Source organism: Pseudoalteromonas sp. bablab_jr011 (genome assembly GCF_016464045.1).
In the GTDB taxonomy this organism is placed as follows: domain Bacteria; phylum Pseudomonadota; class Gammaproteobacteria; order Enterobacterales; family Alteromonadaceae; genus Pseudoalteromonas; species Pseudoalteromonas lipolytica.
In genome coordinates this window covers 1-57671 of record NZ_JACDWU010000132.1, presented here as the reverse complement: position 1 = coordinate 57671, position 57671 = coordinate 1, and the positions used below count along the sequence as shown (strand labels likewise).

Here is a 57671-nt window from a genome sequence, read left to right as displayed (position 1 = left end):
TAGCACCGTGTACCTTCGTCGGGCTAGACTATTAAACAGTATGGGTATTTTGTGCTGGTAATGGGCAAGAGAACGCTCAGTGTTTAATCCATTGTGTAGTAAAGAAATAGCAATTTTTGATAAAAGTATGGGTAAATACCGATTTTAAAATAACAATCAACAACACTCTATAAAACAGGAACGACAAATGTACACAGGAATTAGTCAGATTACTCGTGCTTTACATGCATTCGCATTAAGTGTTTTTTTAGCCGCTTTATGCTTTACAGTTAACGTGTCTGCAAAAGAAAATACCCCACTCTCTGAACAAAGAAATCAACAACTAAAAAACCTTGTTCAACAAAGTACAATCCCGCAATTAATTCAGGCAATGAAAGAAAAACAGCTCACAGCAACTGAATTAACACAGTTTTTTATTCAGCAAATCGATGAGCTCAATCCTCAATTAAATGCTGTGGTTGCAATGAACCCCGATGCTATAAGCATAGCTATGCAACTTGATGAAGCGCTTAGTCATGGTAAGTTACGCGGCCCTTTGCATGGCATACCAATTTTAGTAAAAGATAATATCGAAACTGAGACTATGCCTACAACGGCAGGCTCGTTAGCATTAAAAGATAATTTTACGCACAGAGATGCGCCAATTATTGCCAAACTTAAACGTGCAGGGGCCATTATTTTAGGCAAAACAAATTTAAGTGAATGGGCCAATATGCGCTCTGAACGTTCATCGTCTGGGTGGAGTGCGATTGGGGGGCAAACGCGTAATCCCCATGATTTAAATCGTTCTACGTGCGGGTCTAGTTCAGGCTCTGGTGCTGCTGTTGCCGCCTTTTTAAGTGTTGCTGCGATTGGAACTGAAACAAATGGCTCTATTACGTGTCCGTCTTCTGCAAATGGTATTGTGGGTATAAAGCCCACGGTAGGTTTATTGAGCCGCCATGGCATTGTGCCTATTTCTCATACGCAAGATACAGCGGGGCCTATGACACGCTCGGTAATTGACGCGGCCATTTTACTGTCAGTTATGCAAGGTTTTGATGAAAAAGATCCCGCAACAAACATCGCAAAAGGGCACCTTAATTATGACTATACGCCAGAGCAAAGTGCCATCTCATTAAAAGGCAAGCGTTTAGGTGTACTGTATGCTGCGCCACTTGCTCATGAGCAAGTTGAGTCACTTTTTAACCAGACTAAACAGATGCTCGAACAAGAAGGTGCTTTATTAGTTGAGGGGTTATCGACAGAGCCATATGATCATTTTTATCAAGATAGTTATGATGTTTTACTCTATGAGTTTAAAGCGACTTTAAATGACTACCTTGCTCAACTGCCAAACGAATATAAATCGCTGACACTAGAAAAGTTGATCCAGTTTAATCAAGCTCACGCTACTAAGGAGATGCCTTACTTTCAACAAGAAATATTTGAAAAGTCGCAGCAAAAAGCAACGTTAACCGACCAGAAGTATTTAACAGCATTACAAAAAGTGCATCAAGCAACCAGAGCAGATGGCTTAGATAAAATGCTTAAAGAACACAATCTTGATGCAATTATTACTGTGACTTTAACACCCGCGTGGTCAATAGACCGTATCAATGGGGATCACTTCACGGGCAGCTTTTCTACTTACCCGGCTGTATCTGGCTACCCTCATTTAACGCTGCCTATGGGTAAAGTGCATCATATGCCCGTTGGACTTTCTATTACGGGTGGTGCGTTGAGTGAAAAAGAGTTGATTGCAATTGCGCATCGGTTAGAGCAATTGATTGGATACAAATACAATTAATTTTTAGTGCCTCCCCTGAAAATATCCTTTCAGGGGAGGCACAAATACAAGAGTACTTAATTGCTGTGGCGTTGTTTAGGTACTTTAATTTTAAACAACAGTGTATAAAGCACTGGCACGACAATAAGCGTCAGTACTGTCGCAAAACCAAGCCCAAACATGATTGTGACCGCCATTGATTGGAAGAATACGTCAAATAAAAGTGGGATCATTCCTAAAATAGTCGTGATTGCTGCCATAGCGACTGGGCGCACACGACTAACGCCTGAATCGAACACGGCTTGATAAGGCTCTTTTCCGCTATCGAGTTCGAGGTTAATTTGATCCACTAATACGATGCCGTTTTTAATCAACATGCCGCTTAAGCTCAGTAAACCAAGCAGTGCCATAAAGCTAAACGCTGCATTCATTAATAACAAACCTGCCGATACACCAATGATTGCCAGAGGCACTGTGGCCCAAATAACCAGTGGTTTTTTAACTGAGTTAAACAGCAATACAGTAATTGCAAACATTGCCAAGTAACCAAGCGGTAATGAGCCAAAAATTGCTTTTTGTGCTTTGCTTGCTGATTCAAACTCACCGCCCCATTGCAACTCATAGCCGTGTGGCAGGTCAATCGCTTCAATATCTTTGCGGACACGGGCAAACAGCTTCGCAGGTGTTTCATCACCAATCACATCATGGTCTGCCATGACAGTGATAGTGCGTTTTCGGTCACGGCGCATAATTAAACTGTCTTCCCATTCAACAACAAAGTCATCAACTACTTGCGTAACTGGCACAAAGACTCCCAATACAGGGCTGTATATTTGTAAGTCGCGCAGGCTTTCGACATTTAACCGCTCTTCTGCAGGCGAGCGTGCAATAATGGGCAGCATTTGCGTGCCGTCTTTATACACGCCGACCTGTTTACCCGATAAGCTTGTTAATAAAAGCTGATCAAGATCAGACTTAGCAATCCCTAAACGGCGTGCTTTTTGTTCGTTGAACTGCGGACGAATAAGTTTAGAGCGAGCACGCCAATCATCACGAATATTAAAGGCACCAGCGTCTTGATGAAGAATGTCTTTTGCTTGCTTAGCGAGCTGACGCAGTACGACAGGATCAGCGCCTGAAAAGCGCGCTTCAATTTTTGCATCGGTCGATGGCCCAATTTCCATGCGTTTAACTTTAAGCTGCGCATCGAGAACATGTTCATGTTGGTAGTCGCGCACTTTTTTGATCATGGCTTTCACGGCCTCACGATCTTGTACACGAATAATCAACTGTCCATAAGCTGGGTATGACTTTTCTGGCGCGTATGTCAGCATAAAGCGAGGAGCACCTTGGCCAACCGTGGTGGTCACTTCTTCAACGAGAGGGTCGGCTTGTAGAAACGCTTCAAGTTTTGCTACCCCGTCCATCGTGGTATGAATATCGGCACCTTGAGTATGCCAGTAATCGACATAAAACATGGGGGTGTTCGAGGCCGGAAAGAATGATTGCTTAATAAACTTAAAGCCAAATACCGCACTAACGAGCATGATCACCATGAGCAATAAGGTGGTTTTACGGTAACGCATTGCGCAATGCAAAACACCTTTATACACATTGAAGATGATACCTTGATAAGGGTCTTCATCGTGGTGAGGCTGTTTTTCCGTAGCTTGTTTAAACATTAAGTCAGCAAAGAAAGGCGTGAGTGTAATTGCCGTAATCCAACTGAGTAATAACGAAATAAACAACACCCAAAATAAGCTACCTGCAAACTCACCACTGGCATCCGAGCTTAAACCAATTGGGGCAAATGCGGTAACCGCAATCACAGTTGCACCCAATAACGGCCATTTAGTTTGATCAACAATATTGGTTGCAGCTTGTAGTTTAGTTTGCCCACGCTTTAAGTTAATAAGAATACCTTCGGTAACAACAATCGCGTTATCAACCAGCATACCGAGCGCAATGATCAGAGCGCCGAGCGAAATCCGCTGCAAATCAATGGCAAATAGCTTCATAAAGATAAAGGTGCCGAGTACGGTTAGGAGTAAAATGACACCTATTAGTACACCGCTTTTAAAGCCCATAAATACCAGCAACACCACAATGACGATAGCAACGGCTTCAAGTAAGCTAATAATAAAACCACTGACTGACTTTTCGACTTCTGCTGGCTGATTATAAACACTATTAATCTCTATACCGTGTGGGCGTTGGTATTCTAACGAAGCTAAATGCGCGTCTATTTTAGCGCCCACATCAACCACGTTTACACCTGTGCTGAACGACACGCCTACAAGGAGTGCTTGCTGCTGATTAAAGCGAATAATGTTATTTGGTACTTCTGCGTACTCTCTAAATACCGTTGCAACATCACCTAAATATATAAGCTCGTTTTCACCCGGCTTTGAAATTAATAGGTTTTCAAGCTCTTTAACGTCTTTAAATTCACCGGTGGGGTGTAAACGAATTGATTCATCGCCAACCCGTACTTTCCCCGCGTTAGAAACACTATTTTGGGTTTGCAAAAGCTGGTAAATACGGTCTGGCGAAATACCTAATTGTGCTAATTTTCGGGTTGAAATTTCAACCATTACCTGTGCTTGTTGCTCACCGCCAACGGTTACTTTGCTTACGCCATCAACCAGCACTAACTCACGCTTTAAATAATCAACGTAGTCTTTTAACTCATCATACGAATAGCCATCACCTGTCACGGCATACATCACACCGTAAACATCACCAAAATCATCCATAATTTTACTTGGGTAAACACCCGAAGGCATTGCTGCGGCTTGGTCGTTAATTTTACGGCGCAATTCATCCCAAATTTGGCGAAGGTCTTGTTTGCGGTAATTACTTTTCATCTCAACGGTAATTTGTGATTTACCGGGCGACGAAATACTGGTGACATAATCAACATAGGGTAATTGTTGAATTGCATTTTCAATTGGAAAAGTAACTTCTTCTTCAACTTGTTGTGGTGAGGCACCTGGGTACAGAGTGATCACCATTGCTTTTTTCAAAGTGAACTCAGGGTCTTCAAGTTGCCCTAAACCAAAATAAGCCACGGTGCCGCCTATTAGCAAAAACAGTGCGAACATCCAGCTTATAACTTTTCGCTCAATAGCAAGTGCAGCAAAGCTCATTATAAGCCTCGCTCTTTTTGCCATGGACGTACTTTCATGCCTTCCTCTAAGGAATGCACACCTGCAGCAACCACCATTTGACCTTGCTCAATACCTGAAAGCACTTCAATACCGTTGCGGTGTAATTGGCCCACTTTAACCGCTTTTTTATGAACTAAACCGGTGTTTTCGTCATACAGCCATACATAGCTATTATTTTTTTCAGACTCTGTAGGCTCTGAAAACACTGCCTCAACAGGCAGCAGAATATACGCTGATTGCGAGTGGGTGATTTTACTTAAATCAATATCAACACGGCCTGTCATTCCCGCAAGAAGATTAAAGTCTTCAGGCACTGGCAGCGAAAACACCACTTTGTATGTAAGGGTGGTTGGGTCAGCTTGGGTATCAAATTCTTTTACGGTGAGTTGGTACGACTTGTCTGGGTAGCCATCAAAAATAACATCAGGTTGGTAGTCAACGTCTTTATCAATGCGAGCAATGAGTTTTTCAGGCACTTGGATAACCACATCCATTAAGTCGCGGGTTTCAAGACGTAATATGTTTTGCTTTGCTTGGATATTTTCAAAGTTCTTCACAAAAACTTTTGCCACAGTCCCCGCAAAAGGAGCGCGAAGTTCACTGTTATCTAAATTGGTTTTTGCAATTTTTAAAGCAGACTCTGCCACTTGCTTATTTGCCAGTGCTTGGTCTAGCTCTGCTTGGCTTGCGATGGAGCGATCAAATAGCTTTTGAACGCGTTCAAGTTGCGAGTCAGCAAGCTCAAAACGTGCTTTTCGCTCTTCGTACTGAAGTTGAAAATCTTCTGGATCAAGTTTGGCAAGAAGTTGGCCTTTTTCAACATGTTGGCCAGCAAGTGCAGGAAACTCAAGTAATTCACCATTAACCCTAAAGGCTAAGTAAGACCCTTGGTTGGCAACGACTTCTGCAGGAAAACTACGAATAGCCTGATCTGACTGACTGTTGGTATTGAAAAGTTTAACAGGGCGTATGACCGGCTCAGCGTTGCTTTGCGCAGTTTGCTCTGTACATGCCGCAAGTGACCATAATACAGTGGTGAATAACACGGCGGATGCCAATCTCATTGTCTTCTCCATAGATATGAAAGCATAAATTTGCTGCAGGATACGCTGCAAAGATATAAAATAAAAATTATTAAATTTTAGAAACATCATTAATTTTATTAATAGGGTTTGCGGTTAATGAATTTAAATCAATTAATTATTTTAGATGCTATCGTGCAAAGCTCTAGTTTGAGCCAAGCGGCGGTAAAGCTTCATAAAACACAACCCGCCCTTACAATTGCCATCAAGAAGCTAGAGTCTGAACTAGGCTTTGAGTTATTAGACCGTGCACACTACCGATTACATTTGACTGAAAAAGGGCGTATTTTTTATCGAGAGGCGCGTCAGTTGCTTAATGCTAACAGTGAGTTAAGTTCGTTAGCTAAAGAGCTTGCACTCGGTAATGAAGCTAATTACCGAATTTGTTACGAGCAGCTGTGCCATCAACATAGTTATAACCAAGTCATTAGCCACACTTTCAAGCGCTTTTCGAGCACCGAGTTTAGTATTTCGTCTGGTAAACGCTTTGTTTCGCTAGAGCAAGTAAATAGCCATCAAGCAGATTTAGGAATTGGCCCATGGTTTGATTTGTTTCATGCGACGGGTGATCTAGAAAGTTTACCCATTGGTAAATTTGACATTGGCATTGTGAGTGCGCCAGGTGTCGTGCCAGCGGAAATTAGCTTTGCCGACATTCAAAATTACCCGTGTCTGGCAATGTTTGAGAGTGACTTAAGTTTTGATAGCGACAGACTCTCTTATACGCTAGGGTCTGCCTTGATGAAAATTGATGATATAACCAGTGTTAAATCGTTTTTGCTTTCTGGGGCAGGGTGGGCAATGATCAGTTTACAGCACTGTCAAAGTGAAATAGAAGCAGGTCTTTTACAGCAAATAAAAATTACAGATAGAGAGCATCAATTTGGCGCAGAAATTCGCGTATTTAGACAGCACTCCGTGCACCATGGCCCGGTTGCGAGGGCTATTTGGCAGGCATTTAGTGAAGTAAGTAAACAGTATTTGGATTCAATTCGTGCAACAAGCAACTAAAGAAGAACTTATTTATACGGTTATAGCCTCTATTCCAGAGGGAAAAGTAGCCAGCTACGGGCAGGTAGCTGGTCTTGCTGGTTATCCTAATAATGCAAGACTGGTGGGACGATTATTAAAAATGATGCCAAGCGATTCTAAAATTCCATGGCATCGGGTGGTCAATAGTCAGGGCAAAATATCCTTTCCTGAAGGCACACCTAAACATTGTGAGCAACGTCAAAAACTGATAATAGAGGGTGTCACCTTTAACAAGTCAAAAATTAATATGCGTATACATCAATGGGACTAAGCCACTACGCCCGCTATAAATTTATAAACCCGCCTCAATACACGTATAAACTAATAGATAGGTAGTGACATACGCAGCCGATAAGTACAAATACATGCCATATAGCGTGACTGTAATGTCGCGTTTTAGCGCTGTAAAAGAAAGTTCCCAAGCTATAAGCAATGCCGCCTGCGAGTAACCACCACAACGCACTTGGGTCAAGATTCAAATATAAAGGGTAAACAAGAGCAAGTGCAAACCAACCCATCAATAAGTATGTTGTGAGCGATATTTTTTTATTGGTATGCTTTACAAGCAACTTATAAATTACCCCGCCAATGGCTAAAGACCAAATAAACACTAATGCGGCCACTGCCCACGCGCCCGACAACGAAATAACTAAATAAGGCGTGTAGGTACCCGCAATCAGTAAGTAAATTGCACAGTGGTCACACTTTTTATAAATAGCACGCAGGCGCTCTTTTGTACTTGCGTGGTAGAGCGTTGAGGCTAAAAAAAGTACCAATAAGCTTGAGCCATACACAACAGCACTCACGGTGGCTGACATTGCGTTTGATTGTGACACTAAGTCCCACAGTACATACACAGAAAATAGGACACCTAAGCCATGTGTGAGCACATTAAGTTGTTCTTCTTGGCGTGAATAAGGAAGCGCAGTTGTCATAGACCATCTAATAAAAATGAATTAAAAAACAATTTCAGTGTACAAGTGTACGCTGAATTTATCAACGCTTATTTTTTCACTAAAAGTTGGTTAAAAAAATAAATTTTATTGGTTTTATTAACCAATGCTGAATAAGTGTAAAAATAAATTACCTAAAAAATTTATTTAAAAACAAGTTCTTATAAATTATTTTCATGATGGCACAACCTTTGATTATGTAATTACGACTAATTACTTAAAGAGACAAGGAATATCATTATGAATAACTCACTAAAACTTACGACTGCTGCGTTACTTGTATTAGGGTCTGCTCAAGCAAGTGCTACTGACTTTGAATTAGACATTAGTAACACCATCACACAAACCATTAAAAGCTATGTTCAACAAGCAAGTATAGAGCTTAAGCAAAGTGTGAATAAAAGCATTGAGTTTGATGCTCAAAAATTACTTGAAAGTTACATGGGTGATGCGGACACCGCTTCAAAAGAAGCCGTAACGTTGGCTGCAAAAACATCTGAAGTAACTAACAAGCAGTAAGGAGGCAGGACAATGAGTAGTGAAATCAGCTTATTTTTACTAATGGTTGCACCTGTGTTGAGTTTACTCAGTGCGTATGCATCAATCGAGTTATTTCGTAATGTTGCACAATGGTTCAACTTTTAGGATAGGAAATAGAATTAAGATTTCATGAAATATTGATCGGCGGACTAAAAGCGCACGTAACTAAAGGCATGTGGTTTTTTGATAGTAGACTTTATGAAGCGTGCGATTTTTCCTTTACCGGTTTTTATTTTACCTGAAGGGTACACAAAGCTAAGAATCTTTGAACAGCGTTACTTAACCATGGTAAAAGAAGCTGTTAAAGACAACACCGGATTTGTGCTTTGCACATACCAACACGACACAGAGCTTAATCTGCCTGAGTTCGGTTGTATGATGCAAATAACCGATTTTAATCAAGATGATAGCGGGCAGTTACTCATTGATGTGTATGCAGAGCATGCCGTGTCTATCAATCAACCATTTTATGATAAACAAGAACTTCGTCATGCTGATGTTGAGCGCGTGTCGAAACCGAGCTGGTATGTAAAATCAGTCGTCACCGATGAAAACTTACTACTAAGCCATACGCTGCAAGCTGTATTTGCGAATCAACCTGATTTAGCTGCACTCTATAAAGCCCCTCAATTTGATAACCTTGCGTGGGTTGCTGCGCGTTGGCTCGAAATATTACCCATTTCACTAGTTAAAAAACAACAACTTGCCTTTAAATCTAACTTTGAAAATTTGCTAAGTTTCCTCCATACTTTGATTAATACCGAATTTACTGATTAATGTGATCTGTTTGTTGTCGCTCTGCGTAATGTACGTAACGACAATAATTGGATGACATTAAAATGGTAAGTCAACAACTTCAAACAGGTTGTAAACCTAACACAGGTCAATTCACTGCCATGCCAGATACACCAAGCAAAGAGCTTGCAGATGCATTATTTGCAGTTGCAACGCACCGCGATAAACGGGCGTTTGCGCTGTTGTTCCAATATTTTTCGCCAAAAATAAAGCGCTTTGGAATTAAACAATTTGGCTCTGAAGCGCAAGCGATGGAGCTTGTGCAAGAAACGCTTACTTCAGTTTGGCGCAAGGCACACCTCTATCACAAGGATAAAGGGGCTGCAACTACATGGGTTTATACCGTGATGCGTAATGCTTCTTTCGACATGCTAAGAAAAATGAAAAGCAGTAGAGAAGAGTGTATCAGCGAAGATATTTGGCCACTTATTGATGAAGCAACTCCGGGTCAACACGAATTTAGCGACCATTTAGAAGACAAACAAATTAAGCAGTACCTTAACAAGCTGCCTCAGGCGCAACGTGAAGTTGTACGTGGGGTGTATTTTCAAGATATGTCGCAAGAACAACTTGCAGAGCATTTAAATATTCCCGTAGGCACAGTGAAGTCTCGTCTTCGCTTGGCCTTGCAGAAGTTACGCAACGAAATGGGAGACCAACATGATTAAGCACCATCCTTCTAACGACATTCTCATGCAGTTCAGCGAAGGCAATTTGCCAGCATCTTTGAGTATCGCTGTTGCTATTCATGTTGAAATGTGCCCCGTGTGTAAAAAAGAGATTGCAGCACTCGAAGCCAAACAGGCTGATAATGTATTTGCAGGATTTGATGCTGATAGTGAAGATTCATTTGATGCAGGCTTATTCGATGCAATTACAGCAGACGATGCAATCGACGAAATTTACGAGCAAGCCCCCATTACGGTTGATGTTAAAGACAAAACTTACACATTGCCTCGCGCCTTAACACGTATTGGTCACAGTAACTTTATGCAACTTGGTAAGTTGGCGCGCTCACGCATTGACATAGACGACGGTGCTTTAAGAGCCAGTCTTTTACATATTGATGCAGGGGGTGAAATTCCAGAGCACACACATACTGGATTTGAGCTAACCTTACTACTAGAGGGTGAGTTTAGTGATGAAGAAGGCAGTTACGTACCTGGAGATTTTATGATGCTTGATGGGCGTCATAATCATACGCCTAAAACGGCGCAAGGGTGCTTATGTTTTACGGTGGTGAGCAGTGCTCTACACTTTAACAAGGGTATCAGCAAATTACTTAATCCAATTGGTAATTTGATTTATTAGTAGGAACTTTATGCTGCAATCGACAATAAAAATAGGTATTAGTGCTTGCTTAGCAGGCGATAAAGTGCGTTTTGATAGTGGCCACAAAAAATCAAACTTTTGCATGGATGAGTTAGCTAATCATGTCGAGTATAAAAAGTTTTGCCCTGAAGTCGCGGTTGGTTTGCCAATACCGCGACCGACCATTCGCCAAGTGCGTGTCGGTGACACGATAAAAGTATGTCGACCAGATGGCACGGGCGATGTTGGCCCTAAACTGACCGAGTATGGTAAGCGCGTGGCAACAGAACAAACTGCTGAGTTAAGCGGTTTTGTGTTTTGTGCAAAAAGCCCAAGCTGTGGCATGGAACGGATTAAAATTTACAATGAAGCGGGTACCGGAAATACTTCTGAGGGCGTTGGTTTTTTTGCTGAGCAAATTATGGCTCACAACCCGCTACTACCCTGTGAAGAAAACGGTCGCTTAAACGATATGCACCTGCGTGAAAACTTTGTCATGCGGGTCTACACCTACAAACATTGGCAAACGCTTAATGAGCAACCCATTACCGTGCACCGTTTAACGCAGTTTCATGCGCAATATAAATATTTGCTGATGGCTCATAATTACGAGGCGTATCGAAACTTGGGTAACTTACTGGGCACATTTGATGGCGAAGATATTAATGCGCTCGCGAATGAGTACATTTTGGGACTAATGACCGCATTAAAGAAACCTGCTTCGCGAAAAAATAATGCCAATACCTTAATGCACTTGCAGGGGTATTTTAAAAAGTCGCTCACTAAAATTGAAAAGCAAGAGCTTCGCGATGCGATTGATGAGTATCGAAAAGGACTTGTTCCTTTGTACGTACCGCTTACCTTAATTAAGCACCATCTAAAAATACATCCCAATGAATACCTTGCAAAGCAAGTCTATTTTGACCCTTACCCGAACGAACTGAAATTACGCTACGGAATTTAATGAAGACATTATTTTGGTTTAGGCGCGATTTGCGCCTTTTTAATAACGACGCTTTATATCGCGCTATCGACAATGGATGCCAAGATGCGGTGTTTTTTATAACCGAAAAACAATGGCAACAACATGATGTAGCACCTATTCAGATTGATTTATTAAAGCGCCGTTTAGCATTTTTAGGGCAACTTTTAGCAGACAAAGGCATTACATTACACCTTATTGATGCACACGATTATTCGGGGTGTGTTGATAAGCTCTCAGCGTTTTGCCAACAGCATTCTATTGAAAATGTTTATGCAAATAATGAATACGAACTCAATGAAGTTGAACGAGATAATGCATTTTTAGCTAAAGCTGATGCGCTAAATGTACATTTTTACAGCTATGATGGTGATGTTATTGCCCCCCCAGGCAGTATTAAAAACCAAAGTGGCGAGATGTTTAAAGTGTTCACGCCTTTCAAAAATGCGTGGTTAAAGCAGTTTCAAGATACGCATTTTTATTTTGCCGAGCCGCCTAATATGCCACCTGCAGTTCAGTGGCAAGAAAATGAATTATTAACCTCTGACGGCAGCTCCGAAAAATGGCCGGTTGATGATGAAACGCTAAGCCATGTATGTGCACGCTTTATCGACGAAAAGCTTGGTACGTATCAGGAACAACGTGATATCCCAAGTATTAAAGGCACCTCTGGTTTAAGCCCTTATTTAGCGGTGGGCATTATTAGTGTTCATCAGTTGCTGGCGCTCATTCAGCAGCGTCATCCCGATGTATTGAAAAATGCTAAAAGTAGTCTGTTTTGCTGGGTAAACGAGTTGATTTGGCGCGAGTTCTATCGTCACCTGATTGCGATTTATCCAAATTTGAGTAAATACGCCAACTTTAACGATAAATACGATGCCCTAGCATGGCGCGACGACGAACATGACTTTAATGCGTGGTGTGAAGGTAAAACCGGCTATCCGCTTGTGGATGCAGCAATGCGACAATTATTGCAAACCGGCTGGATGCATAACCGGTTGCGAATGGTGGTTGCTAGTTTCTTAACTAAGCACCTCCTTATTGATTGGCGCAAAGGCGAACGCTTTTTTATGAAACACTTGATTGATGGCGATCTGGCGTCAAACAATGGTGGATGGCAATGGGCTGCTAGCACAGGGTGTGATGCACAACCTTATTTTCGTATTTTTAATCCAATTACCCAAAGCGAGCGCTTTGATCCAGATGGTGAGTTTATCCGTAAATATCTACCAGAGTTGGAAAAAATACCTGCGAAACACATTCACTTCCCACATGACTACTTAGCTAAACAGGGAAGTAAAAGCAGTTATTGGTCTCCAATAGTTGATCATAAAGCGGCGCGAGAGCGTGCGTTGAACGCGTTTAAGGTGTGATATGGACAAGGCGACCCTTGACAGATTTATTAATGTTTATCAAACACTCAATAAAGACAATTTGCATCTGCTTGATGAAATCTACCATCAAGATATCCAGTTTTCAGACCCCCTTCATGCAGTGGATGGTTTAGCCGCTTTACACGGCTATTTTAAAAATTTGTACGCTAATGTTATTTCTTGTGAATTTAACATCACTGATGTCGAGCACACGACCAACAAAGCCTTTATTTATTGGACAATGTTTTACCGTCATCCAAAATTAAACAAAGGTAAAAAAATAGCGGTGGAAGGGCACAGTCGGCTCGTTTTTTCGAACGAAAAAATTATCCAACATCGCGATTATTTCGATGCGGGTGCCTTACTGTACAGACACATTCCGTTACTTGGTTCAGCAGTTCGTTTCATTGATAAAAGAGCGAGTGCATAATGACAACACTAATTACAGGCGCGACATCTGGCATAGGTGAAGCGCTTGCGTATAAATACGCAGATGCTGGCGAGCAGGTTATAGCATGTGGTCGTAACACCGACAAGCTTGCTAAATTAAGTGCCCACAGCAACATTGAACGTTGTGAGTTTGATGCCACAAATTTGCAAGACATCCGTTCAAGCACCGTGGCCTACACACAATTTGATCGCGTTATATTAAACGCAGGAAATTGTGAATATATTGATGATGCGCGTAATTTCGACAGTGCATTATTTACCCGCGTTGTAACAACAAACTTATTAAGCATGGGCTACTGCTTAGAGGCCTTGCTGCCAAAAATTAAGCCGGGTGGCCAGTTGGTCATTGTCAGTTCAAGCGTCACATATTTACCCTTGCCACGAAGCCAAGCCTATGGCGCCTCTAAGGCGGGAGTCAGTTATTTAGCAAACAGCCTTGCTGTTGATTTAAATGATGTAGACGTGACCTTGGTTCATCCCGGATTTGTGAAAACGCCTTTAACAGATAAAAACGACTTTCCTATGCCCATGGCGGTTAGCGCAGAAAAAGCAGCTAGTTACATATACAAAGGGGTTGAAAAACGACGTAAGGAAGTGCATTTCCCTTATCGATTTACCCTCATTTTAAAATTATTACGAATGCTTCCTACGCCATTATGGCTGAAGCTTGCAAAAGGATTATCACGTTGAAAAAAGTGGCCGTAATTGGGTCGGGTATAGCAGGTTTAAGCTGTGCGCACCTACTTCATAAACATTATGATGTAACAGTGTTTGAAAAAAATGACTATATAGGCGGTCACACTGCCACAATTGATGTCAACGTTGACGGTGTTGATTATGCCGTTGATACAGGCTTTATTGTGTTTAATGATAGAACCTATCCATACTTTGAAAAATTGCTCGACCGATTGGGTGTGCAACGACAAAAAACGCAAATGAGTTTTAGTGTGCATAACGAACAAACGGGCTTTGAATACAATGGCCACACTTTTTTTAGTTTATTTGCACAAAAGCGAAATATCTTTCGTCCTAAGTTTTGGAAACTACTCAAAGACATCGTGCGTTTTAATGATGTGTGTAAGGCGTTACATGCAGAGCAAAATTATCAACCTAACCAAACGCTAGGCGAGTTTTTAGATGAGCATGATTTTAACGAATTTTTTCGTTACCACTACATCCTGCCTATGGGAGCTGCAATTTGGTCGACCAGTATTAAAGAAATGACCAAAGTGGGAACAGAGTTCTTCGTTAAGTTCTTTTATAACCATGGCCTTTTAGATATTACCAACCGCCCTCAGTGGTATGTTATTCCGGGAGGGTCTCGTGAATACATCAAGCCAATGATTAAAGGTTTTGCAGACAAAATTCGTCTTAACAGTAATATTAGTTCTGTATCGCGTGGTGAAGAGTGTGCCCATGTTCATTTTGATGACGGTTACAGCGAAACGTTTGATAAAGTTGTTTTTGCGTGTCACTCAGACCAAGCTTTAAAGCTCTTGTTAGACCCAACTGAGGATGAAAAAGCGGTACTTTCTGCGATTCCATACACAGCGAATTCGGTGGTATTGCATACCGATACCTCTTTGCTTCCTAAACGTAAGGCTGCCTGGGCAAGTTGGAATTATTTGCTTAATAACAACACAGACAAAGCTGCTGTGGTTACTTACCAAATGAATATTTTGCAAGGAATTGAAAGTAAACCACAATTCTGTGTGACCTTGAACCACTTAGAGGGAATTAACAAAAACAAAATCTTACGCGAATTTATCTATCACCATCCTGTCTTTAACAAAGAATCTATTGCTGCCCAGCAGAAAAAAGCGCTGATAGATGGCCATAAAAACAGCTATTTCTGCGGTGCCTATTGGTACAATGGTTTTCATGAAGATGGTGTAAGAAGTGCCGTGAATGTTGCTAAACAACTCGGAGTTGAGTTTGAATAGTGCTATTTACATTGGTGATGTTCGACATCGGCGTTTTGCAGTAAAAGAGCATCACTTTAAATACCCGCTCTACATGATGTGGGTCGATTTAGCCAAGCCAGAGGAGCTGAATAATATTCATCCTTGGCTTGGTTGTAATGGCTTTAAACTATTAAAGTTTAAACAAAGCGATTATTTTAACTATCAAACCAACATGCAGTTATCATTGCAGCAACGCGCACTGGATAAGCTTGCGGAACTGGGGGTTAACACAACGTTTAGCCATGTTTATATGCTGGGGCAAATGCGCTGTTTTGGCATTTACTTCAGCCCCGTAAATTTTTTCTTTTATCAAACCTCCGATGGCAATTTCACACACATGCTTGCAGAAGTGAGTAACACGCCGTGGAATGAACGTCATTATTATGTCGTACCTTTAGAAAAAAAAGTGAACTTTAAAAAGGTTTTCTCCGTATCACCTTTCATGAACTTAGATATGAACTATCATTGGAATGTCAGACTTAATTCCGATAACGCTATGATTCATATTGAAAATAAAAAAGACGACACTCTTTTGTTTGATGCAACACTTCGTTTGCAAAGGCAAGCCCTGACTAAAGAGCAGGTTAGTGCCGTGCTGAAACAGTTTCCAGCGATGACGTTGAGTATTTTTAAAGGTATTTACATTCATGCGCTGAAACTATTTTGCAAACGTGTGCCCTTTATTGGTCACTCAGGCAAGCAAGAGAATTAAAATTAGGTGATGTGATGGAAAAAGTATCAAATTTAACGCAATCCTCTACAACAGGTTGGTTGTCAAAAATTTATAAGAAACTGGTGACAGGTGCGTTCAGCAGTATCGACATAGGCTGCATCACATTAATTGATGGCAACGAGCGCGAACAGTTTGGTAATCCACACAGTTCGCTCAGTGTTACGGTGACAGTAAATGACGCCGCAATGTACAAAATGTTTGCCATGTCGGGCAGTGTGGGGGCTGGTGAAGCGTATATTTTAGGGTATTGGGATTGTGATAACTTAACGCAACTCATCGAAATATTTGCCCTCAACCAAGACAAACTAGACGCTTTTGAAAAAAAATTCGCTTTTTTAAGTGGTATTGCTCACCGAGTCAACCACTTAAAAAATAAAAACTCTGCATCGGGTTCTAAAAAGAACATCGCAGCGCATTATGATTTAGGCAATGATTTATACAGCGCATTTTTAAGTGACGAAATGCTTTATTCATGCGCTGTGTATCCATCGAAAGCAGCGACGCTAGAACAAGCACAAACACACAAACTCGCTCTTATATGTGAGCAAGTTGACTTGCAACCTGGCGATAAGGTCATTGAGATTGGAACGGGGTGGGGGGCATTTGCTATCTATGCTGCAACGCATTTTGATTGCCATGTCACAACCACCACTATTTCTGATGAGCAGCATGATTATGTTGCAGAAAAAATAAAAGAATTAAATTTAGAGCACAAAATAACGTTGCTTAAACACGATTATCGACTCCTTGAGGGCCGCTACGATAAGCTTGTCTCTATTGAGATGATTGAAGCTGTGGGTCACGAGTATTTGCCTGGCTTTTTTGCGAAGTGTCAGTCACTGCTAAAAGCTAATGGGGCAATGCTTATACAAGCGATCACAATTGCGGATCAACGCTATAGCCATTACTTAAAGAACTCAGATTTTATACAGCAGTATATTTTCCCCGGCGGTTGTTTGCCATGCTTAGATGAAATGAACAAGCAAATTAAACAGCAAACTGACATGGTTGTTCACAGTGTTAAAGACATTGGGGTGCATTACGCCAGAACGTTGGCTGACTGGCGTGAACGCTTTGTGGCAAGCTGGCCTGAAATCGATAAAGTAAAATTCGATCAACGCTTCTATCGCTTGTGGCTATTTTATTTGGCTTATTGCGAAGGCGCGTTCAGAACGCGTTCGATTAGCACGGTTCATTTGGTTGCGCGTCGACCTCGTTTTGTTCACTCAGGCGATGACATTGCGCTCAATTATTAATTTCGTGTTGTTTCAGGGAGTGTGGTTTATGGCCTTACTCCTTGAGCAACAAGCCATTATTCCAGCTTTAGGCATTGTTGGGTTGATGATCTATCTTTCCGAGCAACGCAAGCAAGACCTTTTGCTTCTAGTGTGTGGCCTGCCCCTTGCGTTAGGCTTTGAATGGCTTGCGACATCCTTAAATTTACTGAGTTTTAAAGTCTACCCCTTTCCATTTTGGCTGGTACTCCTTTGGGGAGCATTGCTTTTAACCATCAATACTTCAATGCAGTTTCTACAAAAGCTTCCATGGTATTTAGGGTGGCTTGTATGCGCTCTTTTTGCACCGGGTAGCTATTTTGCAGGGGCGCGTTTTGGTGTTTTAAACATCGATATATCGCTTTGGATGTTCTGGTTGTGTTATGGCATTAGTTGGGCCTCGATGTTCATGGCAATTATTGTCATAAACAAACGCTATTTAACCTCAAAATGATCACTTAGCCCCTGTGATGCGTAGTGTCTAAAAGATATGTTTTAAGGTATAGAACAATGAAATACAGACTCGCATTACTCCTATTTTCCTCACTGGTATTAATGACAAACGCTAACGCTACGGGTTTTAAAACCGTAGGCCAAGCAAAAATGGAATACTTGTTTTGGGATGTGTATGACGCAAAACTAGAAACGCCCACAGGACACTATGTTTTTGGCCAGCACCCAACCAAACTCACCTTAACGTATCTGCGCGATTTTTCGGCAAAAGATATTGTTAAAGCCACTAATGAGCAATGGCAGCATTTGGGCTTTGATGAAATGGTTGGTGCCTTTGATACTCAATTACTTGATTTATGGCCAGATATAAAAGAAAACGATTCCTTGTCATTTGAAACAAACCAACAGGGAATTGGAACTTTTTACTTCAACAACGAAAAACTTGGTGCTATTGAAGATGAAAGGTTTGCCGATATTTTTTTAGCAATTTGGCTTAGTGCCGACACAACAGAGCCTTCACTTAGAAAACAGCTTATAGGAGGGAAACATGATTAAGCTCAAAGCAATGTTCATTTCAGCTATGGTATTTTTAGTCGCGAGTTGTTCAGCCCCTGATGTTGATTATTATAAAGGGACAGAGCCAGAATTTAACTTTAAACGTTTCTTCAGTGGTGAACTCAAAGCGTACGGCGTTGTTCAAGACCACAAGGGCGAGTTAACGCGTAAGTTAGTTGTTGATATGCAAGCAAGCTGGCAAGGCAGCCAAGGGGTGATTGATGAGCAGTTTGTTTATGACGATGGGGAAACGCAAACTCGCACTTGGTATATCACTCTAAATGATGACGGGAGTATTTCAGGTACCGCTTCAGATGTAGTGGGTGAAGCGAAAGGGGATAGTAACGGCAGTGTGTTTTATTGGACTTACTCGGTAGAACTTCCTTATAACGATAGTGCTTTAGTTGTAAACTTCGATGATTGGATGTACTTGGTAACACAATCGCGCTTGATTAACCGTACCGCTATTGATAAGTTTGGTGTCGAGGTTGGGGAAGTAACCTTGGTTATCGAGAAAATCGAATGATCGTTTAGCTGTCATAAAACCTTTTGGAAGATGGTTAAATTCAGTCTTTATTAATCCTGATGTCACTAAGTTAGTGATAGACAGTTAAAATGTAGCCATTTTTGAATAATTTACGTAAAAATAGCAATTTGCTGTTGCTAACTTTTCAAAAATGCATAAAGATAGGTTTTGCGAAGGCAAAATAATAACGAATAGGAATCTAACAATGAATAAAGCTCAATTAGTTGAAAAAATCGCTACTGATGCAGAAATCTCAAAAGCGGCAGCAACGCGTGCACTAGATGCATTCACTGGCGCAGTTACTAACTCTCTTAAAGAAGGTAACTCAGTAGCATTAGTTGGTTTCGGCACATTCTCGGTAAAAGAGCGTGCAGCGCGTACTGGCCGTAACCCACAAACTGGTGCAGAAATCCAAATCGCAGCAGCAACTATCCCAAGCTTTAAAGCGGGTAAAGGTCTTAAAGACCAAGTTAATCCTTAATAAGAATAAGTACTTATTAATTAAAAAAAGGGCTAATAGCCCTTTTTTTGTGTCTGTAATAAAGCGGTAAAGGCTTATGCCTTTAACGCCTTATCACCTCGACCAATGCCGACCGCACCCGAACGCACGACTTCAATTAAGTCTGTTTCATGGCGAAGCGTGTCCAAGAACGATTCTATTTTCTCGGTACTTGCGACAAGCTGTAATGTATAGCTGTGGCGGCCCATATCGAGTATGGCACCTTGAAACACATCGACAACGCGCGTGACTGCGGCACGGGTGTTTTCATCTTGAGCAAAGACTTTTACTAACAATAACTCACGCTCGATGTGTGCCATTTCTGTTAAATCAATGATTTTAAGTACATCCACAAGTTTATTTACTTGCTTTGTGATTTGCTCAACAATGCGGTCATCACCCATTGTGGTGATAGTGATACGTGAAAGTGAGTGGTCATCAGTGGTGCCCACTGTCAGGCTATCAATGTTGTAAGCGCGCTGTGAAAATAAGCCAACAATGCGAGACAGTGAACCTGGTTCGTTTTCTAATAAAATCGATAAAATACGGCGCATTATGCTTTTACTCCTTTACGTAACCACATGTCATCCACAGCCCCTAGCTTTATTTGCATTGGGTAAACATGCTCTTTTTCATCAACACAAATATCTAAGAATACTAATCGGTCGTTAATCGACATCGCTTTGTCAATGGCTGGTTGTAGTTCATCAATATGATCTACGCGAATACCGACATGGCCATAGCTTTCAACCAGTTTTACAAAATCAGGTAATGATTCCATGTACGATGATGAGTGACGCCCTGAATACATCATGTCTTGCCATTGGCGAACCATGCCTAGTGAACGGTTATTAAGTGACACGACTTTCACAGCAAGGTTATATTGCAAGCAAGTCGAAAGCTCTTGAATATTCATTTGAATCGAGCCATCACCGGTAACACAAATTGATTCTTTGTCTGGGAAAGCCAGTTTTACACCCATAGCCGCAGGCAAGCCAAAGCCCATCGTGCCAAGGCCTCCAGAGTTAATCCATTGGCGCGGGTGTTTAAACGGGTAGTACTGAGCTGCAAACATTTGATGTTGGCCTACGTCAGAGCTGACATACGCATCGCCATTGGTTGCTTTGTAAATTGCTTCTATAACCGCTTGCGGTTTAATTTTATCGCCATCGGTGCTGTAGCTCAGACACTTTTGCTCTCGCCAGCTAATAATTTGTCGCCACCAATCCTCTTGTGCAGAACGGTCAATCGCAATGGAGCTTTTATCTATTGCGCTTTGTAATTGTTCAAGTACCGTTTGTAAGCAACCAACGACAGGAATATGTGCTTTTATGGTTTTTGAAATCGATGTAGGGTCAACATCAACATGAACAATAGTGGCGTTCGGGCAGAATTTTTTTACATTATTGGTTACCCGATCATCGAATCGTGCCCCTAACGCTAAAATAACGTCGGCATGGGCCATCGCTTTATTTGCCTCTAGACTGCCGTGCATACCCAACATACCGATAAAGTTAGGGTGTGTGCCGCTAATACCACCTAGTCCCATTAATGTATTTGTAATGGGGGCATTAAGTGACTCTACAAGATGGGTTAATTGCTCTGATGTATTCGAGAGAATAATGCCGCCACCAGAATAAATAACAAGCTTTTTCGCTTCTAGAATGGCAGTGACAGCTTTACGAATTTGCTTTGAATGACCCTTGGTATTTGGGTTGTATGTGCGAAGCTCTGTTGCTTTTGGAAAATCAAATGGAAATTTAATGGCTGGGTTTAGCATGTCTTTTGGCAATTCAACCACAACAGGACCAGGACGCCCTGTGCTGGCTATGTAGAATGCTTTGGCAAGAATGGCCGGGATTTCCTGTGCGCTTCGACAGTTAAAGCTATGCTTTACAATCGGACGAGAGCAGCCAACGATATCGGTCTCTTGAAAGGCGTCATCGCCAATCAGTCCTGTGGGTACTTGACCAGACAACACAACCATAGGAATGGAGTCCATATAAGCGGTAGCAATACCGGTAATGCAGTTTGTTGCTCCAGGACCCGAAGTTGCAAGCACCACACCGACATCGCCCGTTGCTCGGGCATAACCATCGGCCATATGCGTGGCTGCTTGTTCATGACGTACTAAGATATGTTCGATATCATCTTGTTGAAAAAGTGCGTCGTATAAATCCAGCACTGACCCGCCTGGGTAGCCAAAGATATATTTAACCTTTAATTCTTTAAGTGCCCGAACAACAAGTTCGGATCCATTATATTCTGCTGTACTCATCCTCATTCCTCTGTGTGCTAGCTACAAGAGCATAAAAAAACCCCCGCAAATGGCGGGGGTTTTTAAAAGCGTGCTTTCATCTTTTAATACGTCCCCGCTGGGCTTTTTACTAAGACCAGTACGAGTACATTGACGACTAAAAGATGGCTGCGAAAATTCATTGTTTTTTCTTTATAAAAATAACAGCCGACTAGACGGCTACTGTTTAAAATTTGTTAGGGTTATTTTTAAGCCTTTTGGAAACTGATGTCAACCGCAAAAGCATCTTTTTGCATTAATTTTTCTTTTCTGATGCGTTGATTTGTATTTATTGCATCTAAAATCATTTTTTGCACGTATATTAAGGTGTAACTATGCATTAAATTGTTCGTGTGGCAAGCGTTAAGTGTCTGTAATAAATAACCTAAGGTCATGTTATTTATGCATAACTTAGCTATGATTAGCCATATACGAAACTGGGGTAGGGTATTAATTGTGAGATTTATTAATTATTTAGCAGGCGTGTGTTTGTTGTCGAGCTTTTCGGTGTTTGCAAAGCCTGTAGCGACTCATGATATTGGCTTGATCAATAAAGAACAAATAGTGTATTGGCTGAAAAAACGCGGTGAACTTAATCAGCGCGACGAGCAAGCTGCTTTAGAAGACTACATTGGGCAAGTGAATACAGCTCAACGCGTTGCGATTAAACCCAGAGTATTAGACCCCGCAAAGGTGCACAATAAAGCAGTGCTTGATAATAAGTTCACAAATTTTTTATCGTTAATCCCAACCGATGACAAAACAAACGTTAAAGTATTGGCAATCTTAATCGACTTTCCTGACTTGCCTTACGACAATAATCAACTCACTGCTGAAGATACACCCATGTACTACAGCGATTACAGCCAAGCTCACTATCAACAAATGCTCTTTAATGACACATCGTACCCGGGACCATCGGGTCAATCGTTAAACACGGTTCATCATTATTATCAACAAGCATCAGGTGAAAGCTTTGCATTTACCGGAGATGTTTATGGGTGGGTGAGTGCAGATAAGCCCGCTAAGTTTTACGGTGAGCGAGAAGGTGACATTCGTGATCTAAACGCCCCAGATCTTATATTAGAAGCGGTAGAAAAAGCCGTTGCAACCTTTAATATTAATTTACAAGACTACGATTTAACCGATCTCGATGATATTGATGGTGACGGCATTACAAACGAACCTAATGGGATTATCGATCATGTAATGGTGTTTCACTCTAGTATTGGAGAAGAAGCGGGTGGTGGAGTACTGGGCACCGATGCTATTTGGTCACACCGTTTTTTCGTTACAAACAATGCGAACCAACCCGCTGCTGTTGCTGGCAGTAATGTGAAATTATTTGGCTACACGATTAATCCCATCGATGCGGGAATTGGGGTTGTTGCTCATGAGTTTGGTCACGATCTTGGATTGCCAGATGAATATGACTTAATGGGCAGCGCAATTGGTGAACCTGTTGCGTCTTGGTCTATTATGGCCGGCGGGAGTTGGGCTGGGTCGCCAAGAGGTTCAGCGCCAGTGATGTTTAGTGCGTACGCGCTTGACTACTTGCAAACACGTTACAAAGGAAATTGGCTACATCAAACCGAAATTGACTTAGCCGACGTAAATACAGACTCTGAACATAATTTAAAAGCGTCGAGTAGCTTTAGTTCTGGCGTAAATCAGTTAAAGGTCACCTTACCCGCTAAATTAGAAAGCTTTAAAGCACCGTTACAAGGGCGCTATCAGTATTACTCAGGTAAAGGGAATGAGCTTGTACACAGTTACAAGCAACGCATTACATTACCCTCTACTGCTGGCAGTACCGAGCTTGCGTTGTTATCACACTTTAGCATTGAACAAGACTACGACTATGCACAAATTAAAGTAAATGGTGTTGCACTTGCTAATAGCTATACCAAGGCGATAAACCCACACTATGGTGACATTGGTCCTTATTTAAGTGGCGACTCGCAATTTAAAGATGGCGCAAAGTTGCCGCACGGTCACCTTGATATGCGATTTGATTTGTCTGCTTATGAAGGGCAAACAATCGAGCTTGAAATTACGTATGTCACCGATGTGAACATACACTTTTATGGCATTGTGGTTGACGACTTAACTATCACTCAGGGGAATACCGTTGTATTTAAAGATGATGCAGAGCAATCATCAATCGCTCAACTAGCAGGTTTCTCACGTATTGGTGAGTACGTTTATCAGCAACCAACACATTACTTTTTACAGCTAAGAGATTATGCCGGCATTGACAGTGGCCTCCAGTTTGAGTCTTACTCTCCAGGGGTATTGTTGTGGTATGTTGACCCTGCTGAGCAAAATAACAACACAGCTTCTCACCCAGGTGAAGGCTTTGCACTTGTGGTTGATGCTGACCAAAATACGATTCGTAAGGGCACAACATCAGGCCCTGCCAATACTGATATTCAAGTGCGCGATGCGGCATTTAGTTTGTATGATCAACGCCAGGGCTTGGGAGACGAGCACCTATTAGCAATTAGCTCATTTTCAGATTCTCAAGATTACAGCTTCCCAATTCAGCCTGCGTCGGGGGTTAATGTACCTTCATTGGGCTTCGGTTGGCGCATTGTGTCGCAAGCAACGGATAGCAGTGAAGTGAATGTAGAGCTTAACTATGATGCAACCTCTGGTATTAGTGCCCAACGTAGCGACCGAGATGTGTCGTTTAGTATCAACGGTCTTATTTTAAATGAAACCGATACTTTTCTGTGGTCGTTTGGTGATGGCGAGCAGTCAACGGTGCTCGCGCCAACCCATCAGTATGCAGAATATGGCCGCTATACTGTCGTTTTTGAGCGTACGACTGAGTCAGGAGAGGTTACGCGGTTAAACAAAGAAATTATTGTTAGTGAGCCGCTAACACTCAGCCTTTCGGTTACAGCGAATGAAAATGGTTTACTGGTTGCGACAGCCACTGCACAAGGGGGCATTGCACCGTATCAGTATAGCTGGGATTTTGCCGACGGAGGTGCTGCATCAACGGCAACGGTCAGTTATCAATATGCGTTGTCGGGTAGCTTTGATGTGAATGTCACGGTGGTTGATGCCAACATGGAGTCAACATCTTCGCAATTTGCAGTCACTGTGGATGTGCCTTTAAATGCCAGTGCTCGTTTTAATGCACAAGGTTTGAATGTGCAGTTTTCAAGTCAAATAAGCGGTGGTACAGGGCAATATCGCTATCAGTGGGACTTTGCCGATGGCAGTACAAGTACCTCAGCATCGCCGACACACCAATACACAAATGAGGGGACGTACGCAGTCACGTTAACAGTAACAGACACCCAAACGCAGGCTGTAAAACAAACAAGCTTATCAGTCACGGTTGTTAAAACACAGAGCAATTCGGGATCAAGTGGTGGGGCTATCTGGTGGTTATTACTGATTTTTAGTCCGCTGATTATACGCAGGTACGGCAAATTTTAAGCATTAAAAAAGCCAGTTAAAAACTGGCTTTTTTATTATTTAGCATACAACTAATTATAGACGTTCAATCACTGCTTGTGTGAAGTCTGTTGTACCGTGGCTGCCGCCAAGGTCACGCGTTGTACGGTCACCTGTTTTGATAACATCAGCGACTGCACTGCGAATACGTTCCGCTGTGTCAGCCATACCTAAGTGCTCAAGCATTTGGATTGATGCTAAGATAACTGACGTCGGGTTAGCAAGGTTTTTGCCTGCGATGTCTGGCGCACTACCGTGTACTGCTTCAAAGATAGCGGCATCTTCGCCGATGTTTGCACCTGGAGCCATACCAAGACCACCAACAAGACCAGCACATAAGTCAGATAAAATGTCGCCGAATAGGTTAGTCGTAACGATAACGTCAAACTCATCTGGGGTCATGACTAGTTTCATACACGTTGCGTCAACAATCATCTCTGTTGATTCGATTTGTGGGTAACGTTCTGCTACTTCACGTGCAACTTTCAAGAATAAACCCGATGTTGATTTAAGGATATTTGCTTTGTGAACAGCGGTTACTTTTTTACGGCCTTCACGGACTGCAAGTTCGTATGCGAATGTAACAATTTTTTCAGCGCCTTCACGGGTGATTTTTGATAATGCTTCAGCTTCGTTACCGTCTTCAGATACTACTTGACCAAGACCTGAGTACATACCTTGGGTGTTTTCACGAACAGTGATGATATCGATATTATCGTAACGCGCTTTAGTACCCTCAAATGATTTAACTGGGCGTACGTTAGCATAAAGGCCAAATTGTTTACGAAGTGTCACGTTGATAGACGTAAAACCTTCACCTACTGGCGTCGTTAATGGGCCTTTTAAAGTGATCTTGTTACGTGCGATAGTGTCGATTGTTTCTTGCGGAAGCAACTCACCTGTTTTCTCTAGGGCAGCAAGGCCAGCATCAACGAATTCATAATCAAAATCGCAACCTGCGGCATTTAGGATCTCAAGTGCTGAATCAATAATGCTAGGACCAATGCCGTCGCCTTTGATCACTGTGATGGTTTGTTTAGCCATTTACTTTTCCTATTTATGAGTAGATATACACGTAAATACATCGCGAAAATGAGCGCGATTTACTTGTTAGAGGATTTACGTGGATGTGTTTGAAAATTTAAGCGGCTTTTATAGCAATTTATTCAGCTTTTTGCCAGTTTATACTGTGAATACTGACTATAAATAGACGAAAGTTCATATTTTCTTAACGACTTCGAACGTTTTAGCACCATTTTTTAAAAATTATCAGCAAACTCGCATGTACGAAGGTATGAATAAAAATCCGCTTTTGACTGCCAACCGACCGTCGTTAATGTTTCAGCGATAATGTTTTCTTGCCAACTACTAAACATAGCCTTAGGTTGAAATACATAATAACTGAACAATTTTACTGCTATCCAAAGCTTTTCATTCTGTTGTAATTGTTGTTTTTTTAATTGCTCACTGTTAAGTAAATGCTGTGTCCAAGGATTATCGCCGATTAACTGGGTAAGGTATTCGCTCAGGGGAGCCAAATCAAGCGTGTTAATCCCAAACAAGCACGCAAGTGGGGGGCTTACCGTATGCTCTTCTGAGTGTTCAAACACGGTTTTGCGTGACAAACTTGTTGCCTGATTCTCACACAGATACAAGACATAGGCATATAAGGGCAAGGTGACTTGCTCAAATTGCTGAATAGGTGAGTGTTTAAACAGTGCTTGAATAATCCGTACTATGTTTTCAAGGCGTTTGGCTATGTGCGGATATAAAGGGTGCGATGTGGTGGCAACTAAGCGCTGAAACAATACTTTCTGGATGATCGCTGGCGCATTGTCATAGCCCACCATAGATAAGCAATGGCGTAAATCTTTTGCGCGTTGGTGCTCTTTATTATAAGGCTTAACAGCGTGCGTAAGCTGGTGAATAAGTTCAGGGTATGGACTCAGTAATTTGTCTAACGCCCGATAACTGTACTCTTTTGCTATTTTAAGTTCGCTGATCAGTGTTAGATACTGTTGCTGGCGACGCTGATTTGCTGGGGGAGGCAGCACAAAATTGATGTTTTCACTAAACCAAACGGTATAAAGCAAGCGTGAATCATTGCAAACACGTTGTTTATCAATAATTGACAGGGGGGCTTTAAATCGATGCCAACGAATTTTTTCAGGTTGAGACACATCAATTAAAATATGCCGATGTTGCTCGTCAGTCGTTAGGTATATTAAGGTTTGCTCGGCATACTTCACTTCGCTTGCGGGAATGTACGGACCGATATGTGCAATAAAGGCTTTAATTGCATTTTGCGCAAACTCATTAGGTGTACGAAGGTAAATATCGGCCAATGCTTTATGCACACTAATATGGCCACCGGACTCTCGGTAGGTAGTATTCATCGCGATGATATTAGCGAGTGCAACAAGGGTTGTCGCACCATCGTAAATCATCACTTTTGGTGCGCTGAGTAAGGCTTGCTTATATTTATTTAAACGCGCTAATAAGTGCTGAATTGAAACCGTATTTGGGCCCGCTGCATGGAGCAATTTTACAGCAAGTTGATGACGACAATGCCACAGTTTTTTGTCTTGCTCGGTCAGTGTTTGCCCTGATGCGAGCTTATTACTTTGTGATTGCACACATAAATAATTAGCAAGACAGCAACTTATAATTTGCTCACTTACTGCTTTATTATAATTGAGGCTATGGCACATTATGCACGCAATGACACACTGGTTAACAACCAGGTTCGTTGTGTAACCATGGGCTGCGACGTATAAGTTAAGTTGTGCCTGCAGACTTTTAGGGTATGTTTGGTATACCAGGTAATAACGCTCAGCAAGATTACTGAGTAATGGGTAAATTTGTGACCATTTACGTTTTTGATAATACAGGTTAAGTAGCTGATGTGTGCTATCGAATAAGCGTGCCAATTCCCGCGGCGTCACAGTGTCCATCATTGTGTGCTAACTTTCTTGCTGATAACTTTCATAGGCACTGGGCCCCCATAATACAAGTTGGCCATTTTTAAACAGTAAGCCTGTACACTCATCAATCGTGGTTATGCCATCTGATTTAACATGTTGAGTGCGATAAAAAATAATTTGCCATACATTGTCTTCAACGCGTTTTGCATAGGTTAAATCGGGGCTACCTAAATAATCAAGCACGGCATTGAGGTTTTCGGGTTTTTCTATTGAAAGCTTGGCGATGTAGCGTTTGTTGAAGGCTTCACGGTCTTGCCAGATCATGGCTTGCGGATCATCTTTATAAAAAGTGATCACTAGGGCTGCTATAAGTGCGTAAACACCTAACCCTAATACCAGATATTGGAAAACCTTTTTAATCATGTGTAACTCTATAAAACAAACACGAATTTTCAGTATACGCGCAGTTGATAAACTGTGCTACGAGATTGCGACTAATTGAGCCTTAACTGCTTTAAACTAAAGCCTAAGTTTATATCTGTTCGTAACATTACTAAATTTTTAGAGATAATCAGCTTATCCATATCAGCGGTTAACTTACGTTTTAAAGTGGCATTGAGTGCGTCGTCCATCATGGCCGCTTCAATCGACTCATAGTCATTAATTAATTGCTCAGCCGATTTATTACCAATTCCTTTAACGCCCGGTATGTCATTGGTTTTATCACCTGCAAGTGCCCAAAAGTCAATAAGGCGGTGCTGGGGGACATTAAACCGCTGTTTAATGTCTTGATGCTCAATATAGTGTTTTTTAAAGTAATCGAATATGGCGATATGCGCTGATAAAAACGGTAAAAAGCCTTTATCGGTAGACACAATAGTGGACGAGACATTATTTGATGCTGCTTTGTAGGCAAGCGTGGCAATGATATCGTCTGCTTCGTCGTTCTCAGGTGAGAACACCACGATACCGGTCTCTTCGATAGCGTGTTTAAAACGCGCTAAATTGTTTTTTAGAGTATCAGGCATGGGGGAACGCGTACTTTTGTAAGCTGCGTAGTAATGATATCGCCAGCTTTTATCGCCATCAAACACCGCAATTGCATGGGTGGCGTTGCATTGACTTAGTAATTTTTTACAAGCATGTGCCACGCGGGCACAGCTTGCTTTAATCATATGCTCTTCACTGTGATGACTCTGATTACTATCAACGGCATAGATGCGCCGAATAAGGTTTAACGCATCTATTAAAAGTAATTGGGTGGTCACATGTTCTCCAGTTATGCTTTGATTTCATAGCAAGGGATATACTTGCTGCCAGGTAACTTCATACGACCTTGCTCAACAAAAGCGGCAAGCAGTTTATCCATATCGGCCATTAATGCAGGCTCGCCACTGAGTACAAAGCGGCCGTACTGTTTAATCGCCTGTAAGCCTTCATCTTTTACATTGCCAGCAACAATACCCGAAAATGCGCGTCGTAGATTTGCTGCAAGTTGTTGAGTAGGTTGATCTAAATGTAAATCTAAGCTTGCCATATTAGCATGTGTCGGCGCGAACGGCTGCTGAAAATCGTTATCAATTTTTAATGTCCAGTTAAAGTAGTAGGCATCACCTTGGCTTTTACGGTATTCGCGTACGTCTGCCATTTTAGCTTTAAGGGTTCTGCCAACACGTTCAGGGTCATCAATTATGACGTCAAATTTATCAAGGGCTTTTTTGCCGAGTGTGTTTTCAACAAATTTACAAAGCTCAATAAAGTAGTTTTCACTTTGTTTAGGCCCTGTAAGAATAACGGGTAAACATTGCTTCTCGTTTTCAGGGTGCAATAAGATGCCTAATAAATAGAGCAACTCTTCAGCAGTGCCCGCGCCGCCAGGGAAAATAATAATACCATGCGCAGAACGTACAAAAGCCTCTAAACGTTTTTCGATGTCAGGCAGTATAACCAGCTCATTCACGATAGGGTTAGGTGGCTCAGCGGCAATGATACTAGGCTCCGTTAAGCCTAAATATCGGTTGTCGGTAATACGCTGTTTTGCATGGCCAATGGTCGCCCCTTTCATGGGGCCTTTCATTGCACCTGGGCCGCAACCGGTGCAAATATTTAAACCACGCAAGCCTAACTCGTAACCCACCTGTTTGGTGTATTTATATTCGACTTCGTTAATAGAGTGGCCTCCCCAGCATACAATCATACTAGGATCGCTATTAACTCTGAGTGCTCCTGCGTTTCGGAGCATGTCGAATACCATATGGGTAATGGCCTTTTGCTCTGTTAGATCTTTTTCGTATTTTTGGCAAATAAACAGGATGTCACGGATCACTGAAAAAATATGTTCGTGAATACCCGTGATTATTTCGCCATCGACAAACGCGGATTCTGGTGGATTCTCTAATTCAATTTTAATACCGCGCTCACGGCTTAATAAGCGAATGTCGAAATTTTCATATTTGTCGTAAATTTCAGAACTTGAGTCTGTGTGGCTACCCACATTGAGAACAGCGAGCACGCAGTTCCTAAATAATTTATAACGCTCGCTGGTGGATGATTGTTCGAGTAGATCAACTTCTAATTGTGATAGTAAATCCAGTACACCGGTAGGATTCAGTTGTTTTAACATAAGCACTCTCCTAGCTCGTCAATGAGCCTGTCTAATATGTATTAAAGACCCTAAGTAAGGTATACATGTGGTCTTTATTTGCTAATGCAAACTCTATTTCGTCCCTCATTTTTAGCTGTATAAAGCGCTTCATCAGCTCGGTCAAAGGCAATCAATTGCGTATCGCCTTTTTTAAGTTGAGTCGCGCCAATTGAAATCGTAATTTCAACTTGCGTATCTTTAAATTTGAATGGGATACTTTGAATTGTTTTTCGTAGTTTTTCTAAGGGTGCTACGGCTTTTTCAAGTGGCATACCAGTCATTAAAAGTACAAACTCTTCACCGCCGTAACGGGCTATAAAGTCAGACTTTCTAATTGATTTTTGCAGCGCTTTGGCGATCACCTGAAGTGTTTTATCGCCTGCACTGTGGCCATATCTGTCGTTGATTGATTTAAAATGATCGACATCAATAACGACTAAAGTAAGCTCAGAACCTTGCGATAAAAACAACTGGAATTCATGTTCAAAGCGCTCATCAAATGCGGCACGGTTCGGAAGTTTCGTTAAGCCATCAAGCAAACTTTTAAAACGTTGTTCGTTTAAACGTTGCTTATAAGTTGTCAGTTTACTCTCTAGACTACTTACCCGATTATTAATGTCTTTAAAGCTTGCAAGTAAGTTTTCACGCTCAGCGTGTTCAAGTTTTTCTTTGGTGATTAAATCATCGCTCAATGATTTGAGCTCTTCTTCCACTAATTCTTTAAGCGCCGAAATTGATGTTGCTTGTTGAGTTTGCTGATTAAGATTTTTAATTTTTCTTTCGATACTTTTATTAAGTGAATCGTATTCTGCACTCAGTGACTCAGAGTGTTTAGTGGTTGAGACAATAGAATGATGCAGGTCTTCAATTGTCTGATTTAACGAAATTAAAAAGCTCTGCGCCGACTGGCGTTCTTTACTTATATTTTGTGAAATAATGGTAATAATGCCAATCGCAGCATCAAGTAGCTCATCAACGCTGTCGTTGCGCGTAATTTGGTTTCTGATATTTTTTATTTGTTCAGCACTTTCGTCTTCAAATAACAGTCCATTAGCCAATGTCATTAGCTCAGAGGCAAGCTCGGGTTTAATTAAAGCTTCGCCGGTATCACTTTCAGCTAGCTTTGCTTACAGGGCTTGGTGATAAATAACAACCAGCTTGGATAAAATGGGCACAAAATCATGGTTCGATTGAATATTGTCAAGCTCACGGTCAAGCAAGTTGCGCAGCGAGCGGCGCGCATCATCAGGTAACCCTTTTACTTTTTGTAACTGCTTGCCTGCATCTAATACGCTTTTATTAAGATCGCGCTGCAAGGCAATTTGTTTTGCTTCTTGGTGTTTGAGTAAACCGAGAACATCGTCAATAAAGGGGGCTAGTAGGTTAAAATCAACGCCTTTTTTTAGAGCACTTCGGTATTTAGCAAGGCGGTTATCAAGCTCCATGTCTAGTCCTTTACAGCTCAGCGATAACTTCGCCGCAAACTGTGAAAGTACTTCAACTTGATGTTTGCGCGCATCCTCGACAACCATCCTTGCGTCGATCGCTTGCTTTAACTTTTTATTAAGAACATCATGCTGTTGCTGCACTTACTTACACCGCCATCAAGTTTTATATTTATGTACCTTAAGTCTACAACAATTTATTGTGAAATGTAGGTGATAAGTCAAAAACTTAACTATTTTGTCTATCAGGCTTATTGCTACGGCAGTTTATCGGTTTTTAATTCACATTTTATATCTCAGTTGATAGGCTAATTCGCAATTATCGATAGTAATAAAAAAGAGTTGTTATGAAAAAGTTTTTGGCTATGTCAATTTTGGCCGCATGCTCTAGCAGTGTGTTTGCAGATGTAAACTATTCACTGGCGATCACTGAACCTGAACATCACTTAGGTAATGTTAGTGTGGAGTTTCCTGAGACAGCCCAAGCGCATTTAGACGTAAAACTTCCGGCATGGCGTACTGGACGCTACGAAATTTTAAACCTTGCGAATGGGGTACGTTTTTTCGATGCGAAAGATGATGATGGTAAGCCGTTAAAATGGGAAAAAATTGACCACAGCACATGGCGTGTTCATTTAAATGAGCCAACACACGTAAATATTGATTATCAAGTCTATGCCAATGAACTAGGTAAACGCGCGCGTCACATCGATGACAGCCATGCGTTTATTGATGCATCGGGCTTTTTCATGTTCAGTGAATCATTTCGCCAAGACCCTGTGACGGTAAAGCTTGATGTGCCTAAAGCATGGCGCTCTGTTTCGGGTATGGAAAATGCAGGTTCAAAACACAGTTTTAAAGCGGCTGATTTCGATATTTTGGTCGACTCGCCAATTGAAACAGGCATTAACGAGTTACATAAATTCACGGTGGATGGCCGAGACTACGAGCTGGTTATTTGGGGCGACGGTAACTACGACGTTGAGCAAATGCTAACGGACCTTAAAAAACTAGTGGCTACAGGTAATGTAATTTGGGATAGCTATCCGTATGAGCGTTATGTATTTATGGTACATGCAACGTCTGGTGCAGGGGGAGCTACAGAGCATTTAAATTCAACAATTATTCAGCGCCCACGTGACCGTTTTGGCTCTCGTAAAGACTACTTAGCGTTCATTAGTACTGCTGCCCATGAGTTTATTCATACATGGAATGTAAAGGCGTATCGTCCGAAAGGCATCGCTCCTTACGATTACACAAATATTAACTACGCTAAAACACTGTGGATTGCAGAGGGTTCTACAAGTTACTTTGAAGATCATTTGTTAGTGCGTTCTGGTATTGCAAAAACGGATGAGTTTTTTGATACCCTAACTAAAACTATTAACCGCCACTTGCAAACCCCAGGTCGTGAAGTACAAAGCGCCGCTGAAACCAGCTTTGATAAGTGGATCAATCAAGGTGGTGACCATGCTCGCAACTACAGCACTAATATCTACCTTGAAGGCTCGTTAATTTCAATGGCACTTGATATCGACTTGCTAGAGAAAAGTGATGGCAAAATCAGTTATCGTGATGTGCACCGTGCGCTTTACAATAAGCATCGTTTGCCAGATGGTTTTACACCTGATGATGTCAAAGCCATTTTAAAAGAGCTAACGGGTCGTGATTACAGCGCATGGTGGCAAGCTAATGTGGATGAGCCAGCAGCCATTGATTTTGATGCCTTACTAGCAAAAGTTGGCTTAGGTTTGACTCGCCCAGAAGGCGCAAAATCAGTACCGAGTATTGATTCATTCGCTAAAAATAGCGGTGAGTTACTAACACTTACACATGTTCGTCGTGGTGGTGCAGCATGGCAAGCAGGTTTAACAACAGACGATAAAATCGTTGCCTTCAACAAAAAGCATGTTGGCAAAGACTTAAAAGCAAGCTTAGAAACGTTTAAAGCTGGCGACACAGTGACTGTTGACTTTATCCGCCGTGATGCGCTGCAAAGCACAACGCTCACACTTGGCGAAGACTTCGATAAAGAGAAAAAAGTAACAGCATTAAAAGATGCTACACCTGCTCAAATGGCGTTGTTTAAAGCATGGATGGGTGTTGACCACCCAAACCAAGCTAAGTAAACATTTAATGATTTTTGATTGGTAAGAGAGGAGCTGCGGCTCCTTTCTTTTTGTCGGGCGTTTGTTGGGCTTTTACAAACTGTTTGGTGTATTTTGCGTTTAAAATTGCACTGTGGAGCTGTTGCTTTTTACGTCGCCAAAATGACTTTTTAACCTGACAAGACCTATCACGAATATCGCTTTGCGCACTGTCAGGCTGTGTAACAGGGTAAGGCAGGAGTGAATAGCCATAAACGCCAGTTTCCCACACGTGTTGCAAATCGCAGTCTACAGGGCGCGCAAATGTGTCTGTGGCCTTAAGCAGTGCTTTAGCCCCCGCTAAGCTAATAGCCGTTGCGCAGCAGCCAGACATGAGTTTTTTATGAATTGCTAAGTGCTGACCATCTGCAAGCGGTTTTGCGTATGCAATGTCACGATTGCGATTTTTATACGCGGCCAATTTAATGAGTTGCCATGGCTGTTTTAAGTGATTGATGTTCTCGATAGCACTGTGAATTGAGCGGTCGAGCACAAAATCATCTTCTAAAATAATGGCGTAGTCGAGTTGCCTATCTACGATTGTTTGCCATGCTTTTCGATGACTCAGGTAACAGCCTATTTCACCTCGACTTAAAGGTTTGTGGTACTTTTTAAGGTTTAAACGGGCATTGTAATGCTTGGCGATATCTGCGTCTGTTAATGTTTTACCATCGACAGCATCAATGCGCTCAAATGCTAAGTTCTGTGCATTAAGCTCATCGCTTACGCGGTTTAGACGCTCTATTGAGCTTGCTAAGTTAATTACAAAAATAGGGGGCATTATGCTTACCTGATGAGTCGTTTTAATCAGGCTAACAAGCTTTAATGACGCTTGGGTGTCAGCATTATTTCGTTTTTATGTCAGGACGAGGGGTATTTAAAATCGCACACTTTTCTTTTTCAGATAAAATGATCCAATCAAAAATTTCATCATTCGTTCGGCCACACCCAGTGCAGTAGCCATTAAGTCGATGGCATTGCCCAATGCAGTCAGTTTTATATGTGGATTTTGGCTTTTTAGAGTCTGTCATGCGAGTTAAATGTTAAGGCCACAACAATGTGACCTTAATGCATTCGATAGGTTATTTACCTGCAACAGGCTTACCAATTTCAAGAGTGGTTGACCAAGGCTGTTTTCGCGATAATGTTTTACCCGAATGAATAGAAATAACGGGGGTATTTTCATCAAGCACAAACGTTGTACGCAGTGATTCTGCAGACTCTTTTTGGGTTTGATGCCAGTTTTTATCTGCTAAACAGGCTTGGGTAAAATTGACTGCTCGAGTATGATCTGCAACCGCTTGCTGTTGTTGCGCATAGTTACCTACACAACGATACGTGACATTGTCATTATCAAGCGCTGTAATTTGGCAGTTGTCGGAAATTAGGTTGTATTTTGCAGTCCATGTTTCCATGTATTTTGTGTTCACACGGCTGCGTTTTAAGCCTTCAAAGCGATTGTCGTATGCGCCTAAAAGTGCATTAATCTTCTCGCAAGGTGTCAAATTATCTATGGCGGCTTGTTGCTCGGTCGTAAGGCCAGTACAACCTGTTAAAACAAGGCCAAAAAGTAAGGCGGCGAGTGGCTTTTTCATATCAGGCTATCCTTTTAAATAGCAGTTCCTTTAACGTTTCCTAAAGGATACCTAAGCCCTTGTAAAAATGCTAATAAAGATTTATTGGTGGGGGTTTTGTGATGACAAATTGCCCCATAAAATAAGGGCAATTGAATAACATTATTATACATACGCTTATTTATAACGTTGTTTTACCAGAAACATTCGTTACGTTAACTGAACCTGAGCCATCGCTAAGTAGTTCAAAGTTAGCAGCTTTATCAACACGAATGCTGCCAGAACCGTCTGAAATAACCACATCACCTGCGATATCGTTTAAGTCGATGCCACCAGAGCCGTCGTGAACATTTATATTACCTTGGGTGTGTGCGACATCAATGTTGCCAGAACCATCGTGAATTTTAATATCACGACTGACGTTTCTTACGTTAATGCTGCCAGAGCCATCATTGATTTCAAGTGTGCCTTGAATGTCGATTGCCTCAATGGAACCTGAACCATCGTTGATCACGGTGTTAGCAGCTTTGCGAATAATAATTTCGCCAGAGCCGTCGTGCACGTTGACATTAAATGAACGTGGAATACTGACGGTTAAATCAATGCGTGTTTGTTTATTCGTGTGGTAGTCACATTGGCCAGCAGAAAGCTCTGCATTACTGCCTTTAGCCTCAAGTCCTAAGCAGTATTCATCGTGAGGTTGATCTTGGTAAATTTCAGCTTTTACGGTTACTTCATCAGTGTCACTGCCTGTTATGTGTAAAAAACCTGAACCGGCTTCTACTTTTAGAGCGTTTAGTGATTTTGCGTTTAGTGTCAGGTTTTTAGTGTTTTGTAGAGGCATATCGCCCCACGCGAATGTTTGCGCTGATAACAAACCTGCGGCAATGAGTGATAACGTTTTAACTGTGCTCAACATGACTTTCCCTTTTATATGTATGGTGTTGTTAGCTTAGTCGTAAACGTGGAGGAGAAAGGTTTAAATGGGTTTAAAATTTTTTATGTAATAGCTTAAGATGCGCCATTTTTAGCGGCATCTTAAGCTTTTAATGTTACTTATGGCGGCCTTGTAAACAGCTCACGACATCAGCCAGTGAAAGGCCTTGACGCTGTAACAACACGGTTAAGTGATACAGTAAGTCAGCCGATTCATTGGTTAATTCATCGTTGTCATGCTTCATGGCTGCCAGTGCTACTTCAACACCTTCCTCACCGACTTTTTGGCAACTACGGCTTAAGTCTTTTGAAAATAAAGACGCTGTGTAGCTTTTACTTGGGTCATCGTCTTTGCGTGAAACAATCACTTGTTCAAGTTCAGCTAAAAAAGCTAGGCTGGGTTTAGCGTCATCACCAAAGCAGCTTTGCGTGCCTAAATGACAGGTTGGTCCTAATGGGTTTGCGAGTACTAAAATGGAATCGTAATCACAATCAGTGTGAACAGAGACGACTTCAAGGTAGTTTTCTGATGTTTCGCCTTTGGTCCACAAGCGCTGCTTTGAACGTGAGTAAAAGGTCACTTTTTGCTTGTCGAAGGTGGCGGCTAAGGCGTCCGCATTCATAAAACCTTGCATCAAAATAATCCCAGAGCGTGCGTCTTGCACAATGGCTGGGATCAATTCGCTTTTGGCAAAATCGACTTGAGTAAGGTTATCTTTGGTTAATTGCATAGTCGTGCCGCTATATTATTATCGATTAAAAATTGTTTTAGTTCGCCAATGTTAATGACGTTCTTATGAAATACGCTGGCAGCAAGTGCACCGTCAACGTGGCTTTGCTGAAATACATCAACAAAGTCTTGCATTGTGCCGGCACCACCTGATGCAATTAGCGGAATGTCGCATAATGCGCGCATTTTAGAAAGCTGAACATTGTCGTAACCTTTACGCACACCATCTTGGTTCATGCAGTTTAACACGATTTCACCTGCGCCTAGGTCTTGCACACGCTTGACCCATTCTTCGGTTTTGTATCGTGTACGGCTTGATGCATTAGGGTCACCCGTTAATTGGTACACTAAATATTCGCCAGTGGTTTCATCGTAAAAGCTATCAATGCCGACAACCACACATTGTTTACCAAACTCATCGTGTAATTCTTTGATAAGTTCAGGGCGTGCAATGGCAGGGCTGTTGATACTGATTTTATCTGCGCCGCGCTCTAGCACACGCGCTGCATCGGCAACTGATTTAATGCCACCAGCCACACAAAATGGAATATCAATATGGCGGGCAATACTCTCAACCCAATTTACATCAAGTAGGCGTTTTTCGACACTGGCGCTAATTTCATAAAACACCAGTTCATCAGCACCTGCATCGCTGTATGCTTTTGCAAGTGTTAAAATATCACCAACCACTTCGTGGCCTTTAAACTTAACGCCTTTTACGACTTGGCCGTCTTTGACATCTAAGCAAGGAATTATGCGTTTTGATAACATGCTAACGCCTCCTCAACATTAAAGGCACCATCAAGCAATGACTTACCTAAGATAACCCCACCCACACCGAGTTTTTTAAGCTTGGCGATATCGTCAAGCGAGCTTACGCCGCCAGATGCTTGTACTTTTATTTGGCTGTTGTGGTTTATTAAATCTTCATACAGTGCAAATGAAGGGCCTGTCATGGTGCCGTCTTTACTGATATCAGTGCACAGAAAGTCAATGACGCCCAATGCTACGTAAAAATCAACAAGTTCAAATAATCCAAACTCAGATTCACTTAACCAACCGTGAGTGGCAGGAGCCCAGCCGTTTTCGGTTTTATTTACATCAAGGGCAATCACGAAATGTTCGGCCCCAAACTTTTTAATCCATGCTTGGACTTGCTCGCGCTTTTCAACGGCCATTGAACCAATCACAACTTGGTTAGCTCCGGCTTCTAGCCAGTCGGCCACATCGTGTTCAGAGCGAATACCGCCGCCAACCTGATAAGGGACGTTTAATGCTTTGGTCGCGGTTTGAATATGTTGCCATTGCTTTTTGCTCGGGTCGCGTGCGCCTTCTAAATCAACAAGGTGCAGCTTACCTGCACCGCTGTTTGCGTACGCTTGTAAGCGTGCGCCTAGTTCGTAAGGGTAAAATTGTGCTGTATCATACTTACCTTGGTATAAGCGCACAATTTGGTTTTGTAATACATCAAGTGCTGGAATAATCACGTTTTGGTCTCTTATTTTTGTGCTGCGCTTACAGCTGCCAATCTAAAAAGTTTTGTAATAATCGGGTGCCGACTTTGGCACTGCGCTCTGGGTGAAATTGCATGCCTGCATAGTTATCTTTTGCAACAATCGCAGAGAAAGTGTTTCCGTATTCACCACTGACAAGCGTGGCATCGTTGACGGTGTGAGCAAAGCTATGCACAAAGTAAACATGATCTTGCGCTGTTAAACCTTTAGTGAGCGCATGCTCTTTTAATACTGTTAGGTCGTTCCAGCCCATATGCGGTGATGTCAATGTACCTACATCAAGTTGCTTAACAATACCCGGGATTTTACCTAGGCAATCAACATTGCCTTCTTCGGTGCTTTCGCAAAGTAATTGCATGCCTAAACAAATGCCCATAAGCGGACGCTGATATTCATCAATGGCTTGTTGCCAGCCACCGTCTTTTAGGCGCTTCATTGCCACAGAAGCATGGCCTACACCGGGTAAAATAGCACGTTCAAAGCCTTTTAGTTGCTCAGGCGAAGTGATCACTTCTGGATTTTGACCGAGTCGCTCAAACGCAAAACGCACCGAGTTGATATTGGCACAACCCGTATTAATTATGGCAATCATAAACACCCCTTTGAGCTGGCAGTTTGTTGCGTGGCATCTTTTGCGATAGCAGCGCGCAGCGCTCTGGCAAAGGCTTTAAATAAGCCTTCTACTTGGTGATGACAGTTACCCTCGCTGACTGACAAAATCAGGCTCATTGCGGCGTTGTCACTTAAACTTTTAAAGAAATGCTCAACCATTTGCACATCTAAGTCGCCGACTTTTTCACGGCTAAAATCGGCATTTAACACAAACGATGCACGGCCCGATAAATCTATTTGCGCCTCGGCTTTACATTCATCCATCGGTAGCGCAAATCCATAACGGCCAATTTGCGTTTTTGTACCCAGCGCTTGTTTAAGTGCAAGCCCTAAGGCAATACCAATGTCTTCAACGAGGTGGTGTTCATCAATGTGTAAGTCGCCCGTGGCTTGAACATTAAGTCCGATATTGGCGTGGGTGCGAATTTGGTCAAGCATGTGATCAAAAAAGCCAAGGCCAGTACTAATGTCGCCATTTTTGGTTTGGTCTAAATTAACCTGCACATCGATTTGCGTTTCTTTGGTGTTGCGGGTTATGCGACCTTCACGGTTTTGTGTTGTTAGCTGAGTGACAATGGCATCCCAACTGCCGGTGTATAAAATGCCTTCGCAGCATAAGTTAGCAGCAAGACCTATATCTGTTTGGCGGTCACCGATGACAAATGAACGGGCTAAATCAACTTTGCCTGAGCGCATAAGTTCAGTCAGCAACCCTGTTTTAGGTTTACGGCAGTTGCAATTGTCTGCATCAAAGTGGGGGCAAATCAGTACTTCGTCAAATTGAATACCTTGGCTGTTGAGGATATTCATCATTTTGTCTTGCGCAATGTCAAAATCAGCCGTTGGGAAGCTATCTGTACCTAGTCCATCTTGGTTCGATACCATAACTAAGCGGTATCCCGCTGCTTGAAGTTGCAGTAGAGCAGGGATCACATTGGGTAAAAATACTAATTTCTCGAGGCTATCTACCTGTTTATCGGTGATTGGCTCTTCGATAATGGTGCCATCGCGGTCAATAAATAAATACGGGTTACTCATTATACTTCCTGTTCTACTGTGTTACTGGCAAGTGATAAACCATCTAGCCAAATTTTTACTTGTTCTAATTCTTGTTCATTACCGATTGAAATGCGCAGCCAATCATTTTCACCATAAAGAGTGAATGCGCGCATCACAAGACCTTGTGCCAATGCAATATTAAATGACTGTTTATCTTTTAGCTTTAAGGTTACAAAGTTACCTTCACCACTAAGCACCTTAACCACGGCCGATGATTGTTCAAGCCAGTCTTTTAGTTTGGCTTTTAAACTATTTAATATAGTAACTTGGCGACGCATTGAGGCGATGTTATCGCTACTGAGTGCATCAGCCGCAATACGTGCGACTACAGTTGATACTGGATAAGGCGCAATTACTTTACGGATCGGTGCCAGTAAATCACTGTTTGCAAGTGTGAAGCCTGTACGCAAACCTGCTAATGCAAACGCTTTAGATAAGGTTCTTAGCACCACAAGATTATTAAATTCATTAATTAAGCTTGCTGCAGTGTGTTCTGGACAAAACTCTATATAAGCTTCATCTACCACGACGATGGCTTTACCCGCAAGTTGTTGGGTAATCTTTCTGATCTTGTCTAGGCTCGTCATGCTGCCTGTTGGATTATTAGGATTACAAATGAAAACTAATTTCGAGTCAGCTATCGCAGCAACAATTTCATCCACCGTGCCTTTTAACAGTAACTCTTGGGTGAGACCGTTAATGCTCACGTTGTGAGTGTCGGCAGTGACTTTGTACATACCATAGGTTGGTAAAAATAGCGCGATACTGTCTTTTGCTGGGCGGCAAAATGTACGCACCAATAGCTCAATGCCTTCATCGGCACCGCGTGTCATCAGCACTTGCTCTGGCTCTAAGTTGGCATAACATGCGTAACGGTTAATAACCTGTGTTGGCTGTGGATCGGGGTAGCGATTTAAATCGGCCAAACTCACAGTAGGCGTGCGAGAGTAGGGACTTTCGTTGGCATTTAGCCACGTTGTTCCAGTCAGTTTCTCGCTCTTTGCTGAGCTATAAGCTGTTAGTGCTGCAATGTTGTCTGGCAACAGTGTGGTAAGTGTTGAGTTATCGCTCATTATTTAGTGCCTCAAGACGAATTGAAACAGCATTAGCGTGAGCATCAAGCCCTTCTGCTGCGGCCAAAGGTAAAATTGCTTTAGATAATTCACGTAACCCATTTTTGCTAATGGTTTGTACTGTGTAAGTTCTAAAAAAGTCCAGTAAGTTTAAGCTCGAATAGGTGGCACTGTAACCATACGTTGGTAGTACGTGGTTAGTACCTGACGCATAATCGCCTGCAGATTCCGGTGTATAGTCGCCCACAAAGACAGAGCCAGCATTTTTAACTAAGCCTAAATAAGGCTGAGCATCAGCAAGTTGTAAAATTAGGTGTTCAGGACCATATTGTGCTGATACTTCAAATGCCTGCTCAATAGAGTCGACTAAAATCAAGCTTGAATTTGCAAGGGCTTGTTCAGCGGTTTCTTTGCGGCTTAATTTTGCAAGCTGCGTTGTTAATGCTTGCTGCGTAAGTTCAATAATGCGCTCACTATTACACAGTAAGATTACTTGTGAATCAGCACCGTGTTCTGCCTGCGATAATAAATCGGCAGCAATAAATTCAGGATTTGCACGTTCATCAGCAATCACCAGTACCTCAGAAGGACCTGCAGGCATATCAATTGCCATGCCCGGAATCGTCTGGGCGACAAGCTGTTTTGCCATTGTCACAAAACTGTTGCCTGGGCCAAATACTTTATTGACCTTCGGTACAGACTCAGTGCCGTAAGCCATCGCTGCAATTGCCCCTGCGCCGCCACTTTCAACAATTGTTTTAATACCGCATAGCTTAGCTGCATAGAGAATTGCAGGGTTAATGCTTTCATCGCCCTTAACAGGTGTTGCAAGCACAACAGTTTTTGCACCGCTTAATTGTGCAAGGACACCTTGCATAATAACCGACGAAGGTAATGGCGCACTGCCACCGGGTACGTATATACCCACTGCTTCAATCGCTTGGTATTTAAGCTCACATAACACCCCAGGTTGAGTTGTTAGTTTAATGTCTTTTGGTAATTGTGCTTGGTGAAAGCGTTTTACATTAGCGTAAGCTGTTTCAATCGCGGCTTTTAATTCGCTCGATAAAAACTGTTCTGCTTGATCAATTTCTTCAACGGGCACTAATAAACGCGGTGTTTCGCGCTTATCAAATTGTTTTGCCATGTTTAAAAGCGCAGCGTCACCTTGCTCTTTGACTGCCGCTAAGATATCGATGCATATTGATTCGATCTCTTTGCTTGCCGTGACAGCAGGGCGGGTAAGTACCGCTTGCTGTGCGAGTTGGTTTTCCTCATTCCAGCGAAACATGGATACTTACTCCATCATTTTTTCAATTGGCATAACGAGGATCGAGTTTGCACCGAGTGCCTTCAACTCTTCCATCGTTTCCCAGAATAAGGTTTCGCTGCTCACCATGTGCAGTGCCACATAATCATCACTACCGGCTAAAGCAAGTAATGTTGGTTGACCTGTGCCAGGCAGTAAATCACACACTTCATCGAGTTTTGCTTTTGGCGCGTGTAGCATGATGTACTTACTTTCTTTAGCTTGGCGTACACCCCGTAAACGCGGCATTAGGGTGTTGATTAAATCAAGTTTGCTTTGATCTGTCAGGTCTTTGTTTTGGATTAAACAGGCATTTGATTCGAGGATAGTATCGCCTTGCATTAAGCCGTTGGCTTCAAGTGTTGCACCGGTAGACACTAAATCACAGATAGCATCGGCAAGGCCTGCACGCGGAGCCACTTCTACAGAGCCTGTTAGCATAACTGTGCTTGCGTTGATGCCTTCACGTTTTAGATATTGACCTAGAATTTCAGGGTAGGTAGTGGCAATGCGCTTGCCTTCAAACCAGCTCTTCTTTTGCACACCAAGCTCTTGTGGCCAAGCCAGTGCTAAGCGGCAATAGCCGAAATCAAGTTTTGACAGTTTATTTACTTCAAATGCAGCGCCTTGGCGCTCGCGCTCGGCTTGTACTTCAACAAGCACGTTTTCGCCAACGATACCTAAGTCACACACACCGTCCATAACTAGGCCTGGAATATCGTCATCACGTACACGAAGTACATCAATGGGCATGTTAGTAGAGTGTGCTATTAGGCGTTGTTCACGAAGATTCAATTTAACGCCTAGCTGTTTTAAAAGCTCTTGGCAGTCTTTTGATAGTCGGCCGCCTTTCTGGATGGCGATACGTAAACGGTTGTTATTACTCATTATTCATTTTCCTTTAATTCAAAAACTAAAAACCCCGAGGAAACCTCAGGGCGAAAATAAATAATGTAGTTGATTACTCGCCAGAGGTTCCTTTTAGGAATAACCTCTCAGCGAAAAACCTGACAGGCTATTCCGGTGAATGATGGTGATGATGGATAGTTGTCAAGTTGAAGCGCATAATCTTTCCTGTGTTGCACTCGTTTGTCTAAACCAGTGCGTTAATCTGTTTAAATAATTTACGTATATAGATAAACATGTTTTTAATATTTTTGGCAAGCACTTTTTTTTGCAATTAAAGAATATGCTATAACGGTCGATAATAAGTGGATGGGTAGGAGGTACAAATGGATATCATGATCCCCTTTTTAGGACGCATCACGCGTTTACAACTTGAGAGTAAAGGTGCATTCCACATTGCGGGCGTAAAAGATGCGAACGTGCAGAGAATTGAACTCGAAAAGCGGCAAAAACGCGAAATTGAACGGCGTAAAAAAGCAGCCGAAAGTGCTAATAAAAGTGCTAATAAAAATGATAAAGATATTATCGAAGAAGATGAAGACGGCAATAAGCACCTCGATACATGGGCTTAATGCTTAAGAAAATAAAATTATTTTTATCTCGTTTTCTAGCACTTTGTGCTAGGTTTATAGAGTAAAATTAATTTTCAGATTCAAGGCGATATTATGGATAAGCCAGCAGTACCATTTAGTGAAAAAGCGCGCCTTGAAGAGCTTCGTGCACTCGAAATTTTAGATACCCCAAATGATCCAGCGCTGGATAGAATAACGCGCCTTGTTCAGCAGTTCTTTTCGGTCCCTATTTGTTTAATCAGTCTTGTTGATGAACACCGGCAGTGGTTCAAGTCATGCATTGGGGTCAGCGTAAAACAAACACCGCGTGATATCTCTTTTTGTGCCCATGCGATTTTAGATAATGGTCCATTGGTAGTCTGTGATGCTTTGCTAGACCCTAGGTTTGCTGATAATCCCTTGGTAACAGGTGAGCCCAACATTCGTTTTTATGCCGGCAGCCCTATTACATTGCAGTCAGGCAATCGTATTGGCACTTTATGCATAATTGACCATCAGCCTCGGTCGTTCACCCAAGAACAAGCGAATGTGTTAAAAGACTTTACCGCCATTATTGAACGGGAGCTCGCAGTGATGCAATTGGCAACAACTGATGAGTTAACATTATTGCCTAATCGACGAAGTTTCAGCAGTACGGCTGAGCGTTATTTAGATTTATGTATCAGACAAAATTTAAAAGCGAAGTTGGTCTTTATTGATCTCGATAATTTTAAACCGATTAACGATACGTTTGGTCATGCTACTGGCGATGAGGTATTGAAAGGCTTCGCCAATGTTCTAGCATCGTGTTGCAGAAAAGCAGATTTGTTTGCCCGATTGAGTGGCGATGAATTTGTTATTTTGTTTACTGATTTGAGTACCCAAGAATGCGAAGTCATTATGCAGCGATTAGCTGAATCATTTAGTGAATTGTCAGGCCAATTTAAGCATAAATTTAACCTTAGTTTTTCGCATGGGATTGCCAATTTTTCAGGGCAAAAACCATGCTCACTGTCACACCTATTGGCGCTAGCAGATAGCCGAATGTACAAAACAAAAGTGATAAAAAAGAACCTATTAATACCAACCGAGTCAAATGTTTAACTTTCATTAGGTTCAACAATTAACTCAATTGGTATAACGCACATGCAGCGATACTATTTCTCAGTTACGTGTTTGGCAGATTGAATACTGCTTTGAATAAGTGGTGAAATAGTTAAGCCTTGCACAATAATAGAAAAAATGACGACGACGTAAGTCACAATGACAATTAAATCATGAAGGTCTGAGCCCGCAATCATTACTTGGTCGCGAGGTATTGCCGCAGCCATTGCCAGTGCTAACCCGCCTCTTAGGCCACCCCATGTTAGAATCTTCACAGAATGTTTGTCGTATTGCCTATACTTCTTGAATAACATAAATGGCGTCCCCACGCTGATAAAACGCGCAAGTAATACAACAGGTACCATGAGTAAGCCAAGACCAATTTCTTGAATGGTGATAGGCATAGTGACAATTAGCATACCGATAATCAAAAATAGTAAGGCATTTAAGAAACTGTCGGTTGCATGCCAAAAGTCTTTTACATAGCGAGTATCTTCAGGACCGGTTCGTTCAGTCGCTTTTGAGCGGGTAATATTACCCAACAAAATACCACTTGTGACCATTGCCAGAGCACCTGATATTTCCCAAATGTTAGCAGCTGCAAAGCCCGCAGTAGGAATGGTGAGTGTTAGTAATAAGCGAATATTAACATCGCGGCTATTAATGATTAAAAAGTGCCCGACTAATGCGATTACTAAACCAAACACAATGCCGCCGATTGCATCGACTAAAAATAACTCTGCTACGTCAGTAAACGTTGCCTCTGTACCATAAAAAGCCACCGAGAAAATAGTGGTAAAGATCACCAAACCAATACCATCATTAAACAAAGACTCACCTTCCACTTGCACAGAAATACCTTCTGGGGCTCGCATTTGTTTAATAATGGCTAACACGGCAATAGGGTCAGTAGGGCTAATTAATGCTCCAAATAACAAACAGTAAATGAAAGGGACAGGCCAGCCCACAAAAGCAAATAAATAATAGCTCAAGTACCCTACAATCACGGTTGAAGTAATGGTTGAAAATAGCACTAATGCGGTTATTTCCCACCGCTGTTTACGCAGCGCTGCTAAATTAATTTCAAGCGCACCTGCAAACAGCAAAAACCCTAGCATGCCCTTTAACAATAACTGATTAAAGTTAATACTTGAAACCACCTGAGTCATTTCGAGGGCTGTGGAATCACCGAGCATTTTAACGGCGAGAATAAGGAGTAAAGAAATAACAACAGAGCCTGTTGTTATAGCAATTGTTGTTTGCATTTTGAGGATGAACTGGTTAGCAAAAGCAATAAAAATAGCTAATGCTGAAAGAAAACAAATGAGGTACCAAGCATTCATTGTTTGACCTTAAATATTTTATAAACAAGACACAGAAAGCAGTCACTTTCTGGGCGCATATGGTACGCCTGTATCATACGTATGTCACAGTGTTTATGCGATTTTCATTAAATTTTAGAGTAAAAATTCAAGGTGCTGATTGCATTTGTATAATTGCTGTTAAAATTGTCTCAAAAGAGACAAATCCAACCTGTTGGAAAGTGCAATTATCATAAATTTAGCTAGGTCAATGTGAGTCTTTAAACGACGCAGACTCTTGTGTCGTGTTTATAGCACGAATAGGGTAAGGAATCACAATACCTTCTTGGGCGTAGCGTTTATGTAATGCTTTGATAAAAGCCGATTTCACCCAAAAACGATTAAAGTACTCTTTCACTCTTAGCATCACAGTAAAATTGATACTTGATTGATCAAAGGTGTGAAACACGACAAACGTGTCGTAGTCATCAATTCCCCATTCATGGCTTTTTAGAACTTGCCTTGCTACATCAAGTGTTATTTGCTCGACCTTTTCAAGATCGGAACCATAATGTACCCCCACTTCCACTGGCACACTGAGCTCTTTTTCAGGGTAAAAATAATTGATGATTCGCGATTTAGACAACTGACTATTGGGGATCACTATCATGTTATTGGGCAACATTTTCACCCACGTTGATCGCCAGCCTATTTTTTCAACAAACCCTTGGTCACCACTCTCAAGCTCGATAAAGTCGCCGACTCTAATAGGTTTATCGATAACCAGTTGAACCCCAGAGAAAAAATTTTCTAATGTCGGCTGTAAGGCAAGAGCAACGGCGAGGGAAGTGATCCCTAGCGACGCGATAATAGGCGTGATTGAAATACCTAATGTGCCTAATAAAACCAGTAGTCCAACACTGACAATGACACAGCGGATCACTCCTTTAATAATGCTGCGGCTGTTAGACACCACTAAAGAGCGCGAACTGTAATAGTCAACGGTACCGAATAAGAAGTGATCTAAAAATAGCACTAAAGCAAAAATTAATATTGATTTCGCAGTCGCTGCGATAGGAAGCGGGTAGTCAGTTAGAAAATCAGTCATGTTTAATAAATGACCAAAAATGATCACAAGCACCATCATTGTGCATAAAGTAAGTGGCGTGGAAATTGAGTCGACGAGCAAAGAGTCAAACACAAAGTCTGTGCGCTGGGTCCACGTTTTTAAACAGTAAATAATTATAAACTTTATTAAAAACAATATAATAGCAGCTGTAAATGTGCCACCAATTACGAGTAGCCATGGCTCGTTTACCCACACATTTAGTGCCAATTCAGAAAACATATTCAACTCTTATGACGTATATGCCATAACAGAAAGCAATTTGTATACCTTTATGGATAGATATTTTTAGGTGTGAGTGATGTCTAGCCCCATTGTATTTAGTCTTGCCCTTGGCAAGTCAGTTACGTAAAATCTGGCCATCACTTTTAATCTATTGGCGAAGTTTATCAAACAACTTTTCAGTGCCACTGGCCCTCTTGCGCTTTCTCTTGATGGATACACACCTCGACAGCCACAAATTGATATGGCTGTTGCGGTTGATGACGCCTTGCAAAAACGTCATCAATTAGTGGTTGAGGCAGGAACGGGGACGGGTAAAACTTATGCTTACTTGGCTCCTGCATTAAAATCAAAAGGTAAGACAATTATTTCTACTGGGTCAAAAGCCCTGCAAGAGCAGTTGTTTCATCGTGATTTGCCAAACTTAGTAAAAGCATTAAGCGCGACAAAAAAAGTGGCCTTATTAAAAGGCCGTGCAAACTATTTATGTACATATCGGTTAAGTCAGCATGTAGCGCACGTGCCAACAGATGACCCGGATGTCATGCATCAATTAGCAATGGTCGCAAAATTTGCCAGCGAAACACGTTCAGGTGATTTAGCCGATTGTATTGGTATTGAAGAAGATGCAAAAGTGCTGCCCTATGTCAGTTCAACGGCCGATAATTGCTTAGGGAAAGAGTGCCCTGACTTTCAAGATTGTTATATACGTAAAGCACGATTAAATGCGATGGAAGCTGATGTTGTGGTGATTAATCACCACTTATTCTTCGCTGATATGGCGGTAAAAGACACCGGTTTTGCTGAATTAATGCCAACAGCCGATGCCTATATTTTTGATGAAGCACACCAATTAAGTGAGATTGCCAGTGATTACTTTGGTGAAAGTGTCAGTACAAAAAAGCTGGTGGATTTAATTAATGATCTGCGGGCAATTTACCGTGCCGATATCCCCGATATGTTGCAGCTGGGTAAAACGCTCAATAAACTAGAAACCAGTGTGGCTGACTTACGCTTGCAGTTTGGTATTGATGGCAGTCGCGGAGATTGGCGAGAAAAGCTGGCCGATAAAGATATCTGCGCGGCACTGCATCGGGTGATAAGCGATCTCGACTTTTTATATCAAGTACTAAAACTATGCTTAGATCGCAGTGAAAAAATAGAGCACCCCTTTGAACGCACGTTGGCCTTTAAAGGGCAGCTTGAACGCGTATTCGATACAGCACAAACAGGTTATAGCTATTGGTACGAAACCACGCGTCGCTATTTAACGGTGAACATTACGCCGCTGAACGTGTCGGCAAAATTTGCACAGATGATGAAAGACACTGGGGCTGGATTTGTTTTTACCTCAGCCACGTTGTCGGTAGATAATGATCTTGGCCACTTTAACGCCAGCCTTGGTTTAAAACCCGCGCAAAGCATGATTGTTGAAAGCCCATTTGACTATGAACAACAGGCCTTGCTGTGTTTACCTCGCTATTTACCTGAGTCGCACGCTAACAACATGCCACATGCCATTATTAAGTTAACGCTTGAGCTTATTAAATCAGCCAAAGGGCGTTGCTTTGTACTGTTTACAAGTTACCGTATGATGCATTTGGTGGCGGAAGGGTTAACCACACAATTAGATTACCCGGTGTACATGCAAGGGCAAATGTCAAAACGGATTATTCTTGAAAAATTCACTCGCCACGGTAATGCTGTTTTACTTGGCACTGCCTCTTTTTGGGAAGGGGTGGATGTTAGAGGCAGTACATTAAGTTGTGTTATTATTGATAAATTACCGTTTGCTGCACCAGACGACCCCCTGCTTCAAGCGCGCATGCAAGATTGCCAACTGCAAGGTAAAGACCCTTTTGCGCATATTCAATTACCTCAAGCGGTAATTGCCCTAAAGCAAGGAGTAGGGCGCCTTATTCGTGATAACAAAGATAAAGGTGTATTGGTTATTTGTGATAATCGATTAGTGACACGCCAATACGGCCAAGTATTTTTAAAAAGTTTGCCACCCATGCGACGTACGCGTGATTTAGCAATGGCAAACGCCTTTTTAGAACAGATCAATTAGAGTAATGTAGATGATTAAACAAAATATTCTTGCCCTCGATGCATCAACAGAAGCCTTATCAATTGTGCTTCATTATCAAGGGCAAACATTTCATCATTTTGAAGAGTGCCCGCAACAGCACAGTCAAAAAATATTGCCTTTGATTGATGGATTATTAACCAAAGCACAGTGTAAATTAACGCAGTTAGACGTGATTGGTTTTGGTCAAGGTCCCGGCAGTTTTACGGGGGTACGTATCAGCGTAGCCATCGCGCAAGGTTTGGCCTATGCGGCCAAATTACCGCTTGTGGGTGTATCAACGCTGCAAATGATGGCTCAGCAAGCACATGAACAACATCATGTTTCAGATGTGCTCTCAGCAATTGATGCACGTATGGGGGAAATATACTTTGCTCAATATCAAGCAAATGAGCACGGTTTAATGACACTTGTGAATGAAGAACAAGTGATTAAACCAGAACTACTTACCCTGCCAGATAACTCCGCAACGGCGGTAGGTACAGGCTGGAAAACGTACCCAGAACTTGTCAGTGAAATGGCAAATATAAGCGTAAGTCCAGATATTTTATTGCCTGATGCTCAGTACATGTTGGCATCGGTTGCCAGTGCCTTTGAAAAAGGTGATACGGTAAGTGCTGCAAATGCTCAACCTAAATATGTGCGAGATACCGTAACGTGGAAAAAGCTTCCCGGGCGTGAATAACGAGAACATGTTGACCTTTCATAATTAAAATGTGTTCACGCTAGAAGGGATTTAATCGCGGTGCGAGGTTTGTAACCTAGTGAGCCAAGTAATAATCGAGCAAAGCTGCCGTGTGCTGCTCAGCCTCTCATCTATATTATGTAGGCAACCAAGAGTTAATCGCCACTCGGAAGAACTCGAAGGGCAGCGCGTGTTTGGTATGTGTGCTGCGTTATAACCTATTTATGGGGAATAACCACACCCTAAACTTGCAGCGTTGGCATTTATGACACATAATTTAAGCATCTTTAAATTGGGATTAAGACCTTGACGTTACCGATTGGCTCAGGCTTTTTCACTGGCGATATACCGGGTCAGTATAGCCGTAAAAATACCGTAACTGATGCGCCTAAGGCGATATCAGACCAATCGGCTGAGCAAAAATCGTCAACGGAATACGTTAAAACGAGCCCTCAAGGTGTTGCGCTCGCAGCCGAATTTAAAACAGAGTCACAAAACTATCAGCAAACCATTTACGATAAGCCAAATAACCCGAAAATTAGCCGTGCTATTTCGACGTATACCGAGTTTGCTAATTTAGAGCGACGTGCTGAGGTGCAAAGCTTGATAGGTGTAGATGTGTACGCTTAATGTGAAAACGATAAACATAAAAAAGCCTAAACACTTGTTTAGGCTTTTTTCGTTTAAAACGATTACTGTTTAATAAAATCAATCAATTTATCAGCAATGTCTGTGTTGTTTTGCGAACCGTAAAAGTCTTTTGCGCGCTGACCGTAAGCAAAAACTTGTACGTCAATAGCCGTATGACCACCCGTTGTCCAGCCAGTAAAACTAGCGTGGTTAATGATATCTTTTACAGCAAGGAGTAACGCTTTATCACCCATTTTTTTAGCTTGCTCAAGTTTGATACTATTTTCTTCGGTAAATTCAATATTAGTATAACGTTGCCATACTGACTTTAAGTCGTCAGTTTTTTGTAACTCATCAGTAATGGTACCCGCCGTTGCTTTAACACCTTTAACGACTTCTGTTTCCCACTTATATTGACCGTGAGCACCCAGAGTTAAACCACCTGTTGAGTGATCAGCTGTGATGACAAGTAACGTGTCTGGGTTTTTATCAACATACGCTTTTGCCTGTTCGATAGACTTTGCAAAGTCGTCCATTTCACCCATTGCACACGCGATATCGTTCGCATGACCACACCAATCAATTTGACTGCCTTCGATCATGACAAAGAACCCTTTATCATTTTGACCATCAAGTAAATCAAGCGCTTTAGACGTCATTTGTGTTAAACGTGTTGAGTTTTCGTCCAGCGCAAACGGTAAACCGACTTCGGCAAATAAACCCAGCGCAGGTATTTGCTTTATCTCATTAAGGGCTGCAAAGTCATCACTGTACTGATAACCAGCAGATTTAAACTCTTCTACAAGATTGCGATCATCACGTACATAGTATTTCGTACCGCCACCTAACATAAGATCGACGGGTAATTTACCGGCGATTTTATTATCAATATAGTCGTTAGCAATTTCGTCATAGTTACGACGAGATTCATTGTGCGCTGCAAAACTCGCAGGTGTTGCATGATTAATTTGTGACGTTGCCACAAGAGCCGTTGTCATGCCACGCTCTTTAGCTATTTCGAGCATTGTTTTGACTGGCTTTTTGTCAGTATCAACGGCGATAGCGCCATTATAACTTTTTCGTCCACTGCTTAACGCTGTTGCGCCCGCTGCACTGTCTGTTACATAAGTATGGTCATCAGGGTAAGTGTGCGCCATACCACGTAAAATAGTATCGAATACAGTGGGGTCGACAACTTTGGTGTTTGGATCATCTTTAAAGTAACGATAAGCGGTGGTATATGCAGGGCCCATTCCATCACCAATCATATAAATGATATTTTTTGGTGCAGATTCAGCCATAACTGAACTTGCTGAGCATAATAATGCTAAAAGACTTAATTTAAATTTCATTGATGTAACCTTATTATTGTGCCCTTATTTATACTGCCGAGATTATTGTATACTAGCCAGACGATAAATAAACGCCTTTAAGTTGAAACGTTTAAAAAATAGGAGCAAGTGTGCAGCCTTTTTCTTATCAAACTGGCGATAAAACCTTGCATGGCCTAACCTTTGGTCATGGTGAAGAGGTTGTGATTGCTTTACACGGATGGCTAGATAACGCAAATAGTTACCTACCTATGCTACATAATGCGACCTTAAACCACACATGGTATTGCGTTGATTTTCCGGGGCACGGCTTATCAGATTGGCGTAATAAAGATGCACATTACTACTTTATAGATTACATTGATGATATCTATATGTTACTTGCGACACTCAATGTGGATCGTGTTCACTTAGTTGGTCATTCGATGGGAGCGATGGTTGCAGGCGTTTTCGCAAGTTGCTTTCCAGAAAAAGTGGCCTCGGTCAATTTTATAGAAGGGATAGGCTGTGTGACTACACCCAGTTCAGATACAGCGAGTCAACTTCGAAAAGCAATTTTGAACCGGGCACGTGTAAACAGTAAACAGCCACGCGCATTTGAGTCAAAGGCGCACATTATTAGTGCAAGACTCGCCAGTGGTGATTTAGCGTACCCGCACGCTGCGCTCCTCATGGAGCGTAATTGTTATGAAAAGGGTGGTAAGTGGTACTTGAGAACCGATCCTAAGCTTAAAAATCATTCAGGGTTTCGTTTTAATGAGGCACAATGTGAAGCAACAATTAAACTCATTAAAGCCCCATGCCAGCTTATAATGGGCGATAAAGGATTTGAGTTCGTAAAACAAAACTTAGATGCTTATGGTAAATATTACAAGGAGTTAAAAATTCATCAGATACCAGGCGGTCACCATTGCCATATGCAAAGTCCTGCATTAACCTTAGAACACATTCATGCATTTATTAGGCACGATAAAGCAAGTTAATTGTATAATTGCACCAAATATGGGATTATCTGCACCATTAGAGTATTTACTCCATTGTGAAACGGCCTTAGTTAGATTAAGGTTATTAAAAAATATAATTATAAACAGGAGCTAAGAGTGGAAAAAATCTGGCTTAAGCGCTACCCAGAAGGTATGCCTGAAACAATCGACCCTGAGCATTATCACTCGTTACTCGACTTGTTTGAAAAAAGTTTTGCTGACTATAGTGACCTTCCAGCCTTTACTAACATGGGTAAAGTGTTGACCTACAGCGAAATCGACAGTGCAACAAAACGTGTTGCGTCGTACATTCAAAATGATCTTGGTCTAAAAAAAGGCGATAAAGTAGCGGTAATGATGCCTAACTTACTGCAAACGCCGGTAACAATTTTAGGTATTCTTCGCGCTGGTTGTGTAGTGGTTAATGTCAATCCACTTTACACGGTTCGTGAATTAGAGCATCAGTTAAATGACTCTGAGTCATCTGCAATATTTATTCTTGCTAATTTTGCTGACACCCTCGAAAAAGCATTACCAAAAACGAACGTCAAACACATTGTGGTCACACAAGTGGGCGACATGGTTGGCGGCCTCAAAAAGCATATCGTTAACTTTGTTGTTAAATATATCAAAAAAATGGTGCCAAGTTACTCACTCCCAAATGTAATCAAGTTTTCTGATGTGCTTGCGGGTGATGAAGCAACCTATAAAAAGCCAGATGTCGATCTTAACGACTTAGCATTCTTACAATACACAGGTGGAACAACCGGTGTGTCAAAAGGGGCTATGTTATCGCACGGTAATATGGTTGGTAACCTTGAACAAGTATCAGGTTGCTTAGATAATGTTTTAGAGCGCGGTAAAGAAGTGGTTATTACAGCACTGCCGCTTTATCACATCTTTGCACTGACAGCTAACTGTTTAACCTTCATGAAATATGGTGGCTTAAACGTGCTGATCACAAACCCACGTGATATGCCTGGTTTCGTCAAAGAGTTAGCGCAACATAAATTTACAGCCGTGACGGGTGTAAATACGTTGTTTAATGGTTTATTGAATACTCCGGGATTTGCTGAACTTGATTTCTCAAGTTTAAAAATGTCATTAGGCGGTGGTATGGCGGTGCAACGTCCTGTTGCCGAAAAATGGCAAGCTGTCACAAAAACCAAATTGATGGAAGGCTATGGCCTAACTGAGTGTGCGCCACTTGTTACAGTGAGTCCATACGATCTAGACAGCTACAATGGCTCAATTGGTTTACCTGCGCCAAGCACTGATATTAAGCTAATGCTTGAAAACAGTGAAGAAGCAGCAAAAGGTGAACCCGGCGAACTATGGGTTAAAGGCCCACAAGTTATGCTCGGTTATTATAATCGCCCAGATGCCACAGCTGAGTGCTTAAAAGATGGCTGGTTTGCAACAGGTGATATTGCGACATACGATGATGAAGGTTTCTTCTATATTGTGGATCGTAAGAAAGACATGATCATTGTGTCGGGCTTTAATGTATTCCCAAATGAGATTGAAGAAGTGGTTGCAATGCACGAAGGTGTGCTTGAAGTCGCAGCAATCGGTATCCCGCATGAAGTAAGTGGTGAACAAGTTAAAGTTTTTGTCGTGAAAAAAGATCAATCTTTAACTGAAAAAGATATAATAAAACACTGTCGTGATAATTTAACGAACTATAAGGTGCCTAAACTGGTTGAGTTTAGGGATGAATTACCAAAAACAAACGTTGGTAAGATTCTGAGAAGAGCCTTAAAGGACGAAAAATAATAAGAGCCGGCATTAGCCGGCTTTTTTTATGGTAATTGATATTTAAAGGGGTATAAGTGCAATACCAAGTGATCGAAACGCAAAACCAATTAAATGATTTTGTAGAACAAATTACAGGCAAGTCTGTGCTTGCTATTGATACCGAATTTATGCGCCGTCGCACCTTGTACCCAGAGGTCGCACTTATTCAAGTTTTTGATGGTGAGCACTTAGCGCTAATCGATCCATTGGCAGAGTTGTCACTTTATGATTTTTGGCAAGTGCTTAAAAACCCAGATGTTTTAAAGGTATTGCACTCTCCGTCAGAAGATATTGAGGTGTTTCAAAAGTACGCGGGTTTTGTTCCCACCCCCTTGTTTGATACCCAGTTTGCACTGCAAATTTTAGGGCATGGCAACTGCATGGGGTTCGCCCACATGGTCAAAGAATTACTTGATATCGAAATAGATAAAAGCGAATCAAGAACAAACTGGCTACAACGCCCATTAACCAAAAAACAGCTAGATTACGCAGCAGCCGATACTTTTCATTTATTACCTTGTTTCGAAATAATTAAAAAGCAAATTGATGAAGCTGGCTTTTTTGATATCGTCATTAGTGAAAGTGAGTTGGTTGCGCAAAAACGGGCTTATCAAACGCCTTATGATCAGCTTTATAAAGATATTAAAAATGCATGGCAATTACGTCCTCATGACTTAGCTGTATTACGAGAGCTTGCTGCATGGCGCCGTGAAAAAGCTGAGCGAAAAAACCTTGCGCTTAACTTTGTAGTGAAAGAGCACAATATGGTTGAAATTGCCAAACGTAAACCCGCAAGCTTAAACTCTTTACGCCGTGTACCGGGTATTGAGCCGATGGAAGTAAATCGTTCGGGGGTTGAAATATTACAGTGCATCGAGCGAGGAAAAGCGATTGACGTTAGTGAGCATCCGCAGCAATTAAAGCGTCTTATTGATTTTCCAGCTTATAAAAAGGCGGCGAAAGATATTAAGCAAAAGATCACTAAAGTAGCAAAAGAGCAGGGTATTCCAGAAGATGTCTTAGCGTCTAAAAAGCAAATTAACCAATTAATAAGTTGGAACTGGAAGCTCGATGCACAAGAGCGTAAAGCCAGTTCAAAACCCGATTTATTAAACTCGTGGCGTTACGAATTGGTTAAAGACACCCTTAAAGAATGGGATAACTAAGAGCCCACTCTTTAAACAGAGCCTGACTGTGGTTTGACTATATTTTTCACTAAATAGTCAAACCACCTGGTGGCTGCTTCTATAAAGTGCATTAAAATTCAATGTCTTAAATACATCCTCTAAATACTATGATTTAATAAATATAAGCATGGTGCGTTTTCACAACATGTTTTAATTAAAGCATCTTTCTTTTGCTTAAGCGGTTAGAGCAGTTTTCTGTGTTTACTTTTTTCGTGTAACCAATCTAATAAATTGGAATTATAGCGTTTTAGTCCTTGTGTTTGCCGTGACGTTAACGTGTAGAAGGGGGCAAAAAGAAAGAACCTATCACCAAACATAATGACACAGTGAAAACCACATTTTGAATAGTGACGGAGCAATTTGACCCGACTGGCTTCAATGTGAAAGTTGCCGAACATAGAACGATAAAATACACCGTGATGGCGGCCTTGTTGATCAAATGCAACTCTCTAACAAATTCACTTAACTTACTGATATTTAGGCAGACCAAGGGTGTTGATCTTATTTAGCGCCTTCACTTTGATCATCGCTTCAACCAGTTGGCGATTGTAATCACGCGCATTTA

Annotated in this window: 53 protein-coding genes and 1 pseudogene; 28 read left to right on the top strand and 26 right to left on the bottom strand. The window is 41.8% G+C overall.

The window, feature by feature from the left end:
• Nucleotides 1-187 precede the first annotated feature (187 nt).
• Nucleotides 188-1789: an amidase gene (locus JIG41_RS05740; RefSeq protein WP_199524402.1), complete on the top strand. Its 1602-nt coding sequence runs from the start codon at nt 188-190 to the stop codon at nt 1787-1789.
• A gap of 56 nt (nt 1790-1845) precedes the next feature.
• On the opposite strand, the gene JIG41_RS05735 is transcribed toward JIG41_RS05740, so the two are convergent.
• Both JIG41_RS05735 and JIG41_RS05730 read right to left on the bottom strand, forming a co-directional pair.
• Nucleotides 1846-4917 carry an efflux RND transporter permease subunit gene (locus tag JIG41_RS05735; protein ID WP_118844865.1) on the bottom strand — a complete coding sequence of 1024 codons (3072 nt, stop codon included), beginning with the start codon at nt 4915-4917 and terminating at the stop codon, nt 1846-1848.
• The gene (locus tag JIG41_RS05730; RefSeq protein ID WP_036972034.1) at nt 4917-6002 is read right to left on the bottom strand and encodes an efflux RND transporter periplasmic adaptor subunit; all 1086 of its coding nucleotides are present in this window, start codon (nt 6000-6002) and stop codon (nt 4917-4919) included. Before JIG41_RS05730 ends, JIG41_RS05735 begins: the two co-directional genes overlap by 1 nt.
• 117 nt (nt 6003-6119) lie before the next feature.
• Between JIG41_RS05730 and JIG41_RS05725 the strand changes: the two genes are divergently transcribed.
• Both JIG41_RS05725 and JIG41_RS05720 read left to right on the top strand, forming a co-directional pair.
• Entirely contained in the window at nt 6120-7031 is a 912-nt protein-coding gene (locus tag JIG41_RS05725) for a LysR family transcriptional regulator (protein ID WP_065979037.1), read from the top strand.
• Nucleotides 7015-7323, top strand: a complete 309-nt coding sequence (locus JIG41_RS05720; RefSeq protein ID WP_036972032.1) for an MGMT family protein — start codon at nt 7015-7017, stop codon at nt 7321-7323. Before JIG41_RS05725 ends, JIG41_RS05720 begins: the two co-directional genes overlap by 17 nt.
• Nucleotides 7324-7357: 34 nt before the next feature.
• Here JIG41_RS05720 and trhA read toward each other — a convergent pair whose 3' ends face one another.
• Nucleotides 7358-7987 (bottom strand): PAQR family membrane homeostasis protein TrhA, encoded by a 630-nt coding sequence (trhA, locus tag JIG41_RS05715; RefSeq protein WP_036972031.1) that lies wholly within the window; start codon nt 7985-7987, stop codon nt 7358-7360.
• A 258-nt stretch (nt 7988-8245) separates the two neighbouring features.
• Between trhA and JIG41_RS05710 the strand changes: the two genes are divergently transcribed.
• From JIG41_RS05710 to JIG41_RS05640, 15 genes are all read left to right on the top strand, one after another.
• Nucleotides 8246-8524, top strand: coding sequence for a hypothetical protein (locus JIG41_RS05710; RefSeq protein ID WP_051501856.1), 279 nt, complete (start codon nt 8246-8248; stop codon nt 8522-8524).
• Nucleotides 8525-8743: 219 nt separating this feature from the next.
• Nucleotides 8744-9322: an LON peptidase substrate-binding domain-containing protein gene (locus JIG41_RS05705; protein WP_182396522.1), complete on the top strand. Its 579-nt coding sequence runs from the start codon at nt 8744-8746 to the stop codon at nt 9320-9322.
• A gap of 62 nt (nt 9323-9384) precedes the next feature.
• Nucleotides 9385-10008, top strand: coding sequence for a sigma-70 family RNA polymerase sigma factor (locus JIG41_RS05700; protein ID WP_036972027.1), 624 nt, complete (start codon nt 9385-9387; stop codon nt 10006-10008).
• Entirely contained in the window at nt 10001-10651 is a 651-nt protein-coding gene (locus JIG41_RS05695; protein ID WP_036972025.1) for a ChrR family anti-sigma-E factor, read from the top strand. The genes JIG41_RS05700 and JIG41_RS05695 overlap by 8 nt, the downstream gene beginning before the upstream one ends.
• 10 nt (nt 10652-10661) lie before the next feature.
• Complete coding sequence (locus JIG41_RS05690; protein WP_036972023.1) at nt 10662-11615, top strand: DUF523 and DUF1722 domain-containing protein; 954 nt, start codon at nt 10662-10664, stop codon at nt 11613-11615.
• Nucleotides 11615-13006 (top strand): deoxyribodipyrimidine photo-lyase, encoded by a 1392-nt coding sequence (phrB, locus tag JIG41_RS05685; RefSeq protein WP_199524401.1) that lies wholly within the window; start codon nt 11615-11617, stop codon nt 13004-13006. Before JIG41_RS05690 ends, phrB begins: the two co-directional genes overlap by 1 nt.
• A 1-nt stretch (nt 13007) precedes the next feature.
• Entirely contained in the window at nt 13008-13436 is a 429-nt protein-coding gene (locus JIG41_RS05680) for a nuclear transport factor 2 family protein (RefSeq protein WP_036972020.1), read from the top strand.
• Nucleotides 13436-14146 carry an SDR family NAD(P)-dependent oxidoreductase gene (locus JIG41_RS05675; protein WP_036972018.1) on the top strand — a complete coding sequence of 237 codons (711 nt, stop codon included), beginning with the start codon at nt 13436-13438 and terminating at the stop codon, nt 14144-14146. Before JIG41_RS05680 ends, JIG41_RS05675 begins: the two co-directional genes overlap by 1 nt.
• Nucleotides 14143-15399 (top strand): NAD(P)/FAD-dependent oxidoreductase, encoded by a 1257-nt coding sequence (locus tag JIG41_RS05670; protein WP_036972017.1) that lies wholly within the window; start codon nt 14143-14145, stop codon nt 15397-15399. Before JIG41_RS05675 ends, JIG41_RS05670 begins: the two co-directional genes overlap by 4 nt.
• Nucleotides 15392-16132 carry a DUF1365 domain-containing protein gene (locus JIG41_RS05665; protein ID WP_036972014.1) on the top strand — a complete coding sequence of 247 codons (741 nt, stop codon included), beginning with the start codon at nt 15392-15394 and terminating at the stop codon, nt 16130-16132. Before JIG41_RS05670 ends, JIG41_RS05665 begins: the two co-directional genes overlap by 8 nt.
• A gap of 14 nt (nt 16133-16146) precedes the next feature.
• Complete coding sequence (locus JIG41_RS05660; protein ID WP_075593257.1) at nt 16147-17409, top strand: cyclopropane-fatty-acyl-phospholipid synthase family protein; 1263 nt, start codon at nt 16147-16149, stop codon at nt 17407-17409.
• Complete coding sequence (locus JIG41_RS05655; RefSeq protein ID WP_199524400.1) at nt 17387-17881, top strand: DUF2878 domain-containing protein; 495 nt, start codon at nt 17387-17389, stop codon at nt 17879-17881. Before JIG41_RS05660 ends, JIG41_RS05655 begins: the two co-directional genes overlap by 23 nt.
• 56 nt (nt 17882-17937) lie before the next feature.
• Nucleotides 17938-18435, top strand: coding sequence for a chalcone isomerase family protein (locus JIG41_RS05650; protein ID WP_182396529.1), 498 nt, complete (start codon nt 17938-17940; stop codon nt 18433-18435).
• Nucleotides 18428-18961 (top strand): DUF3833 domain-containing protein, encoded by a 534-nt coding sequence (locus JIG41_RS05645; protein WP_199524399.1) that lies wholly within the window; start codon nt 18428-18430, stop codon nt 18959-18961. Before JIG41_RS05650 ends, JIG41_RS05645 begins: the two co-directional genes overlap by 8 nt.
• A 205-nt stretch (nt 18962-19166) precedes the next feature.
• Complete coding sequence (locus JIG41_RS05640; RefSeq protein ID WP_036972004.1) at nt 19167-19442, top strand: HU family DNA-binding protein; 276 nt, start codon at nt 19167-19169, stop codon at nt 19440-19442.
• A 74-nt stretch (nt 19443-19516) separates the two neighbouring features.
• On the opposite strand, the gene ilvN is transcribed toward JIG41_RS05640, so the two are convergent.
• Complete coding sequence (ilvN, locus tag JIG41_RS05635) at nt 19517-20014, bottom strand: acetolactate synthase small subunit (protein ID WP_036972002.1); 498 nt, start codon at nt 20012-20014, stop codon at nt 19517-19519.
• Complete coding sequence (locus JIG41_RS05630) at nt 20014-21738, bottom strand: acetolactate synthase 3 large subunit (RefSeq protein ID WP_199524398.1); 1725 nt, start codon at nt 21736-21738, stop codon at nt 20014-20016. Before JIG41_RS05630 ends, ilvN begins: the two co-directional genes overlap by 1 nt.
• A gap of 474 nt (nt 21739-22212) precedes the next feature.
• Here JIG41_RS05630 and JIG41_RS05625 point away from each other — a divergent pair, with 474 nt between their 5' ends.
• Nucleotides 22213-25209 (top strand): immune inhibitor A domain-containing protein, encoded by a 2997-nt coding sequence (locus tag JIG41_RS05625; protein ID WP_199524397.1) that lies wholly within the window; start codon nt 22213-22215, stop codon nt 25207-25209.
• A gap of 54 nt (nt 25210-25263) precedes the next feature.
• Here the strand turns inward: JIG41_RS05625 and JIG41_RS05620 are convergent, their stop codons facing one another.
• From JIG41_RS05620 to JIG41_RS05595, 6 genes and pseudogenes are all read right to left on the bottom strand, one after another.
• Nucleotides 25264-26271: an isocitrate dehydrogenase gene (locus JIG41_RS05620; RefSeq protein ID WP_036971995.1), complete on the bottom strand. Its 1008-nt coding sequence runs from the start codon at nt 26269-26271 to the stop codon at nt 25264-25266.
• 215 nt (nt 26272-26486) lie between these two features.
• Complete coding sequence (locus tag JIG41_RS05615; protein WP_199524396.1) at nt 26487-28184, bottom strand: hypothetical protein; 1698 nt, start codon at nt 28182-28184, stop codon at nt 26487-26489.
• A 6-nt stretch (nt 28185-28190) separates the two neighbouring features.
• Nucleotides 28191-28574 (bottom strand): DUF3192 domain-containing protein, encoded by a 384-nt coding sequence (locus JIG41_RS05610; RefSeq protein ID WP_036971993.1) that lies wholly within the window; start codon nt 28572-28574, stop codon nt 28191-28193.
• A 71-nt stretch (nt 28575-28645) separates the two neighbouring features.
• Complete coding sequence (xni, locus tag JIG41_RS05605; protein ID WP_118844876.1) at nt 28646-29419, bottom strand: flap endonuclease Xni; 774 nt, start codon at nt 29417-29419, stop codon at nt 28646-28648.
• Between the two features lie 11 nt (nt 29420-29430).
• The gene (gene ppnN, locus JIG41_RS05600) at nt 29431-30774 is read right to left on the bottom strand and encodes a nucleotide 5'-monophosphate nucleosidase PpnN (protein ID WP_036971989.1); all 1344 of its coding nucleotides are present in this window, start codon (nt 30772-30774) and stop codon (nt 29431-29433) included.
• Between the two features lie 74 nt (nt 30775-30848).
• Nucleotides 30849-32384, bottom strand: a pseudogene (locus JIG41_RS05595) (diguanylate cyclase).
• Between the two features lie 203 nt (nt 32385-32587).
• Here JIG41_RS05595 and JIG41_RS05590 point away from each other — a divergent pair.
• The gene (locus JIG41_RS05590; RefSeq protein WP_199524395.1) at nt 32588-34369 is read left to right on the top strand and encodes a M61 family metallopeptidase; all 1782 of its coding nucleotides are present in this window, start codon (nt 32588-32590) and stop codon (nt 34367-34369) included.
• Nucleotides 34370-34373: 4 nt separating this feature from the next.
• Here the strand turns inward: JIG41_RS05590 and JIG41_RS05585 are convergent, their stop codons facing one another.
• The 12 genes from JIG41_RS05585 to hisG all read right to left on the bottom strand — a co-directional run bounded on the left by JIG41_RS05585 (nt 34374) and on the right by hisG (nt 44082).
• Complete coding sequence (locus JIG41_RS05585) at nt 34374-35168, bottom strand: glycosyltransferase family 25 protein (protein ID WP_065979041.1); 795 nt, start codon at nt 35166-35168, stop codon at nt 34374-34376.
• A gap of 64 nt (nt 35169-35232) precedes the next feature.
• Nucleotides 35233-35418 (bottom strand): DUF1289 domain-containing protein, encoded by a 186-nt coding sequence (locus JIG41_RS05580; protein WP_065979042.1) that lies wholly within the window; start codon nt 35416-35418, stop codon nt 35233-35235.
• Nucleotides 35419-35469: 51 nt separating this feature from the next.
• Nucleotides 35470-35982 carry a hypothetical protein gene (locus JIG41_RS05575; protein WP_036971979.1) on the bottom strand — a complete coding sequence of 171 codons (513 nt, stop codon included), beginning with the start codon at nt 35980-35982 and terminating at the stop codon, nt 35470-35472.
• 160 nt (nt 35983-36142) lie between these two features.
• Complete coding sequence (locus tag JIG41_RS05570; RefSeq protein ID WP_074988776.1) at nt 36143-36880, bottom strand: hypothetical protein; 738 nt, start codon at nt 36878-36880, stop codon at nt 36143-36145.
• 133 nt (nt 36881-37013) lie between these two features.
• A complete protein-coding gene (hisIE, locus tag JIG41_RS05565; RefSeq protein WP_036971977.1) occupies nt 37014-37628 on the bottom strand; it encodes a bifunctional phosphoribosyl-AMP cyclohydrolase/phosphoribosyl-ATP diphosphatase HisIE in 615 nt (204 codons plus the stop codon).
• Nucleotides 37619-38398 carry an imidazole glycerol phosphate synthase subunit HisF gene (gene hisF, locus JIG41_RS05560; RefSeq protein WP_036971975.1) on the bottom strand — a complete coding sequence of 260 codons (780 nt, stop codon included), beginning with the start codon at nt 38396-38398 and terminating at the stop codon, nt 37619-37621. The genes hisIE and hisF overlap by 10 nt, the downstream gene beginning before the upstream one ends.
• On the bottom strand, nt 38380-39114 hold the full coding sequence (locus JIG41_RS05555) for a 1-(5-phosphoribosyl)-5-[(5-phosphoribosylamino)methylideneamino] imidazole-4-carboxamide isomerase (protein ID WP_199524394.1): 735 nt from the start codon (nt 39112-39114) through the stop codon (nt 38380-38382). Before JIG41_RS05555 ends, hisF begins: the two co-directional genes overlap by 19 nt.
• A gap of 28 nt (nt 39115-39142) precedes the next feature.
• A complete protein-coding gene (hisH, locus tag JIG41_RS05550) occupies nt 39143-39733 on the bottom strand; it encodes an imidazole glycerol phosphate synthase subunit HisH (RefSeq protein ID WP_036971972.1) in 591 nt (196 codons plus the stop codon).
• On the bottom strand, nt 39730-40791 hold the full coding sequence (hisB, locus tag JIG41_RS05545; protein WP_036971969.1) for a bifunctional histidinol-phosphatase/imidazoleglycerol-phosphate dehydratase HisB: 1062 nt from the start codon (nt 40789-40791) through the stop codon (nt 39730-39732). Before hisB ends, hisH begins: the two co-directional genes overlap by 4 nt.
• Nucleotides 40791-41885, bottom strand: a complete 1095-nt coding sequence (gene hisC, locus JIG41_RS05540; protein WP_199524393.1) for a histidinol-phosphate transaminase — start codon at nt 41883-41885, stop codon at nt 40791-40793. Before hisC ends, hisB begins: the two co-directional genes overlap by 1 nt.
• Nucleotides 41875-43176 carry a histidinol dehydrogenase gene (hisD, locus tag JIG41_RS05535; RefSeq protein ID WP_065979047.1) on the bottom strand — a complete coding sequence of 434 codons (1302 nt, stop codon included), beginning with the start codon at nt 43174-43176 and terminating at the stop codon, nt 41875-41877. The genes hisC and hisD overlap by 11 nt, the downstream gene beginning before the upstream one ends.
• Nucleotides 43177-43182: 6 nt before the next feature.
• Nucleotides 43183-44082, bottom strand: a complete 900-nt coding sequence (hisG, locus tag JIG41_RS05530; protein ID WP_036971963.1) for an ATP phosphoribosyltransferase — start codon at nt 44080-44082, stop codon at nt 43183-43185.
• 344 nt (nt 44083-44426) lie between these two features.
• Between hisG and JIG41_RS05525 the strand changes: the two genes are divergently transcribed.
• Together JIG41_RS05525 and JIG41_RS05520 are read left to right on the top strand one after the other, a co-directional pair.
• Nucleotides 44427-44672: a hypothetical protein gene (locus JIG41_RS05525; protein WP_199524392.1), complete on the top strand. Its 246-nt coding sequence runs from the start codon at nt 44427-44429 to the stop codon at nt 44670-44672.
• 93 nt (nt 44673-44765) lie between these two features.
• Nucleotides 44766-45755: a sensor domain-containing diguanylate cyclase gene (locus JIG41_RS05520; protein WP_036971958.1), complete on the top strand. Its 990-nt coding sequence runs from the start codon at nt 44766-44768 to the stop codon at nt 45753-45755.
• Between the two features lie 53 nt (nt 45756-45808).
• On the opposite strand, the gene JIG41_RS05515 is transcribed toward JIG41_RS05520, so the two are convergent.
• Nucleotides 45809-47098, bottom strand: a complete 1290-nt coding sequence (locus JIG41_RS05515) for a sodium:proton antiporter (RefSeq protein WP_199524391.1) — start codon at nt 47096-47098, stop codon at nt 45809-45811.
• A 226-nt stretch (nt 47099-47324) separates the two neighbouring features.
• Nucleotides 47325-48404, bottom strand: coding sequence for a mechanosensitive ion channel family protein (locus tag JIG41_RS05510; RefSeq protein ID WP_083422899.1), 1080 nt, complete (start codon nt 48402-48404; stop codon nt 47325-47327).
• 154 nt (nt 48405-48558) lie between these two features.
• Here JIG41_RS05510 and JIG41_RS05505 point away from each other — a divergent pair, with 154 nt between their 5' ends.
• From JIG41_RS05505 to JIG41_RS05495, 3 genes are all read left to right on the top strand, one after another.
• The gene (locus JIG41_RS05505) at nt 48559-50475 is read left to right on the top strand and encodes an ATP-dependent DNA helicase (protein WP_036971947.1); all 1917 of its coding nucleotides are present in this window, start codon (nt 48559-48561) and stop codon (nt 50473-50475) included.
• A gap of 10 nt (nt 50476-50485) precedes the next feature.
• The gene (tsaB, locus tag JIG41_RS05500; protein ID WP_118844887.1) at nt 50486-51178 is read left to right on the top strand and encodes a tRNA (adenosine(37)-N6)-threonylcarbamoyltransferase complex dimerization subunit type 1 TsaB; all 693 of its coding nucleotides are present in this window, start codon (nt 50486-50488) and stop codon (nt 51176-51178) included.
• A 306-nt stretch (nt 51179-51484) separates the two neighbouring features.
• Entirely contained in the window at nt 51485-51808 is a 324-nt protein-coding gene (locus JIG41_RS05495) for a hypothetical protein (protein ID WP_065979051.1), read from the top strand.
• A 62-nt stretch (nt 51809-51870) separates the two neighbouring features.
• Here JIG41_RS05495 and JIG41_RS05490 read toward each other — a convergent pair whose 3' ends face one another.
• Nucleotides 51871-53160: an alkaline phosphatase gene (locus JIG41_RS05490; protein ID WP_065979052.1), complete on the bottom strand. Its 1290-nt coding sequence runs from the start codon at nt 53158-53160 to the stop codon at nt 51871-51873.
• Nucleotides 53161-53270: 110 nt separating this feature from the next.
• Here JIG41_RS05490 and JIG41_RS05485 point away from each other — a divergent pair, with 110 nt between their 5' ends.
• From JIG41_RS05485 to rnd, 3 genes are all read left to right on the top strand, one after another.
• The gene (locus JIG41_RS05485; protein WP_036971941.1) at nt 53271-54122 is read left to right on the top strand and encodes an alpha/beta fold hydrolase; all 852 of its coding nucleotides are present in this window, start codon (nt 53271-53273) and stop codon (nt 54120-54122) included.
• A 117-nt stretch (nt 54123-54239) separates the two neighbouring features.
• Nucleotides 54240-55898, top strand: coding sequence for a long-chain-fatty-acid--CoA ligase FadD (fadD, locus tag JIG41_RS05480; RefSeq protein ID WP_199524390.1), 1659 nt, complete (start codon nt 54240-54242; stop codon nt 55896-55898).
• A gap of 56 nt (nt 55899-55954) precedes the next feature.
• Nucleotides 55955-57085 carry a ribonuclease D gene (gene rnd, locus JIG41_RS05475; RefSeq protein WP_065979054.1) on the top strand — a complete coding sequence of 377 codons (1131 nt, stop codon included), beginning with the start codon at nt 55955-55957 and terminating at the stop codon, nt 57083-57085.
• Nucleotides 57086-57671 lie beyond the last annotated feature (586 nt).

What these genes read in the sequence shown, in the direction of transcription:
- JIG41_RS05740 (WP_199524402.1), top strand. Translation starts at nt 188, where the DNA reads ATGTACACAGGAATTAGTCAGATTACTCGTGCTTTACATGCATTCGCA.
- JIG41_RS05735 (WP_118844865.1), bottom strand. Translation starts at nt 4,917, where the DNA reads ATGAGCTTTGCTGCACTTGCTATTGAGCGAAAAGTTATAAGCTGGATG.
- JIG41_RS05730 (WP_036972034.1), bottom strand. Translation starts at nt 6,002, where the DNA reads ATGAGATTGGCATCCGCCGTGTTATTCACCACTGTATTATGGTCACTT.
- JIG41_RS05725 (WP_065979037.1), top strand. Translation starts at nt 6,120, where the DNA reads ATGAATTTAAATCAATTAATTATTTTAGATGCTATCGTGCAAAGCTCT.
- trhA (WP_036972031.1), bottom strand. Translation starts at nt 7,987, where the DNA reads ATGACAACTGCGCTTCCTTATTCACGCCAAGAAGAACAACTTAATGTG.
- JIG41_RS05710 (WP_051501856.1), top strand. Translation starts at nt 8,246, where the DNA reads ATGAATAACTCACTAAAACTTACGACTGCTGCGTTACTTGTATTAGGG.
- JIG41_RS05705 (WP_182396522.1), top strand. Translation starts at nt 8,744, where the DNA reads ATGAAGCGTGCGATTTTTCCTTTACCGGTTTTTATTTTACCTGAAGGG.
- JIG41_RS05700 (WP_036972027.1), top strand. Translation starts at nt 9,385, where the DNA reads ATGGTAAGTCAACAACTTCAAACAGGTTGTAAACCTAACACAGGTCAA.
- JIG41_RS05695 (WP_036972025.1), top strand. Translation starts at nt 10,001, where the DNA reads ATGATTAAGCACCATCCTTCTAACGACATTCTCATGCAGTTCAGCGAA.
- JIG41_RS05690 (WP_036972023.1), top strand. Translation starts at nt 10,662, where the DNA reads ATGCTGCAATCGACAATAAAAATAGGTATTAGTGCTTGCTTAGCAGGC.
- phrB (WP_199524401.1), top strand. Translation starts at nt 11,615, where the DNA reads ATGAAGACATTATTTTGGTTTAGGCGCGATTTGCGCCTTTTTAATAAC.
- JIG41_RS05680 (WP_036972020.1), top strand. Translation starts at nt 13,008, where the DNA reads ATGGACAAGGCGACCCTTGACAGATTTATTAATGTTTATCAAACACTC.
- JIG41_RS05675 (WP_036972018.1), top strand. Translation starts at nt 13,436, where the DNA reads ATGACAACACTAATTACAGGCGCGACATCTGGCATAGGTGAAGCGCTT.
- JIG41_RS05660 (WP_075593257.1), top strand. Translation starts at nt 16,147, where the DNA reads ATGGAAAAAGTATCAAATTTAACGCAATCCTCTACAACAGGTTGGTTG.
- JIG41_RS05655 (WP_199524400.1), top strand. Translation starts at nt 17,387, where the DNA reads ATGACATTGCGCTCAATTATTAATTTCGTGTTGTTTCAGGGAGTGTGG.
- JIG41_RS05650 (WP_182396529.1), top strand. Translation starts at nt 17,938, where the DNA reads ATGAAATACAGACTCGCATTACTCCTATTTTCCTCACTGGTATTAATG.
- JIG41_RS05645 (WP_199524399.1), top strand. Translation starts at nt 18,428, where the DNA reads ATGATTAAGCTCAAAGCAATGTTCATTTCAGCTATGGTATTTTTAGTC.
- JIG41_RS05640 (WP_036972004.1), top strand. Translation starts at nt 19,167, where the DNA reads ATGAATAAAGCTCAATTAGTTGAAAAAATCGCTACTGATGCAGAAATC.
- ilvN (WP_036972002.1), bottom strand. Translation starts at nt 20,014, where the DNA reads ATGCGCCGTATTTTATCGATTTTATTAGAAAACGAACCAGGTTCACTG.
- JIG41_RS05630 (WP_199524398.1), bottom strand. Translation starts at nt 21,738, where the DNA reads ATGAGTACAGCAGAATATAATGGATCCGAACTTGTTGTTCGGGCACTT.
- JIG41_RS05620 (WP_036971995.1), bottom strand. Translation starts at nt 26,271, where the DNA reads ATGGCTAAACAAACCATCACAGTGATCAAAGGCGACGGCATTGGTCCT.
- JIG41_RS05615 (WP_199524396.1), bottom strand. Translation starts at nt 28,184, where the DNA reads ATGATGGACACTGTGACGCCGCGGGAATTGGCACGCTTATTCGATAGC.
- JIG41_RS05610 (WP_036971993.1), bottom strand. Translation starts at nt 28,574, where the DNA reads ATGATTAAAAAGGTTTTCCAATATCTGGTATTAGGGTTAGGTGTTTAC.
- ppnN (WP_036971989.1), bottom strand. Translation starts at nt 30,774, where the DNA reads ATGTTAAAACAACTGAATCCTACCGGTGTACTGGATTTACTATCACAA.
- JIG41_RS05590 (WP_199524395.1), top strand. Translation starts at nt 32,588, where the DNA reads ATGAAAAAGTTTTTGGCTATGTCAATTTTGGCCGCATGCTCTAGCAGT.
- JIG41_RS05585 (WP_065979041.1), bottom strand. Translation starts at nt 35,168, where the DNA reads ATGCCCCCTATTTTTGTAATTAACTTAGCAAGCTCAATAGAGCGTCTA.
- JIG41_RS05580 (WP_065979042.1), bottom strand. Translation starts at nt 35,418, where the DNA reads ATGACAGACTCTAAAAAGCCAAAATCCACATATAAAACTGACTGCATT.
- JIG41_RS05575 (WP_036971979.1), bottom strand. Translation starts at nt 35,982, where the DNA reads ATGAAAAAGCCACTCGCCGCCTTACTTTTTGGCCTTGTTTTAACAGGT.
- JIG41_RS05570 (WP_074988776.1), bottom strand. Translation starts at nt 36,880, where the DNA reads ATGTTGAGCACAGTTAAAACGTTATCACTCATTGCCGCAGGTTTGTTA.
- hisIE (WP_036971977.1), bottom strand. Translation starts at nt 37,628, where the DNA reads ATGCAATTAACCAAAGATAACCTTACTCAAGTCGATTTTGCCAAAAGC.
- hisF (WP_036971975.1), bottom strand. Translation starts at nt 38,398, where the DNA reads ATGTTATCAAAACGCATAATTCCTTGCTTAGATGTCAAAGACGGCCAA.
- hisH (WP_036971972.1), bottom strand. Translation starts at nt 39,733, where the DNA reads ATGATTGCCATAATTAATACGGGTTGTGCCAATATCAACTCGGTGCGT.
- hisB (WP_036971969.1), bottom strand. Translation starts at nt 40,791, where the DNA reads ATGAGTAACCCGTATTTATTTATTGACCGCGATGGCACCATTATCGAA.
- hisC (WP_199524393.1), bottom strand. Translation starts at nt 41,885, where the DNA reads ATGAGCGATAACTCAACACTTACCACACTGTTGCCAGACAACATTGCA.
- hisD (WP_065979047.1), bottom strand. Translation starts at nt 43,176, where the DNA reads ATGTTTCGCTGGAATGAGGAAAACCAACTCGCACAGCAAGCGGTACTT.
- hisG (WP_036971963.1), bottom strand. Translation starts at nt 44,082, where the DNA reads ATGAGTAATAACAACCGTTTACGTATCGCCATCCAGAAAGGCGGCCGA.
- JIG41_RS05525 (WP_199524392.1), top strand. Translation starts at nt 44,427, where the DNA reads ATGGATATCATGATCCCCTTTTTAGGACGCATCACGCGTTTACAACTT.
- JIG41_RS05520 (WP_036971958.1), top strand. Translation starts at nt 44,766, where the DNA reads ATGGATAAGCCAGCAGTACCATTTAGTGAAAAAGCGCGCCTTGAAGAG.
- JIG41_RS05515 (WP_199524391.1), bottom strand. Translation starts at nt 47,098, where the DNA reads ATGAATGCTTGGTACCTCATTTGTTTTCTTTCAGCATTAGCTATTTTT.
- JIG41_RS05510 (WP_083422899.1), bottom strand. Translation starts at nt 48,404, where the DNA reads ATGTTTTCTGAATTGGCACTAAATGTGTGGGTAAACGAGCCATGGCTA.
- tsaB (WP_118844887.1), top strand. Translation starts at nt 50,486, where the DNA reads ATGATTAAACAAAATATTCTTGCCCTCGATGCATCAACAGAAGCCTTA.
- JIG41_RS05490 (WP_065979052.1), bottom strand. Translation starts at nt 53,160, where the DNA reads ATGAAATTTAAATTAAGTCTTTTAGCATTATTATGCTCAGCAAGTTCA.